Here is a 51,402-nt window from a genome sequence, read left to right as displayed (position 1 = left end):
TTGGAGCATGCCAAAAACGAAGGTGCGACAGCGGCGCTTGACAGGTTTCGTTCATATCAGCGGAACCATAGTCCGGGTAGATAGCCCTCATCAGACCCTAAGCCCCGCTGCAATAAGCATTCACAGCCGATAATCATCCAAGTTCATCGGAAATGATTATAGCCTCTCCCTTGTCCGGACTGCATAATAATACCGACCGGCCAGGCGTCTGCGGCATTGCAGCAAGCGCCTCCGGCGGGTACATACACCATAAAAAAGGGAGAGGAAACGCAAACCATGAAACGAAAGAAAACATGGAAACAGGCCGTTTGCGCCATGCTTACGGCGACAATGCTGCTCGGCTCCGTCCCCCTGTCAGGGGGAACGGCTTACGCGTCCCCGGTTGCCCCTGCCGGGAGCACGGTGCTGCTGCAGGAGGATTTTGAGGGGGTATATGCGGACAATGCGGCATGGGACGGGGGCAGTCAGACCCGCCCTTCCACTATTGCGGGTTTTGCCGCCGTATCCACAGGAACAGCGGTTGAAGGAGAGAAAATTGAGCTGATAGAAGCCGGGGCTTCCGTATTGTCCTCCAAAGCCCTGAAGATTACAGAGGCGAATTTTGTGAAAGCTGCGCCTACCACTACGGGGATCAAACGGACCCTGTCCCAGAATATTTCCGAGGGGACGGTCACGGTTGAACTGGACTTTGCCTTGTCCAATGTGACTAAGAACGGAATCATTTTGCAGGTGCTGGATGCAGACGGCAAAGTGGTGGTTGACGTTCAGAACAAGAACAATCCCGTAACCAGCGGCACAGGCGCTTTTGCCTGCTTTTATACCAGTGACAATAAATTCGTCCCCATTGGCGGCGCCAACATTCTCAATAATACCGGTTATCACCTGAAGGCCGCGCTGGATCTGGGTGAAAACAAAGCCAATTATTACTTGTCCAAGCTGGACGGAACGCCTGTAGGAGAATTGCTGGGGCAGCCCTTCAAAAACACTCCGTCGGGCGGGCTTGGAGCCATTGCATCCTTTACCAAATCGGGAGAAAGCGGTCCCGCCTGGAACATGTCCCTGGACAATATCCTGGTGTACCACAGCCTCCTGCCCAAAGCCCCTGAAGGCCTGACAGCCACAGGCGGCAACAGCAAGGTGGAGCTGGGTTGGAATTCGGTTACTGAAGCCACCTACTATACGGTAAAACGCAGCCTTGTGAGCGGAAACGGTTACAACGTCATCGCGCCTCAGGTTGCCGCTCCGCAAGGGGTGACTGCCGTAACCTATACGGACACCACGGCCGTAAATGGCACCACATACTATTATGTGGTCACCGCCACTGCTCCCACAGGGGAGTCCGCACCGTCCGCGGAAGTGAGCGCTACAGCGGCGGCAGGGCCCATCCTGCCCGCAGCGCCCCAGAATGTAAGCGCAGCGGCGGGGAATGGCCAGGTTGGCTTAACCTGGACAGCCGTTAACGGAGCCTTGTCGTATACGGTCAAACGGAGCAGCGAGGCCCAAGGGCAGTATGCGGAAGTGGCCGCCGGATTGACCGGCACAGCCTATACCGATGCCGGTTTAACCAATAACAAAACGTATTATTATGTGGTTGCCGCCGTCAATGCAGCCGGCGAAAGCGCCCCGTCCCAGGCTGCGTCAGCTACACCGGGGGATTTCCTGATCGGCGACGACTTTGAGGGAAGCGCCTTGGGCGTGCTGCCGGCCGGTTACACCACTCCCTACGGAAGCGGCGTTATCACCAAATTTGATGCAGGCAATAATACCACAGTTGTGGCCAACAACAGCCTGACCAACAGCTTCGGCAACACTTCGGGAGCCATTGCCGGCAACGATTCCAAGGTGTTGTGGATCAATGACGGTGTGGGCCGCGGCGGCTTTAACCGGGCTTTTGCGCCGGTAACGGCGGACAGCAACGGCGGCGTTACCGCGACGCTGGAGTTTATGCAGGCCAAAACGGTAGGCGATTCCTATATGCTGGAGCTGCTGGACAGCAACAATAAAATTGCCGTCAGCTTCAACATCAACTCTTCACCGGTCAAAATCGAGGCCAACAAGTGGTACAAGGTTACCTATGTGGCGGATGTGAAGGCCAATACCGCCGATCTCTATGTATCCGCCAAGGGCAGCGCTGAGGGCGAAACGACCGTCTATAAGGGGAATATTGCCTTTTCCGCTCCCGTAACGGATATCGCCTCCCTGAATATGCGCATGGCCGGCTCCTCCACCGGATCGGCTTATGTGGACAATATCCGGGTTGACCGCCAGGAGACTGCGGTGCCCCAGGCCTTATCAGGTGTCGGCGCCAATCAAAAGGCCATTCTTTCCTGGTCTGCCGCCAGCGGTGCGGAGAGCTATTCGGTTTATCGCAGCCTGGACGAAAACGGTCCCTTCGAAAAAATCGCCGGGGGCATTGCCGGCTCCGAGGACGCAAAGGTGATTGAATATACGGATGCCGCCGCCCTCAAGAATGAAACCGACTACTATTATCGGGTCACGGCAACCCGGGCCAATCTGGAAAGCGGGTTCTCCAATATTGCTGCAGTTAAGCCTACGGATACCCAGCCGCCTGAAGGGAAAGTAACAAACCTGCAGGCGGTTGTGCGCGACGGACAGCTGACCATAATGTGGGAGAAGCCGGAGAACGAGAAGGAAGAGAACAAGGAAGAGAACAAGAAGAGTGCAACCAGCTTCTATACCGTAGAACGGGCAACGAAGCCGGAAGGTCCTTATCTGCCTCTTTCGCTGAACGGAAAAACGAAAATTGAAGGAACCTCCTATCTGGATATGGGGCTGCGGGAGGATACAGCCTATTATTACAGAGTGACGCCGGGGAACGCCGGCGGCATGGGTCCCTCCGAGATTTTGGAGGCCGGTTCGCCGGCGCCTGTTTTGCAGGCTCCTGTGCTGCTTGCAGCGGAAGCTTTTGGCGGGAAAGTGGAATTGAACTGGACGGCCGTTCCCGGAGCGGATAAATATGTTGTAAGCCGCAGTGAAGCAAACGGCGGACCTTACAGCCGGATCGGCGCCGACAATATCGCTGCGACTTCTTATCAGGATAAGACGGCCGTAAGCGGCGTGACTTACTACTATGTGGTGACAGCGGCCAACGCCAAGCAGGAGAGCCGAATTTCCAACCAGCGCAGCGTTTATGCTTACACCGCCCCTGCAGGAGCCCCGGCTGCTCCGGCCAATGTGCGTGCGGAAGCGGCCACAGGCAAGGTGGCGCTGGCATGGACCGCATCGGATTCGGCAGAATCCTATCAGGTGGAGCGCAAATCCGCCAACGGCGCATATGAGACAATCGGAACGGCAACCCAAACAGGCTTCGAGGATCATTCCGCCGCCAACGGTGTTCTCTACACCTACCGGGTCACGGCGCAGAATGGAGCCGGAGCAAGCGCTCCTTCGGCGGAGGTTCAGGCTTTGCCTGCGAAGGTGCTGAAGGTGGACAGTCAGGCGGCAGCCGATGATGCAGGTGTATTCAAAACCATTCAGGCTGCCGTGAATGAGGTGCCTGCCGCCAATACGGAGCGTGTGGTTATCTCCATCGCCCCGGGCATATACAAGGAAAAATTAGTTGTCGCCAGTCCCTACATTACCTTGGCGGGAGCAGGCATGGATGAAACCATCATCACTTACGGCGACTATGCGGGTACTTCCGCTACCGCCGGTCAGCCCGGCCATATGGGCAATACCTTCCTGAGCCAGACCGTGGATGTGAAGGCGGATTATTTCCAGGCGTACAATCTTACAATCGAGAACAGCGCCCGTCCCCGGAAGCAGGTGGCCCAGGCGGTAGCCCTTTCGTTGAAAAGCGATATGGCGGTTCTGGAGGGTGTCCGGCTGAAGGGCTACCAGGATACGCTGTACAACGGCCTGAACGCGCAAAATGCCGGCCGCCACTATATCGCCAACAGCATCATTGAAGGGGACGTGGACTTCATCTTCGGTGAAGCCCCCACAGTAGTGCTGAGTAATGTCACCATGCGGCTGGTCAGCGACGAGGGCGCCACTGGCGGCCATATTACAGCAGGCGCCCAGAAGAATGAAAGCGACATCGGCTATGTGATTATCAACTCCCGGGTGGAGGATGATCCCTCTGCGCAAGGGGCCTATGATCTGGGCCGCCCCTGGAAGACATTTGCCGATGTAAGCTTTGTCAACACCTTTATCGACTCCGAGAAAATGATTCCTGAAGGCTGGGTGGCCGCTTGTGCCGGAGATTGCATTCAAAGCTTCTTCTCCGAATACAACAGCTATGGTCCGGGAGCCAATGCGCCGGGACGCTCCATTGCTGTCATGGAAACGGGCAGAGAAGCCAGCCCAAGCATTCCCCAGCTCTTCGGCGGATGGGACCCGACAGCGGCCGCAGCCATGCCCCAGGTCAGCTACCGTCCGTCCCTGTCCTCCACTTATGCCAGATTCGACGGGCATGCTGCCAAACGGTCCGATGTCTACCTGATGGCGGAAAGTCATGGACGCGCTTTGCAGAGCGTGACCCTGAACGGGGCGGCGCTGCCGGCATCCGCTTATGCGGTGCAAGGCGATGTAGTTGTATTGCGCCAGGATTATCTGGCCGGTTTGCCGTCGGGCACAGCGCGGTTTGTCTTCCATTTTGACGGTGCGGATGTGGAATTCCCGGTGCAAATCGCCGATACCTCCGTAACGGAGCTGGGCAGACAAACCCTGGCCCCCAATGACGGCTGGGCATCTCTGGGCACCGGCACCACAGGCGGCTCGGCTGCGGTCGGCGCCAATGTGTTCTATGTAAGCAAGCGCAGCGAGCTGATCAAAGCGGTCAGCGGCAACACGCCCAAAATTGTCTATGTCACCGGCACCATCGATATGAATGTGGATGATAACGACCAGCCTATAGGCATGGAGTTCTACCAGGACCCGGCCTATGATCTGGAGGCCTACCTGGCTGCCTACGATCCGGCGGTATGGGGCAAGAATCTGCCCTCCGGCGAGCTGGAAAATGCCCGGGCCCGTTCCGCCGGCAATCAGGGAGCCCGGATCAAGATCACCGTAGGCTCCAATACCACCCTGGTGGGCCTGCCCGGGGCCAAAGCCAAGATTCTGGGCGGCAATGTGAACCTGGATAAGGTGGATAATGTCATTATCCGCAATATCGAGTTCGCCAACACCTTCGATTATTTCCCGCAATGGGACCCGACTGACGGCGAATTCGGCAACTGGAACTCGGCATACGACAGCATTTCCGTGAAGGGCTCCACACATGTATGGGTGGACCGCAATACCTTCAGCGACACCGGCGGGCTGGATGATCCCCACCACACCTATTTTGGACGGAAATTCCAGCAGCACGACGGAGCGGTGGATGTGACCAACGCATCCGATCTGGTTACGGTGTCCTATAACTACTTCCATAACCATGACAAGCTGAATCTGGTGGGGGGAAGCGACCAGAACACGGCCGATGACGGCAAGCTGAGAATCACCTTCCACCACAACTATTTCAAGAATGTGGGCCAACGGGCGCCTCGTGTCCGGTTCGGCCAGGTCCATGTTTATAACAACTACTATGAAGGCTCGGCGAAGTCTTCCCTGTATCCGTCCCTGTACTTCATGGGCGTAGGCTACAAATCACAAATTGTGGCCGACAACAACTATTTTGTCAGAGAAGAGGGGGCTCTTCCCCAATCCCTGATTCAGGTTTCACCAGGCGGGACTGTATTTACGGATACCGGCTCCTTGTTGAACGGCAAGCCTGTAAATATAGCGGAAGCCTATAACGCTTCCGCCGCGGCGCCGCTGAGCCCGGCTGCATGGACGCCCATCCTGTACACCTCTATGGATGCCACTGCGGATGTGCCCAAGGCTGTGCTTTCAGAGGCCGGTTCGGAAGGCACGCTGGAGTGGACAGAGCCCGAAACACCGTCTGAAGAACCTGCTGCCGGCGGAGCATCCGTACCTGCTGTACCCCAGTCCGACACGGTGAAACTGACTCCGGAGGCGGCAGCGGCAACCCTTGCCGACGGACGGAAGGCGGAGAAATTCACGCTGAAGGATAGTGAAGTGGAAAAGGCTCTGCAAGGACTTAAGGCCGAGGCCGGCAAAACACCGGTGCTTGCTGTGGAAGCAAAGGGCAAGGAGCCCGTTGCGCAGGTGGAGCTGAGCGCAGCTTCCCTGGAAGCGGTCAAGGCGAAGGCTCCGGACGCGCTGCTTGTAGTGAATACGGTATCCGGCGCCTACCGGATTCCGGTTCAGGCCATTGATCTTGATAGTCTGGCCAAACGCCTGAATGCTGCTAAAACCGAGGTTATCCTGACGCTGCAAGTTGGTCCGGCAGGAGCGGAAACGGCTGCCGCCATTGCCAAAGCGGCCGACGGGGGAGCAGCGAGCCTGCTGTCCGCTCCGGTAGAGTTTAAGGCGACGGCTTCATCCAAGAGTGCAGCCGAGGAGTTGAAGGATTTTGGCACCCGCTATGTAGAGCGGGTTCTCCGGGCGGATTCGGCAGCTTCTCCCGCAATGGTTACAGCCATGAAGTATGATCCGGTGAAGAAGACTCTGCAATTTGTTCCGGCGCTGATTACCCGTGACGGCAGCGGATTGCAGGCGGTGATCAAACATCCGTCCAATGGCATTTTTGTCCTGGTGCAGGCAGTGGAACGGCCCTTCGCCGACCTGGCTGGGCATTGGGCGGCCAAGGATATACAGCTCCTGTCCGGCAAAGGCATTATTGACGGCATTGCCGACAACCGGTTTGCGCCGGAGGGCATCCTGACCCGGGCAGAGATTGCCGCGCTTCTGGCGCGGGCTGCCGGTCTGGAGGAAAAAGCATTGTCCGGCGGCGGAATGACCGATGTGCGGGCAGACGACTGGTACGCCGGTTATGTGCAGGCTGCCGTATCCGCCGGTCTGATCGACGGCTATGAGGACGGCACCTTCCGGGCGGAAACTCCGGTTACCCGCGAGGAGCTGGCCGTGCTGCTGACCCGAGCGCTGGCGCTTGCCGGCCGCCCGGCTGACGGCTCCGGAAGCACGGCGGCGGCATTCACCGACGGCTCCAGCATAAGCGGCTGGGCCAAGGATGCTGTCCGTGCCGCACAAGCGGCAGGGCTGGTAAACGGCCTGGAGGACGGCAGCTTCCGTCCGCAGGCCCAAGCTACCCGGGCGGAGGCCGCCGTTATGATCAAGCGGTTCCTGCTCAAGGCAGCGTTCATGAACGAATAGCGAGGCTGCGGCAACGCACAAAAGCAGAGGTCCATGGGGCCTCTGCTTTTGGTTGTCGCCGGATTGCGTCAGCCCTTCCACGGGGGAAGGGACTTGACCAGCTCCTCATCCGGCGTGACAAACAGTGTTTTCTGGTGGTCGTAAATGACGAAGCCGGGTTTTGCCCCGTTGGGCTTGCGCACATGGCGGATCAGGGTGTAATCCACCGGCACCAGGCTGGAGGATTTGCCCTGGCTGTAATAGGCCGCCAGTTGGGACGCCTCATGAAGCGTCGCATCGCCGAAGGCTGCCGCCCGGATTACCACGTGGGAGCCCGGCATATCCTTGGTGTGCAGCCAGGTGTCGGAGGGATGGGCCAGCCGGTTGGTCAGATACTCGTTCTGGGTATTGTTTTTTCCCACATAAAGCGGGATGCCCTCGCTGGATCGGAAGCAGGCGATAACAGGTTTGTCATTCTTCTTTTTCTTCCGGGTCTTTTTGTTCCGGTCCCGCAGGTAGCCCTGCTCCACCAGCTCCTCCCGGATTTCCGCCACATCCTGCATGGCCGCATTGTCCAACTGCTGGAGCAGGGAATCCAGATAGATGATTTCCTGCCGCGCGCCCTCCATCTGCTCGCCGACTACCGCCAGGCTGTTTTTCATTTTGGTGTAGCGGCGGTACAAGCGCTGCGCATTCTCCGACGGGGACAGAAGCGGGTCCAGGGGAATCGTCAATGAAGGCTGGTCTTCCTCGTAATAGTTGATGACCTCAACCGACTTGTCCCCTTTTTTGACCAGATGCAGATGAGCCGTTACCAGCTCCCCTTGAATCCGGAAGCGGTCGGCGTTTTTGGCCTCCTCCAGAGTTTCCCCAAGCTTCTCCAGCTTCTTGATGTTCTTGTTCCGCTCATTCTGCAGGAACTTCAGCAGATCCGCCGTCCGCTGTTTGACGGTATCCCGCTCCGCTTTGTCGCCGTAGAACCATTCCAGCAGCTCGCTGATGGAAGCCGCGGCCCGCCGTTCCCCCTCCACATGAGTGAGAGTAATCACCGAAAAGAAGGAACGTCCCTTGGCATCCGTCACCTGATTGGGTGAAAAGCGGCCGGATTTGACCTCCTCCATCACTTGGCTGAAAACCTCCCACAGGGCATCGGCCTCGCCGTTGCTGCCCCGCAGGAGAAAGCTGCGATGGGCGATTTCCCTTGCGGCCAAAGGTGAAATGCCGCTGTACGCACCCACCAGCGCCTCCTCTGCGCCGCGTCCGGTCTGGCTGTCCGGCTCTGTGCCCACGGCGGCCCGGAAGCTCTCCCGGTCGGTGAAGAGGGGATTCGCCTTGCCCTGGTCCGGAGGCGATACATAGGCGGCTCCGGGCATTACAATCCGGTAGCTGCTGATGGATGGCGTAACATGATGAATGCCGTCCAGGATCAGACCCGTATCCGGGTCCATCAGAATCAGATTGCTGTGCCGCCCCATCAGCTCCATCACCAGGAGCTTCACGCTCACATCCCCCAGCTCATCCAGCTGCCGGGTGCGGATGCGGATGATCCGCTCCATGCCCACCTGCTCCACCGCCTCGATCACGGCGCTTTCGCAATGCTTGCGCAGCAGCATGCAGAACATGGGCGCTTCAAAGGGATTCATAAAATTCTGCTCGGTAAAATGGGCCCGGGGATAGGTGGGGTTGGCGGAGAGCAGCAGCTTCCGGTTGGCCCCCTGGGCGCGCATCTGGATCACAATATCATGATCCGAGGGTTGGTGTATTTTGTTAATGCGTCCGCCCACACAGGCTTGAAGCTCCTGGACAAGGGCATGGACGACCAGTCCGTCTAATGACATGATGACAACTCCATTTCCTTTAATTCAAGAAGATGCACCTTCTATATTGCCATATTCTCGAACAAAACTTAAGCGGAAATGCAGTTTTAATCATTTTTTCCGCCGGGAACAGCGTTATGGGGGAAAAGAAGGAGGGCTATACCCGATGCTCCTCCCGGTACTGGCTGGGACTCTTGTGCATCCTCCCGGAGAACACCCGGCTTAAATAAAAGCCGTTGCTGAAGCCGGATTGCCGGGCGATTTCCTCCAGCGTGAGCGGGGTGTGGGTAAGCAGGCGGCATGCCCGCTGCAGCTGGAGCCTTTTGATATATTCAGACGGATTCAGCCCATAGGCGCGCTGAAACCGCCGGGCAAATTGCACATGGCTAAGCCCCAGAGAGGAGGCAAGCTCCTTGACCCGGCATGGCTCCGCATAGGTGTCTTCGATTATCTGGCGCGCCTGATCCATCAGAGGATCATGGGACGCAACCAAGCCGGGAGCGGCCTGCTCGGTCCAGTGCAGCCGCAGCAAATCAAGAAACAGGTGGCTCCGCCAGCGGACAAGCAGCTCCCCGGTGATAGCGGGCGGCTCCCGCATGAGCGCAAGGGTGGAATGCAGGCGTGAGGTGTTGCGGACAAGCCATTTGGTTTCTTTGGGGTAGAGGCGGGGCGGCAGGTGCTCGCCGGACTGATTCAGCCAATCGAATACAAGAAAGTGAAAGGTTATAGCATGTTCGGCGGAACGATGGAAGGATTCATGCGGCGGGCAAAGGAGAAATGAACCGGGCCCGGCCATCCCTTGGGATTCACCGATACGGTATGCGCACTCCCCTTGTTCAATAATGAAGATGGTCCATTCCTTCTGCTTATTGACAGGCATTTCAAACTGGGGCTTGTTCAGAAAATAGTGGTAGCGGCTAATCTTGGGCGCATAGTCCCAGGCCTCCATGGAAAACTCCATCGGAACAACCTCCTTCGGTGAACAAAAGTATATGTATGTTGATAAAAGCCTGCATGGTAAAGGGGAAAACGTTCATTTACTATGAAGATAAATGAATGCTTGGCAAATAGCAACATACCGAAGGAGAGAATGTCATGAAGCAGTTGACAGAAAGTTATGAAGTGCTTGTTTGCGGAGGCGGTCTGGCCGGCGTATGCGCGGCTATTGCAGCGGCAAGAACCGGAGCAAGCACCTGTATTGTGCAGGACCGCCCTGTATTCGGGGGCAACAGCTCATCGGAAATCAGAGTGTATACCCAGGGCGCGGCCAATTATCATGCCTTTGCCCGGGAAACGGGAATCATCTCCGAATTGCTCATTGAGGAGCGGGCGCTGAACCATGAATCCTGCCATGAGTGCGGACGGACCAACAGCGTATGGGACATGGTGCTTTATGACAAGGTTGCGGGCACTCCCCAGCTGGTCTTTTATCTGAACACATCCGTCTATGCTGTCGAACAGGATGACAAGGGCGCCATCAAGGCAGTGAAGGCCCGGATTGCCAATGGGGAAACCGAGCTTGTCCTGCAAGCAAGGACAGTCATCGATTGCACCGGTGACGGAATTGTCGCCCATCTGGCAGGATGCCAATGGCGCATGGGATCGGAGGCCCGGGAGGAATTCGGCGAGCCTCATGCTCCAGAGGCAGCCGGCGACGATGTGATGGGAAGCTCGATTCTTTTTCGCGCCAAGGATGTCGGGAGGCCGGTTCCCTTCAAGGCTCCTGCCTGGGCGTTCTCCTACGATGATCCCGATGTGTTTTATAAAGGCGGCCGTATTCCCTATAATCCCCAGGGCGGATATTGGTGGATCGAGCTGGGGGTTCCCTGGAATACCATCAGCGATCACGAAACCCTGCGGCATGAGCTGACCCGGCATGTATTGGGCATTTGGGATTTTATGAAGAACAAGGACCCCAGGATGAAGAAAAAAACGGAGAATTACGCCTTGGACTGGATTGGTCAGGTGCCCGGGAAACGGGAGAGCCGAAGAATCATGGGCAAATATATGCTGACAGAGCTTGATTTGCTGCAGCAGACCGTGTTTGCGGACGAGGTGGCCTTCGGCGGCTGGTATGTGGATTTGCACCGGCCCGGCGGATTGCTGGCGGAGTACAGCGAGCAGGCCTCGGTGGAAGGGCGTCAATCGGAATATATGAAAAAAAGCTATGTGGGCCCATACGGCATACCGCTGCGCTGCCTGCTGGCCAAGGATGTGCCCAACCTTATGCTGGCCGGGCGCAATATCAGCGTGACCCACGCGGCCCTTGGCAGCACCCGGGTTATGGGGACAACGGCCTTGCTGGGACAAGCGGCGGGAACGGCGGCGGCTATGGCCTGTCGGCAGGGCGCGGAGCTGTCCGTATTCGCGGAAAGGGGAGTGGATGGACTCAAGCAGCAGCTTTTGCGGGACGGCTGTTTTCTGCTCCATACGGTGAATAGCGACGATGCCGACCTTGCCAGACAGGCGGCCGTTGCTTCCAGCAGCGAGGGCCGTCTGGAGCAAGCCGGGCCCGCCGGCGATGAGGAGCTGGCCAGCGGGCTTCAGGAGGATAAGCTGGAGCAGCGGCGGGGACAATGGATTGCCACAGGCCCTGAGGGCCTGGAGGCGGTCAGTGTCTATGTCAGCAATCTGACGGCTGAGACCCAATGGCTTGAAGCGGCGCTGGTTGTTGTAGAGCATATCTGGGATTACCGCAAGGAGGGCATGGGCGAATTGGCCCGGACCAGGCTGAGAGTACCGCCGGGCGAGAAGCAATGGCTGCGCTGGCAGGTGGAGCCGTCCTTGTCCGGCAAGTCTCTGCAGGGCTGCGGCTATGTCCGCCTGGAGCTTGGGCCGCATCCCGGGCTGGCCTGGCACAGGGCTGCGGATACAGCTCCAGGAATGCCTGCGGCTTACGATACGGGCGGCGGCGGGATGATGCGGCTTGGCTCGGGCAGGACGCTGGCTTTTGCAGTGGAGCCCGCCCAACATGCTTATCCGGCCGCCGGCATTGTCAGCGGAGTGACGCGCCCTTACCGCAGTCTGAATATGTGGCGTTCCGAGCCGGGGAAAGAGCTGCCCCAGTGGCTGGAGCTGTCCTGGGCGGCGGCCGTTCCCATCGGCTGCGTGCAGATTACCTTTGCCAATCTGATGCTGCGGGATTACCGCTTCTATCCGCCGTTTCACCGCAATCCCGAATGCGTCAGCGACTTTTCCCTGGAAGCCTGGGCGGATGGCCAGTGGCAACCGTTGGCGCGTGTGCAGGATAATTACCAAACGTTGTGCAAGGTGAAGCTGCCCGCTCCGGTGTCGGCATCCAAGCTGAGGCTCGTCGTCCATGCCACCAATGGCGCCGACTCCGCGATGGTTAGCGAGATTCGGGTGTATGACTCCTAAGGAGCGGGGAGGACATTAGCCATCCAGGCCGCCGCTATACGCGGCAGCGAAGATGGATGAAATGTCGGCCTGCGGCTTGGCCCGGTTATTTCCGAGCAGCTGTGCTAATTTGCTGCTTGTCTGAATAAATTTAAGCAATGAGACGGGACAAGGAGGAACTGCACACATGAGTGAGAGGACCTGGCATCAGTTGTCAGCGGAAGAGACGCTGCAGGCGCTGAATACCCATCCGGCCGAAGGACTGACCGCCAAGGAAGCGCAATTGAGGCTGGAAGAGCGCGGGGCTAACGAACTGTCGGAGGGGAAGACAGTTTCGCCAGTGACGTTGTTTTTAAACCAATTCAAGGATTTTATGGTGCTGGTTCTGATGGGCGCCACTCTGATTTCGGGCATGCTGGGAGAATATCTGGACGCCATCACCATCATTGCCATCATCATCATGAACGGCATCCTGGGCTTTATCCAGGAATTCCGGGCGGAACGGTCCCTGCGGGCGCTGAAGGAGCTGTCGGCCCCCCACGCCAAGGTGCTGCGAGGCGGCTCCATAGAGCAGATTCTCGCCAAGGATCTGGTGCCCGGAGATATCATTCTCCTGGAGGCAGGGGACCGCGTTCCCGCCGATATCCGCTGGCTGACCGCCAATAACATCTACGTGGAGGAGTCCGCCCTGACCGGGGAATCCGTTCCTGTCCGCAAAGCCACCGAGGCGCTGAACCACCCGGATGTGCCCCTTGGCGACCAGCGCAATCTGGGCTTCATGGGCACATTGATCACCATGGGCACGGCCACAGCCGTCGTAATCCGGACCGGCATGGATACGGAAATGGGCAAAATCGCCGGCCTCATCGAAAGCACCGAGGAAATGGAAACGCCACTGCAGCACCGTTTGGAGCAGCTGGGCAAGCTTCTGATCGTTGTGGCGCTGGCCCTCACCGTTCTGGTAGTCATCGCGGGCATCCTCCACGGCCAGCCGGCTTACGCCATGTTCCTGGCAGGGGTATCGCTGGCGGTAGCCGCCATTCCCGAGGGGCTTCCCGCCATTGTCACCATCGCCCTGGCTTTGGGCGTACAGCGGATGATCAAGCGCAAGGCCATCGTCCGCAAGCTGCCCTCCGTGGAAACCCTGGGCTGTGCCTCCGTCATCTGCTCCGACAAAACGGGCACCCTCACCCAGAATAAAATGACCGTCACCCATCTGTGGCTGGGCGGCAAGCTGATGGAGGTCAGCGGAGAGGGTTACATCCCGCGTGGGGAAATCCGCTGGGAGGGCAAACCCGCCGACGTGCGCAAGGACCAGATGCTGCGCCGGCTGCTGCAATCTGCGGCTCTATGCAATAACGCCAAGCTGATCCAGGAGACGCCGACTCCCGTCAAAGGCAAAAAGGAGAAGGGGGCCAGCGAGGAAGGGGAATGGCGCATATCCGGCGATCCCACGGAAGGGGCGCTGGTGGTGCTTGCCTCCAAAGCGGGGCTGTCCCCGGCCTCCCTGGAAGGGCTCTACCGGCGGGTGATGGAATTCCCCTTTGACTCCGAACGCAAGCGCATGTCCGTGCTGCTGGAGCATCAGGGCGGCAGACTGGTTTTTGCCAAAGGCGCCCCGGATGTGCTGTTGGACAAGTGCGCGTATATTCTCTGGGAGGATAAGGTGATTCCCTTCACCGGAACCCTCCGCCAAAAGGTAATGGCCGCCAACGAGGGCATGGCCAAATCGGCCCTGCGGGTATTGGGCTTTGCCTATAAGGAAGTGAAACCCTCTGAACGCTGCGAGGACAGCGACGGGGCGGAAAGCAATCTGGTGTTTATCGGCTTAAGCGGCATGATCGATCCCCCCCGGCGCGAGGTCAGAGAAGCCATCTCCACCTGCCGCAAGGCGGGCATCAAGACGGTGATGATTACCGGTGACCATCAGACAACGGCAGAGGCCATTGCCCGCCAGTTGGGGATGCTGCCCCAGAACGGGCTGGTGCTGAACGGCACGCAGCTGGCCGCCATGAGCGATGAGCAGCTGGAAAAGCGGGTGGAGGACATCTACGTCTACGCCCGGGTATCCCCGGAGCATAAGCTGCGGATTGTCAAGGCGCTGCAGAAGCAGGGCCATGTGGTAGCCATGACAGGCGACGGAGTCAACGATGCCCCGGCCATCAAGGCGGCGGATATCGGGATTTCCATGGGGATAAATGGAACGGACGTGTCCAAGGAAGCGTCGGCGCTGATTCTAAGCGACGACAATTTTGCCACCATCGTGGCGGCGATTGAGGAAGGCCGGGGGATTTACGAGAATATCCGGAAGTTCATCCGCTACCTGCTGGCATCCAATGTAGGGGAAATTCTCACCATGTTCCTGGCGATGATGATGGGCATGCCGCTGCCCTTGGTGCCGATTCAGATTCTCTGGGTCAATCTGGTGACAGACGGCTTGCCGGCGATGGCGCTGGGTGTGGATCAGGCGGAAAAGGACCTGATGCAGCACAAGCCAAGAGCGGCCAAGGAGAACATCTTCGCCCGCCGGCTGGGCTGGAAGATTATCAGCCGCGGGATTGTCATCGGCGTTTGCACCTTGGGCGCCTTCTGGCTCACCCTGCAAACCGGCCCTGACGGGGATGCGGAAACCTTGATGAAGGCCCAAACCGTGGCCTTCGCCACCTTGGTGGCGGCTCAGCTGATTCATGTGTTCGATTGCCGCAGCTCCCGCTCCATCTTCCACCGGAATCTCTTCCAGAATAAAGCGCTGGTGCTGGCGGTGCTGTCCTCTCTTGCACTGATGCTGGCGGTTATGTATATCGATGCTTTGCAGCCCATTTTCAAAACCGTGGATCTGGGGCTGAAGGAATGGATTCTGGCTCTGGTGGCCGCAGGCATTCCCACCTTCTTCTTCGGCATCGGCAGTGTGGTCAGCGGCACCAAGAAAAAACGTCCGCCCCTTATTCAAGGCGGAGCCGCCTCTGCCAAAAAAGCGGCATAAATCCTCATGCAAGCAGCTTGTTCCATACCTGTCCGCGCCGGAAGGCCGGATAGGGGGGCGGCTGCTTTTTCACTTATTCCGGCTGCTGCTGCGGCGGAGTGAAGGAAATGATGAATTTGCTGCCCTGGCTGCCGGTTTCCACCCGGATGGAGGCGTTGTGCCTGGAGGCGATGCTGTAGCATACGGCCAGTCCCAGCCCGGTGCCGCTGTCCTTGGTGGTATAAAAGGGGGTGCCCAGCTTCTGCACCACATCCTCCGTCATTCCGCAGCCTTCGTCGGCAATGGTGAGGAGAACGGATGTCCCGTCCATGGCGGTTTCAATCCGCAGCGTGCCGCCGGGCTCCATGCTGTCCAGGCCGTTTAAGGCCATGTTCAGGATCATTTGGCGGATTTCCTTCTCATCCAGCCTAAGAGCGGGAATGGGCTTAAGCTCGGCCAACGCCTGCTTGCTGTTCATCACCGCCTCCGCCTGGATCAGCGGGAAGATGGACTCCACAATGGCATTCAGGCTGCGCGGCTGCAAATCGGAGGATTTGTTTTTGGCCAGGGTGAGAAACTCGGTAATAATGCTGTTGGCCCGATTGATTTCCTCCAGCATCATGTTCACCGATTCCTCCGTCAGCTCCCGCCGCTGCCGCTTGTACAGCTGGAGAAAGCCGCTGACCGTGGTCATGGGGTTGCGGACCTCATGGGCAATGGCCGCCGCCATTTCGCCGATGAGATGCAGCCGCTCCAGCCGGGCAGACTGGCTTTCCCAATGCTCCTTTTCCGTGATGTCCATGATCACGATCAGCAGCTTGGGCACCCCTTCCAGAAGCAATGGCTGCTCGGAAAGCAAACCGAACCGGACGGCGCCGGTTTTGGTCTGGAACTGGATTTTGGCGTTGCGGTGAAAAAGGGCTTGTTCGTCGGCAGTGAAGCTCTCCTGCTCCAGCAGCTTCATGTCCAGATAAGGCTCGGGCATCCGGTTCATCTCCTCCAGAGAGTAGCCGGACAGCTCCCGCCAGGCGTCGTTTACGTCCAAAAATTCATCCTCGACGGAACGGATGGCCAGCATGCAGGGGCTGGTGGAAAAGACGGTGCGGAACAGCAGGTGGGACTCCCGGATTTCCTGATAAGCCCGGACCAGGGAGGCGGTCCGTTTTTCCACGGTTTGCTCCAGCTCCTGGTTGACCCGGTTCAGCTTTTCCTCGGCTGCGGCCAGCATCCTGTTGTTTCTCTCCAGCTCCAGGGTTTTCTGGCGCAGTCTGCGGTTGGCCCGCTCCAGCTCCTGCTGGTAATGGTGGACCCTCACCAATGCCCGGATTTTGTAGCGGAGTATATCCGGGTTGAAGGGCTTCTGCACATAATCGATGGCTCCGGTGGAATAGCTGTTGGTAATGCCGGATTCCGTCTGGCTGTGGGCCGTTACGAACAGAATGGGGATATTGCGGAAGGATTTGCGGCTTTTGATAAACCGGGCGGCTTCCAGTCCGTCCATACCGGGCATCTGGATATCCAGCAGGATCACCGCAACCTGGCTTGCATCCGCATTCAGCATATAGTCCAACAATGCCTCTCCCGAATTGAGGCAGGTCAGTCTGTAGGCGGGATCAGCCAACACCGCTTCCATAGCGAACAAATTTTCCTTCCTGTCATCCACAATGATGATTTCCACGGCTTCGCCGGGAATGTCCGCTGCTTGTTGCATGGCCTTGTTCTCCCCTTTTTATTGGTTATGGAAGCGGTAGATTCTGTGCTGCAGCATAAACGGCTCCCATTCCAGACGTTCATTTTCCTTAAACAGGGTCAGGGCCTCCTTGCTCCCCAATGCCAAAAACCCCCCCGCCGACAGGCTTTTCATAAACAGTCTCAACACATCCTGCTGCAGCGAACGCTGGAAATAGATCATCACATTGCGGCAGATGATGAGGTGGAATTCATTGAAGGATTTGTCCGTGGCCAGATTGTGGCGGGCGAAGGTGATATTGCTCCGCAGCTCCGGCTCGATTACGGCATGATGCTCCGAGACGGTGTAATAGTTGGAAAAGGGGAGATACCCTCCCGACAAAATATAATTGCGGGTGTAATTCTGCATCCGGTCAATAGGGTACTTTCCCTCCTTGGCCTGGGCCAGCCAATCGTCGTTCAGGTCCGTGGCAAAGATGCTGCATCTGTCGTACAGATTCTCCTCCTTCAGCAGAATGGCCAGGGAGTATGCCTCCTCGCCGGTGGAGCAGCCCGCATGCCAGATCTGAATCCGGTCCAGCTTGCGCAGCTCGGGAAGCAGCTGCTGGCGCAGCACCTGGAAAAAGGGCGGGTCCCGGAACATTTCGGTAACGGGGATGCAGATGTCATTAAACAGCTTTTTCCAAAGGGAGGGCTCCCGCAAAATCTTCTCCTGCAATTGGGAAATGCTGGACAGCCCTTCCGCCTTCATCCGGTACAGAATGCGCCGGGTTACCGACGATTCGGAATATTGGCGGAAATCATAGCCGTACATCTGATAAATGCCCTCCAGAAGCAGCCTGACTTCAATTTGCTCGGCAGCATTGGCGGTAACGTTCAGGAGATCGGTCATGACGAATTCCTTCCGGGCAGCCAAACCTGGATAATCGAGAGCAGCTTGTCCAGTCTGACAGGCTTGCTGATATAATCATCGGCCCCCGCTTCAATGCACAAATCCCGGTCTTCCTTCATCGCCTTCGCTGTCAGGGCAATGATGGGGATTTTGCCGAACACGGGAGACCGGCGGATGATCCGCATGGCTTCATATCCATCCATATCGGGCATCATAATATCCATCAACACCAAATCCACCTCCCGGGTTTCCAGGGTGGACAGGGCCTCTTCGCCGTTGGAGGCGCAGATGACGCGGTAATTATGCTCCTCCAGCACGGCGGAGAGGGAATAAATATTGCGCATATCATCATCCACCAGCAGAATCGAAAAATCATGATCCGCCATATCCATGGGCAGGGGAGAGGGCTCCAGAGCTGCGGCGCTTTCCTGCAGTCTGGCGCAGTAGCTTCCGTCAACGGGCAGGGTCAAGAGAAAGGTGCTGCCGGCATTAAGGGTGCTTTTCACCGAAATGGAGCCCCCCATCAGAGTGGCCAGCTCCTGGGAAATGGCCAGGCCCAAGCCTGTCCCGCCGAATTTGCGGCTGGTATTGCTTTCTACCTGGCGGAAGGCTTCGAATATGCCGATCTGATGCTCCGGCGAAATGCCGATGCCCGTATCCGTGACCTCAAAGCCCAGGGCAAAGGGCTCCTCCTCATGGACGTACACCCGCAGGGTGACAGAGCCGGATTCGGTGAATTTCAGCGCATTGGACAAGAGGTTCCGCAGGATTTGAAGCAGCCGTTGCTTGTCCAGACTCACATGCATCGCCTTCAGCTCCTCCGCCATCAGCAGGTTGAAGGCAAGGCCTTTGCGGTCCATCATGGGCAGGAATTGCTGGTTCAGCTCATGAATCGGCTCCTGGAGAGGGAAGCTCTCCTCAAGAAGGGTCATTTGGCCGGCCTCAATCTTGGACAGGTCCAGAATATCGTTGATCAGATTCAGCAGCTGGTTCCCCGACATCACCATGGTTTCCGCGTATTCCCGCTGTTTGGGGCTCATGTTGCCGTCCTTGTTTTCCCGCAGAATCTGCGCCAGGACCAGAATACTGTTCAGCGGAGTCCGCAGCTCATGGGACATATTGGCCAGAAATTCCGATTTATAGCGGGAATTCATCCCGGAGATTTTGACCTGCTCCTCCAGGCGTTCATTCAGGCTGCGGAGGGCCTCCTGCTGCTGCAGCAGCTCCTCGGATTGCACCTGAAGCTCTTCATTGTAGGTCTGGGACTCGGAGAACAGCTGCTCCACGTGCTTCTGGTATTGCAGGTTGCGAATGGAGGTGCCCAGGGAGTGGTTGGCGATTTCCGCCAGAAGATTCATCCGGCTGCCCTCAATAGGCTGGAAGGAGGCAAGCTCAAGCACGGCAATCACCTCTCCCCTGTGGGAGACGGGCAGGAGCAGCAGATGGTCAGGCTGCGCCGAGCCCGCACCGGAAAAAACGCGGATATAGTGCTCCGGAACCTGGAGGTCCAGGAGCTTGCCTTCCTTGGCGCATTGGCCCACCAGGCCTTCGCCAAAGACGAAGCTGTCTTGGATATCGGAGCGGATGTCCCAGGCGTAAGCCCCTGTCCGCACATACACCGGGGTTTCGGTGTTGAGATCCATCACATATAAGCTTGCGCAGGAAGCCCTCATCAGAGGCACGATTTTGGACAGCAGCTTATCGCTTAAGGCAGCCAGATCCCGATTATCCTGGTAAATGGAAGCCACATCGGCCAGATTGGTTTTGATCCAGTTTTCAGCCTCCAGCTTCTGTTGGTAGAGCTTTTCCCGGTTTTCCCGTTCCTCCAGGGCGTCGGCCATCCTGTTGTAGGCGACGGCAATATCGCTGATCTCATCCTTTTCCGCTATGTGGATACGCGGCAGAGACCCTTGATGCCCCGCTTCAAAATCATCCATCACACTGCTGATCCGGTTGATGCTGCGCAGCGCCCCCCGCATAACATTGGAGCCGATCAGCACGGATAACAAAACCAGCAGCAGCCAAAAGCCGACAATGATCAGCTTCGAGCGTTCAATGGACGCTTTGGATTCATCGGAGGTGGCCACCATAACTTCTTCCTGGAAGCTGATATACTGGCCCATGGTTTCGGCAAAAGCCTTGCGCGCAACCTCCAGATTGTAGACATTCCGCAGACGCGAGTTGTCGTTCAGCTCCACGCTTTCATTGATAAGGGCGGTGATCTCCTGAAACCTTTGCTCGTACACGGAAAAGCTGTCCTTTGCATGTTTCAAAAAAGTCTTTCCCTCTGTCAAACGGGTTAACTCGTCCAAACGGACAAAGTCCTCGCGGATTTGGGAGTCAAGCTGCTGGAGCTTGGGCTGGTCGATGGTTTGCTGGTCCGGATTAAGGGTGTTCAAATTGATCAGGTTCTGAATTTGGCTGGCGTTGGAGAGAATCCTCTCCCCCAGTCTCACCTTGACATAACGGTCATTGACGATATTGCCCAGCTTTGCGTCAAGGGTATTGCCAAGGTAATATACCAGCGCGCTGAATATGGTGATCAATAGGAGGATGGCGGAAAAGCCGGCGATCAAGCGGTTGCGAAAGGTCATGTTTTACTCTCCGGTCTCGTTAATGTGCTTGCTATTGAATTTTAAGTATAGCAAATATTGATAATCTTTTCATTTCAATAGAGAGGTTTCGCAGCATTTATTGAAGAAACATTTTTTGCCGGCTGCAGATTTGCCCTATGCTTTTGTCCGGGAATACGCTATGATTGTTGCTTAAGGAATGGGCTTGCTCTTATGCGGCTGCGAGTGAAACAAAACATACTGAAAGTACATGGCCGCCAGGGGCGTTCTCGCGTAAGCTTTTGGTGAATGCCGATCTTCCGGCAGACTATTATAGAAGGAGCGGGTAGACAGATGGAATTTACCAAAATGCATGGTTTGGGCAACGACTTTATCCTGGTGGCGGGCAAAACGGCGCTGCCTGCCGAGGCAAGCGAGCTGGCGGTAAAGCTGTGCGACCGGTTTTTCGGTATCGGAGCCGACGGGTTGGTGTACATTCTGCCGTCGGAGAAGGCCGACTTCATGATGCGGATTATGAATTCGGACGGCTCGGAGGCGGAGCAATGCGGCAATGCCATCCGCTGTGTGGCCAAGTATGTGTATGACCGCGGCCTGACGGACAAGACCGAGGTTACCATCGAAACCATCGGCGCCGGGGCCCAGAGGGTGCAGCTGACGGCGGAGAACGGCAAAGCGGTGAAGGTCAGGGTGGATATGGGAGCGCCGATTCTGAAGGGGCTGCAGGTGCCCACCACTGTGGACGCGGAGCAGGTGATCCATCATCCCATTGAGGTGGACGGCCGGGAATTCCGCTTTACGGCGGTGTCCATGGGCAATCCCCACTGTGTCATCTATGTGGATGATGCGGTAAGCTTCGATCTGTACGCCTGGGGCCCGAAGCTGGAGAAGCATCCCATGTTCCCGCGGAAGGTCAACGTGGAATTCGCCACTGTCAAATCCCGGGATTATGTGGATATGCGGGTCTGGGAAAGAGGCGCGGGACCGACCCTGGCCTGCGGCACAGGCGCCTGCGCGACCTTGGTCTCCTCGGTGCTCAACGGGCTCACCGGCAGAACGGCCGTTGTGTCGCTGAAGGGCGGCGAGCTCCTGATCGAATGGAGCGAAGCCGACAACCATGTCTACATGACCGGCCCGGCGGAAGAGGTGTATACGGGCAGACTGTCTGTTTAATCCCCGACCTGGCCAGGTTATGGAGGCTGCCGCCGATTGATGTATAGACAAATATGGGAGGAATCGTGATGGGAGAAGGTCAGCGGCTTCCCGATCTCCGGGAGGCCCTTCTTCACGGAAGGCTGACGGGAGACGGCGCCATGGGCACCTATTTGTACCAGCTGGGTTTTCCGGTAGGGGCTTCATATGAGGAATTCAATCTGGAGAAGCCGGACATCATTCTGGATATTCACCGCCGCTACGTGGAGGCCGGCGCACAGCTGGTGGAAACCAACACCTACTCGGCCAACCGGGACAAGCTGTCCAAGTTCGGCCTGGAGCAGGACGTGGCTGCCATTAACCGGGCGGGAGTGCGCCTGGCCAGAGAGGCTGCGGGAGATGCGGCCTATGTGCTGGGGGCCATCGGCTCGTTGGCGGGAGGCCGGAAGCGCCCCGCAGGCAAGGAGCGGGTCCGGCAGAATGTCAGGGAGCAGGCCGAGGCTCTGCTGGAAGAGGGTGTGGACGGGATCATTCTCGAAACCTATTACCTGCTGGAGGAGCTGGAAGCGGCCTTGGAGGCGGTTCGCCTGGTGGATGGCCGGGTCCCGGTAATTTGCCAGCTGGCTACGGACGGCAACGGCCTGACCCTGGACGGAGCCGCTTATGCTGCCGCCTTCAAGCGCCTCCTCGAAGGCGGCGCGGATGTGGCGGGCTTCAACTGCCACAGCGGTCCCGGCGGCATCCTGCGGGCCTTGGACAGGCTTGGCGCTGACAGCTCATGGACTCCTGGAGTGCCCTTGTCCGTCTATCCCAACGCAGGTTTGCCCGGCATTGTGGACGGCCGGTATACCTATCTGGCCACGCCCGAATATTTTGCCGATATGGCGCTGAAGTTTGCCGCGGCGGGAGCGCGGATCATCGGCGGCTGCTGCGGCACGACCCCGGAGCATATCGCCGCCATCGCCAAGGCGCTTGCGGGATATGCCCCTGCCCCGGCGTCCGGCGGCCAGGACAAGGCGAAGGCGGAGCGCCGGGAAAAGGTGACGGTGGCCGAGCCCTCGGCTGAAGCTCCGGCGTCCGGCGGCCAGCCCTCCATTGTGGAGCTGGTCCGGGATTCCGTCACGGTGATCGTCGAGCTGGACTCTCCCCGGGATCTGGCCTCCGCCAAATTCATGACCGGAGCGGCCGTCCTGCGGGATGCCGGAGCGGATGCCATTACCATGGCGGACAATTCCTTGGCCCAGATCCGGATGAGCAATTTGGCCATGGGCTATCTGGTCAAGGACAGGCTGGGCATGCGGCCGCTGTTGCATGTGGCTTGCCGGGACCGCAATCTCATCGGCACCCAAAGCCATCTGATGGGGCTGCACGCCCTGGGCATCGACCATCTGCTGGCCATTACGGGAGACCCTGCAGGCGTGGGGGATTTGCCGGGAGCCAGCTCCGTGTACGATCTGAATTCCTTCGAGTTGATCCGCATGTCCAAGCAATTGAACGAAGGCATTGCCTTCTCCGGCAAACCCCTGAAGCAGCGGGCAAGCTTCGTGGTAGGGTCGGCTTTTGATCCCAATGTGAAATATATCGATAAAGCCGTTCTGCGCATGGAGAAAAAAATCGAGGCCGGCGCCGATTATTTTATGACCCAGCCGGTTTACGACGCGTCCATGGTGGAGAGACTGTATCAGGCTACACGCCATATTTCGGCCCCGATTTTTGTGGGCATCATGCCGCTGATCAGCGGCCGCAACGCCGAGTTTCTCCATAATGAGGTTCCGGGCATCCGGATTCCCGATGCCGTCCGCAGCCAGATGGCCGGTCTGGAAGGGGAAGAGGGCAGGCGGATGGGCGTGAAGCTGGCCAAGGAGCTGGTGGATGTTATTCTCGGAAGGTTTAACGGCATTTATCTGATGACGCCCATGCTGTTTTATGAAATGACGGCAGAGCTGACGCGGTATGCCAAAGAAAGGGTTTTTCCACTTGTACCCTTGAGCAAAATGAATTAGAATAGGATATCGGATGTGATGGCATGATTCGCAGTATGACCGGTTTTGGCCAGTCCAGCCGGAAGCTTCCCGGATTCCGCATCCAGGTTGAAATACGATCCGTGAACCACCGTTATGCGGAGACCTCGGTCAGAATCAACCGGGAATGGCTGTCTTTGGAAGACGGCATCAAGAAGTGCGTGGCCCGCGATATCAAGCGGGGGCGTGCGGATGTGTATGTCACCGTGGAGCCGGATGGGCAATCCGGCAAGACGCTGCTGATTGATTGGGACCTTGCCGCCGCCTATATGGAAGCGGCAGGCCAACTGAAGGCCAAATTTGGCTTGCAGGATGAGCCCCGGCTGGGGGAGCTCCTGAATGTCCCGGATTTGCTTCATCCCGGCGAGAGCAGCCTGGGCGAAGCGGCTTTTCCGGAGCGGGAGCTGATGGCCTGCGTGGAGGAAGCGGCGGCGCAGCTGGCTGCCATGCGGGCGGCTGAAGGCGCCCATCTTCACGAGGACCTGATCCGCAGGCTGGCGGTGCTTGACGGGCACCTGGCTGCCATGAAGGCGATTGCGCCGGAGGTGGCGGAGGATTACCGCCGGAAGCTGGCGGCCAGAATTCAGGAGCTGCTGCCCCAGGATACGGTGATGGACGCCGGCAGGCTGGAGCAGGAAACCGCCCTGATGGCGGACCGGTGCAGCATCGATGAGGAGCTTACCCGCCTTGCCAGCCATATGGCGCAGTTTGCCGGGCTGCTGGACGCGGAGGAGCCTGTGGGACGGAAGCTGGATTTCCTGATTCAGGAGATGAACCGGGAGGTTAATACCGTCGGCTCCAAGGCCAACCGCTACGAGCTGTCCAGGCTGGTGGTGGAATTGAAAGCGGAGCTTGAAAAAATCCGCGAACAGGTGCAAAATATCGAATAAGCGGGAATAAGAAGGACGATACTGGTGTAAGACTCGCGCCTTCCTGATATAAATGCCAGATCAGCTTCATTTTCCAACATTTTTGCCTGCCGGCGCGTAATCCCTTATAAGGCCCGGGGAACCGGCACAGGCGAGGAGGACCAAGATGGCCATCAAACTTATCAATATCGGATTCGGGAATATCGTATCCGCCAACCGCATCATCTCCATTGTCAGCCCTGAATCGGCGCCGATCAAGAGAATTATCCAGGAAGCCCGGGACCGTCATATGCTGATCGATGCAACTTACGGAAGAAGGACAAGGGCCGTTATCATCACCGATAGCGATCACGTGATATTGTCTGCGGTTCAGCCCGAAACGGTTGCCCATCGGCTCTCCAATAAGGACGATGACAATGACGAATAAGAATAGAGGCATCTTGTTGGTGCTGTCAGGCCCCTCGGGTGTAGGCAAGGGCACAGTTTGCGCAGCCCTCCGCAAGACGGGCACGGAGCTGGTGTATTCCGTGTCGGCCACTACGCGCCAGCCGAGAGAAGGGGAAGTCCACGGCGTCAACTATTTCTTCAAAACCCGTGAGGAATTCTCCGCCATGATTGAAGCGGACGATCTCCTGGAATATGCCGAGTATTGCGGCAATTATTACGGGACGCCCCGGGAATTTGTGGAGGAGACGCTGGCTTCCGGGCAGGACATTATTTTGGAAATTGAAGTGCAAGGCGCATTGAAGGTGAGAAAAAAGTTCCCGGAGGGCGTGTTTATTTTCCTTCTGCCCCCGTCGCTGGATGAACTGCAAAGCCGGATCGTAACCCGGGGCACCGAGACGGAGGATGTGATCAGAAGCCGGATGAGCATTGCCCGTGAGGAATTGCGGCTGATGGAGCATTATGATTATGCCATCGTCAATGACCAGGTAGAGGCCGCCTGCGGCCGTATTCAGGCGATTCTTACAGCCGAGCGCTGCCGCAAGGAGCGTATGGTGACGACAATAAAACAATGGATTGAAGAGGTGCAATAATATGCTATATCCATCCATCGACAAGCTGCTGGACAAAGTGGACAGCAAGTATTCCCTGGTGGTCGCCGCCTCCAAGCGGGCGCGCATGCTGAAGGACAATGCCAAGACGGATCTGAAAAACCCCAGAGCCCACAAGCATGTAGGCGTAGCCCTGGAAGAGCTCTACGGCGATTACATCCAATTTGAAAAATCGCCTAGCCGGGACAGCAACGGTTTGAACTTAAAGTAACCCAAGAGATAACAACCGGTTTAGACGGTTGTTATTTTTTTCAGAATGTGCGAACATATATACGTCTATATATGATGAGAGAGCAATAACAGGCTGGTCCAGCCTGCGGCATGGGGTGGGGATTTCAGGATAGCGGAAGGGGATTTCCGTTATTTCTGTTGCCGTGGACGGAAGCTTGCAATAGCGGAAGAGATTTTCCGCTATTGCCCCATTTTTCCTCTTGCCCCCTTGTGTACAGCGCTATTAGCGGAAAAAAGCTTCCGTTAATTGTTTATCGCAGAGGGTTGCCACTTCGTTAGCGGAAATTCTGTTCCGCTATTTGGCGGGGATTAACCGAAGCGAGGGCCGTGACGAGCCAAATTGGTATAGAAAAGAAGGACCTTAAACCGGCTTTGCGCCGGCTTCGAGGCTTCCATAAACAGGGAGGAGAACGGATATGCTGAAGGGAAAAACGGTGATTTTGGGTGTATGCGGCGGCATTGCCGCGTATAAGGCGGCGGCCCTGTGCAGCAAGCTGGTGCAGGCGGGGGCCAAGGTGCGTGTGGTGATGACGGAATCCGCAGCCAAGCTGGTGCAGCCCCTTACCTTTCAGGCGCTGTCGAAATATCATGTGGTGGTGGACGCCTTCGAGGAAAACGACCCTTCCGTCATCACCCATGTTGACATGGCGGACAGCGCCGATCTGGTGATCATTGCCCCGGCCACGGCCAACATCATCGGCAAAATGGCCAACGGCATCGCCGATGACATGCTCAGCACCACCATGCTGGTGACCCGGGCGCCGGTGATCATCGCCCCCGCCATGAACGTACATATGTATGATCATCCGGCGGTTCAGGCCAACATGCGGACGCTGGAGCAGCGGGGAGCCTATTATGTGGAGCCCGGTGTTGGGCTTCTGGCCTGCGGGTATGTGGGCAAGGGGCGTCTGGCGGAGCCGGAGGAAATTGTGGCGGCGGCGCAGCAGCTCCTGAAGCGTCTGGCGGACAGGCCCCTGGCCGGGAAAAAGGTGCTGGTTACCGCCGGCGGAACGGTGGAGCGGATTGATCCCGTGCGTTACCTCACCAATGACTCCTCCGGCAAAATGGGCTTTGCCGTGGCCGAGGCCGCCCGGGAGCTGGGGGCGGAGGTTACAGTGGTGGCCGCCAGAACCAGCGCTCCGGCACCCGCCGGAGTGGAGCTGGTGAGGGTGGAATCGGCTCTGGAGATGCGGGAGGAGGTATTGTCCCGCTCCCCCGTGGCGGATATGGCCGTTATGGCTGCCGCCGTGGCCGATTATCGCCCTCTTCATCCGGAGGAACAGAAGATCAAGAAGAACGCGGAGACGCTTACCCTGGAGCTGGTCAAAAATCCCGACATCCTCCTCGAACTGGGAGAACGGAAGAACAATGGACAGCTGCTGATCGGCTTTGCCGCGGAGACGGAAAATGTGGAAGTCAACGCCCTAGGCAAGCTGGAGCGCAAAAATTGCGACCTGCTGGTGGCCAATGATGTCAGTGCCGAAGGAGCCGGCTTTGGCACGGATACCAACATTATTACCATTTATGGCCACCGTGGCTTCTCCCTGCCCTTGCCCCTCGTCTCCAAACGGGAGGCGGCGCTCCGGCTGATGCGGCTGGCGGCGGAGAAGCTTGCAGAGAAGACGAAAGGGCCGGCAGAATGATTGCAAAAGTCATCGTGGACGTCCCTGTTAAGGGAACCAACCGTCCGTTTGATTATGAAATACCCGCCCGGTACGCATCTTGGGTGGAGGTGGGCAGCCGGGTGGCGGTTCCCTTCGGCCCCAGGGTGGTTCAGGGGTTTGTGGTGGAAGTGGCTGAGCAGCCTTCGGCGGAAACCACCGAAGCCGGCAGCCGCAAGCTGAAGGCGGTTGACCATGTGCTGGACGTGGAGCCGCCTTTGACCCCGGAGCTGGTGGAGCTGGCCGGATGGATGAGCCGGACCTATCTGTGCCATCTGTCGGTGGCGCTGGCGGCGATGCTGCCCGCCGCCCTGAAGGCCAAGGCCGAGCGCCGGGTGGGCATTGGCCCGGAGGCGCTCCGGGAGGTTGGTCTGGCAGCCTTCGGGTTGATGACTCAAGAGGAAACGGAGCTGCTGGAGCATATCCGCCGGAGCAAGGGAATGCTGCCTGTAGAGCAGCTGCTGGAGCGGTTCCCCGGGTCGGAGGCGCTGATCCGCCAGTGGGTAGGCTGTGGTTTACTGGCCGAGGAGCAGGTGCTAAAGGACAAAATGGCCGTCAAAAAAGTGTTGACGGTTTTTCCCTGTCTGTCGCCGGAGGAGATGCTCCTCCGCGGGCAGGAGCTTCCCGCCAGCGCCAAGCGCCAGCGGCAGGTTTTGGCATATTTGGCCGATAATCCGGACCCGGTGCGCCTGACGGAGCTGACCTCGCGCTTGGATATTACGGCCAGCACAGTGAAAGGGCTGGCGGACAAGGGCCTGGTCCGGCTGGAGGAAGTGGAGGTGGGCCGCGATCCGTATGCGGACAGAGGGTTCAAACGGACCTCCCCGCTGCCGCTCACCGTGGAGCAGACGCGAGTTTATGCAAGCATCCGCCAGGCGGTGCTGTCCGGCAGCCACACCATGTTCCTGCTTCACGGCGTAACGGGCAGCGGCAAAACCGAGGTGTATATGCAATCCATCCAGACCTGTCTGGATGAAGGGAAGGAAGCCATTGTGCTGGTCCCGGAAATTTCCCTGACCCCGCAAATGGTAGAGCGCTTCAAGGGCAGATTCGGCGCGGATGTGGCGGTGCTGCACAGCCGTCTGTCCAACGGGGAGCGCTACGATGAATGGCGCAAAATCGCCGCCGGGCGGGTCAAAGTGGTGATCGGTGCGCGTTCGGCGGTTTTCGCCCCTTTTAAGAAGCTGGGGCTGGTGATTATAGATGAAGAGCATGAATCCTCCTACAAGCAGGAGGAGAGCCCCAAGTACCACGCCCGGGAGGTAGCGGCTGCCAGAGGGCGGGCCACCGGCGCTTCCGTTGTGCTGGGCTCCGCCACTCCATCCCTGGAGAGCTGGCAGGCCGCCGTCCAGGGCAGGTATAAGCTGCTGGTTATGGCCGAGCGGGTGGAGGGACGCCCCTTGCCGCCGGTGCGCATTGTGGATATGCGCCAGGAGCTGTACGGCGGCAACCGCTCCATGTTCAGCAAACCCCTATATGAGGGGATCAAGAGCCGCCTGGAGAGAGGCGAGCAGTCGGTGCTGCTTTTGAACCGGCGGGGGTATTCCACCTTTGTTATGTGCCGTTCCTGCGGCTACACGGCTGGCTGCCCCCATTGCGATATATCCCTGACGTATCACCAAACCTCCAGCATGATGCGCTGCCACTATTGCGGGTATGCGGAGCGGCAGCCGACGGTTTGCCCCGAATGCGGCAGCGAGCATATCCGTTACTTCGGCACCGGCACCCAGCGTGTGGAGGAGGAGCTGGCCCGGCTGTTCCCGGGCATCCGGGTCATCCGGATGGATGTGGACACCACCTCGGAGAAGGGCGCCCACGAGAAGCTGCTTACCCAGTTCCGCCAGAAAAAAGGGGATGTTCTTCTCGGCACCCAGATGGTGGCCAAGGGGCTGGATTTTCCCGATGTGACCCTGGTCGGGGTGATTACCGCGGACACCATGCTGAACCTGCCGGATTTCCGGTCATCGGAGCGGACCTTCCAGCTCCTTACCCAGGTAGCCGGGCGTGCGGGAAGACATCATCTTCCGGGGGAGGTATTCGTGCAGACGTATACGCCGGAGCACTACAGTGTGACCGCCGCCGGAGGCCATGATTTCCACCGCTTCGCGGAGCAGGAGCTGGAGCATCGGGCCAGGGGAGGCTATCCCCCTTATTGCCGCCTGATTCTGATTACCCTAAGCCATACGGAGCTGGCGCTTCTGGTCAAAACGTCGGAATCCATGGTCAACCGGCTGAAGGCGCTGGCCAGGGAAGAGGGCATTCCCGGCTTTGTGGGGGAGGCGGGAGGCAGGGAGATGCAGGCGCTGGACGTACTGGGCCCGGTGGCCTCGCCCATTCCCCGAATCAAGGATAGATATCGGTTCCAATGCATGGTAAAATATCGGGGAGATCAACCGGTCTCGGACCTGGTGGCCCGGGCTGTGGAGGCCTTCGATGAGGTTTGCCGGCAGACGAAGCTGACCATCAGCGTGGACGTGGACCCTCAGGTGTTAATGTAGACAGGAAGCAAGAGAATGCTCCTCATTCGAGGATAAACGCCTGCCGGCGTTCTTGAAGCGCCGGGCGTTTGTCAAGAAGCTGAGCAGCTTTTCGCGTCTATACTTTGTGAAACTTTGATAAAGGCGGGTGCCCTTATGGCAATTCGATTTATTGTGAAAGATCCTGACCCGGTGCTGCGCGAACGGGCAAAACCGGTGCCCAAAATTACCCCGAATGTCCTCAAGCTGCTGGACGATATGGCGGACACCATGTACGAGGCTCAAGGCGTGGGCTTGGCTGCGCCCCAGGTAGGCATCCTGAAGCGGGTCATTGTGATGGACTGCGGCGAGGAATACGGCGGGCTGATCGAGCTGATCAATCCCGAGATCACCAAGAAGGAAGGGGAGCAGTTCGGTCCGGAGGGCTGCCTGAGCATCCCCGGGCTTCAAGGGGATGTGCGCCGCGCCCAGAAATGCACGGTCAAAGGCTGGGACCGCAACGGCCGGGAAATCGAGCTTGAAGGCGAGGACCTGCTGGCCCGCTGCATCCAGCATGAGGTGGACCACCTGAACGGCGTCCTGTTCCTGGATGTGGCCGAGCGGGTATACCGTCCCGATCCGGAGGAAGAAAGAGCGTGAAGGATACTCTCCGGATTGTATTTATGGGCACCCCGGATTTTGCCGTTCCTTCCCTGCAGGCGCTGCTGGAGGAAGGCTACCAGGTGGTGCTTGCCGTCACCCAGCCGGATCGCCCCAAGGGCCGCAAGCGGATTCTGACCCCGCCCCCGGTGAAGGAAGAAGCTTTGCGCGCCGGCATCCCCGTCTTCCAGCCGGAGCGGCTGCGGCGTGAAGAGGCCGTCCGGCATGTAGCCGAATACAAGCCCGATCTGATCGTTACCGCCGCTTTTGGGCAGATTCTGCCCAAGGCGGTGCTGGAGCTGCCCCGGTACGGCTGCATCAATGTCCATGCCTCCCTGCTGCCCAAATACAGAGGCGGCGCCCCCATTCATCATGCGGTGATGGCCGGGGAAAAGGAAACAGGCGTAACTATCATGTATATGGCCGAGGGGATAGATACGGGGGATATGATCTCCCGTGTGGCCATTCCCATCCGTGACGAGGATAATACAGGAATCCTGTTCGATAAGCTGGCCCGGGAGGGTGCGGAGCTCCTGCGGCGCACTCTGCCGGAGCTTCTGGCAGGACGGATTCAGGCGGAACCGCAGAATCACGGGGAAGCCATTCTGGCCCCCAATATCCGCCGGGAGGACGAGATTGTGGATTGGAACCGCCCCGCCCGGACGGTGTTCAACCATATCCGGGGCTTAAGCCCCTGGCCGGTGGCTTATACCACCTGGAACGGGGAAAACTTCAAGCTGTGGGCGGCGCGCCTTCCGGAAGCGGGAAAAATCAGCGGAACCCCTGCCCAGCCGGGTACGGTGCTGGCCGTGGAGGATCAGGGCATTCTGGTGATGGCCCAGGACGGTCCCGTGCTGCTGACAGAGGTGCAGCCCGCCGGCAAGAAGGCCATGCCCGTTTCCCAATTCCGGCTGGGTTCGCCCATGAAGCCGGGGGATGTTCTGGGAGTCTGTCCGGCGAAAGGAACAAGCGAATAAATATTCATGATGGAATGACTGGGAGGGAAAGAGTGGCTTGAGGGCGAGTTTTTTTGTCGGCTTTGACCCCTTAAACATTCAATCCAAATCAAAGCCGACAAAATCTGTTTGAGCATCCAAGGCACTGCTTTCCCGGTAAGGAATGAAATCCGATGAATATTTATTCGCTCAAGCGACTCTGTCGGACAGACTCTGGGGATCTTAACAATGGATCGGGAGGAGCAAGACGTTGACTAAAGGTTCGATGAATCGTCCCGGGCGCAAGCCCGGGGCCCGTGAAGCGGCCATGGATGTGCTGACCCGGGTGGAGCAGGATCAGGCTTACAGCAACCTGCTGCTGAATCAAACACTGGAGAAGCTGAAGCTGGAGCGCCAGGAGGCGGCTTTGGCTACTGAGCTGGTCTACGGCACCATCCAGCGGCTGAACACCATAGATTATTTCCTGGCGCGTTTTGCCGCCAAAGGACTGGAAAGGCTCCAACCGTGGGTTCGGAGCCTTCTTCGCTTAAGCTTTTACCAAATCCGCTACCTGGACCGGATTCCTCCCCATGCCGCCGTGAACGAGGCGGTGGAGCTGGCCAAACGCCGCGGCCATGCCGGCATCGCCGGGCTGGTCAACGGCATTCTCCGCAATGTGCTGCGGGAGAAGGAGCGTCTGGCCTTGCCGGAAGGACTGCCTGCGGCGGCAAGGATCGCGTTGGAGGAATCCCATCCGGAGTGGATGGTGAAGCGCTGGCTGGACCGGTATGGCGAAGGGGAGGCCCGGGCCATGTGCCGGACCAACAACGAGCCGCCCAAGGTCAGCCTGCGCGTGAACCGCCTGAAGGGAACGCGCGAAGCGCTTACGGAGCGGCTGGCGGAGTCCGGAGTGGACACACGGCCCTCCGCGCTGGCAACCGACGGTCTGGTGGCGGTTTCCGGCGGACGGCTGGGAGGCCATCCGTTGTTTGCCGCGGGGGAATTTTCCATTCAGGATGAAAGCTCCATGCTGGTAGCGCGGGTGGTGGCCCCGGAAGCGGGGATGCGGGTGCTGGATTGCTGCGCCGCCCCGGGGGGCAAATCGGCTCACCTGGCCGAGCTGATGGACGGCAAGGGGGAGGTAGTGGCGGCGGATCTCCATGAGCACAAAGAGGCGCTGATCCGCGAGCAGGCCAACCGCCTGGGGCTCCGGAACATCCGGACCGTGGTGTCCGACGCCAGGGAATTGGCGGACAAGTACCCTGCCGGAAGCTTTGACCGGATTCTGCTGGACGCTCCCTGCTCAGGGCTGGGAGTCATCGGGCGGAAGCCGGATCTCAAATGGGCCAAAACCGCAGGGGACATTGCCGAAATTGCCGGGCTCCAGCGGAGCATTCTGCAGGCGGTCCACCGGCTGCTGAAGCCGGGCGGCATCCTGGTATACAGCACCTGCACCACGGAGCCGGAGGAAAATGAGGAGCAGGTGCGGCGTTTCCTGGCGGACGAGCCGGGCTTCGCGCCGGAGCCCTTCCCGGAGGGCGTGCTGCCCCCGGGCAAGGCGGAGGAAGCGGGCGCCGCGGGTATGCTGCAGCTTCTGCCCCAGGATTACGGCTCCGACGGCTTCTTTATCGCCCGGATGCGCCGGAAAGAGTAGCGGCTCCACGCAGGCGGGATTGCGTTGTCCCGCCTTTTTTCGTTACAATAAAAATAGGAGACTGTCCGGCATCCGCTGGAGGAGCTCGTAAGATACGAAATCTGAAAAGCAGGTTGTGAGAATATGAAGCCTTTTGTATATGATTTTTCGCTGGAGGAATGGCAGCAGTGGATGAAGGACAACGGCGAACAGGCTTTCCGCGGCGGACAGGTATTCGATTGGCTTTATGTCAAACGGGTTTCGTCCTTTGAGGAAATGAGCAATCTTTCCAAGGCCCTGCGGGAAAAGCTGGCCGCCCAGTTCGAATTTGTCACCCTCCGGGAAATCGACCGTTACCAGTCCAAGGACGGCACGGTGAAATTCCTGTTTGAGCTGCAGGACAAAAATGCCATTGAAACAGTCATCATGAAGCACAACTACGGCAACAGCGTCTGCGTCACCACACAGGTGGGCTGCCGCATCGGCTGTACCTTCTGCGCGTCCACATTGGGCGGCCTGAAGCGGGACCTGCGGCCCGGCGAGATTGTGGCCCAGATCGTCAAGGCCCAGCAGCTGCTGGACGCAACCGAGGAGCGGGTATCCAGCATTGTGGTTATGGGCATCGGCGAGCCCTTCGAGAATTATGAGTCCACCATGAAGTTCCTGCGGCTCATGACCCACGAGAAGGGGCTGAACATCGGGCAGCGACATATCACGGTGTCCACCAGCGGGATTGTTCCGGCCATCTACAAGTTCACGGAAGAGGATACCCAGATTAACCTGGCCATCTCCATCCATGCCCCCAACGATACCCTCCGCTCCAAGCTGATGCCGGTGAACCGGCGGTATCCTCTGGCGGATTTGCTTGATGCCTGCAGGCACTACGCGGAAAAAACCGGCCGCAGGCTGACCTTCGAATACGCGCTGATGGGGGGCGTCAACGACAAGGCGGAGCATGCGGAGGAGCTGGCTTCAGTGCTCAAGACCATCCCCTTGAGCCATGTCAACCTGATCCCGGTGAACTTTGTCCAGGAGCGCAATTATGTAAGAACCACCCGGGATGATATTTTCAACTTCCAGAGAATTCTGGAGCGCAACAAAATCAATGCGACCATCCGGAGGGAGCAGGGCGGAGATATTGCCGCCGCCTGCGGCCAGCTCCGGGCGAAGCATATGGAGTCGAGTCAGAGGTGAGAAGGATGCGGACAGCGGAAAGAACGGATGTGGGCAGAATCCGCTCGGTCAATGAAGATCGGGCGGTGATACTGCCGGAAAAATGCGGTACGGTGATCGCCATTATCGCCGACGGGATGGGCGGCCATCGGGCCGGCGATATTGCCAGCCAACTGGCCATTGAGAAGATCCGGGAGGAGTTGTCCGGACTGCGGCCGGACGCTACTCTGGAGGAACGCAAGGAGGCCATCCGGCTTGCAGTGGAAGCGGCCAACGCCGAGGTGTACCGGCAAGCCTCGGAGCGGGAGCAGCTGCGTGGGATGGGGACCACGGTGGTGGTCAGTCTGGCCACCGCCGATCAACTGGTGGTGGGCCATATCGGCGACAGCCGGGCGTATTTGGCGGCCGGCGACCGGCTGGTCCAGCTGACCGAGGACCATTCCCTGGTGAATGAGCTTTTGAAGAGCGGACAGATTACCCGCGAGGAAGCCGACCACCATCCCCGCCGCAATGTGCTGCTCCGTGCCTTGGGCACGGATACCGAGGTGCAGGTGGATGTGGTGGAGCATAGCTGGGCGGAGGGGGACATTCTCCTCATGTGCAGCGACGGCCTCAGCAACATGGTGGACGAGGAAGAATGCCTGGTTGTTTTGCAATCCCAAACTTCATTGGAGAGCAAGGTTGATGAACTGGTGGAGCGCGCCTTGTCTGCCGGCGGTGACGATAATGTGACAGTTGTCCTGATTGAAAACCGGCCGGCGGAAGCTTCCGGTAAAGAGGGGTGAGATAGTTGATCGGTGAAACGCTAGGCGGAAGATATGAAATTTTGGAGCGGGTCGGCGGAGGGGGAATGGCTTTGGTTTACAAAGCCCAGGACCTGCTGCTGAACCGTTACGTCGCTGTGAAGGTGCTGCGCCAGCAGTATGTCCACGATGAGGAATTTATCCGGCGGTTCCGCCGGGAGGCCCAGTCTGCCGCATCTTTGTCCCATCCCAATGTTGTCAGTATGTACGATGTCGGCCAGGAAGGCGACAACCACTTTATCGTGATGGAATATGTGGAAGGTATGACCTTAAATGACCTGATCCGGGAGAAGGCTCCCCTTCAGGTGGAGGATGCCCTGCATATTGCCACCCAGATTTGCGACGCGTTGGAACATGCCCATCATAATCAGATCATACATAGGGATATCAAGCCCCATAACATTCTGATCGGCAAAAACGGGCGCATCAAGGTAACGGATTTCGGGATTGCCCGGGCGACAACCTCTTCCACCATTACGCAAACCGGGTCCGTTGTCGGCTCTGTCCATTATTTCTCGCCGGAGCATGCCAAGGGAATTTCCACCGGAGCCAAGTCGGACCTGTATTCCTTGGGCATTGTCCTGTACCAGATGCTGACGGGCAAGCTTCCTTTCCTTGGGGAAAGCCCCATCAGCGTGGCGCTGAAGCATCTGCAGGAGAATGTGGAGGAGCCCCGCAAGGTGAATCCGCTGATTCCGCAAAGTGTGGAGAACATTATTCTGAAGGCCATGCGCAAAAATCCCGACGAGCGGTACCAGTCCGCCTCCGATATGCTGCAGGATCTGGAGACGGCCCTGGACCCCAAGCGCCGCAACGAGCCCAAGCTGACCTTTTTGGATGACGGTCTGGACGTAGAAGCCACCAGAGTGCTGCCGGCCCTCCGCCCGGGAGCGGGCCTGGAGGTGGAAGTGAGGGACGGTTCGGAGGCGGAGTTCCGGAAGAAGCGCAATATTTGGATCGCTCCGTTGGTATGGACAGGGATTTTTCTTGTTTTTCTGTCCGTGATGTGGTTTTGGGTGATTCCCGGCTTCAAGGATAAGATCATCCCCAAGGATGTGGTTGTGCCGCAAGTGGTGGGCAAGATGCAGAGCGAAGCGGAGAGCCTGCTTACCCAGGCAGGGTTCCAGGTGGTGGCGGAGCCGCAATTCAGCGACAAGCCGGTAGGGCAGGTGTTCAAGCGAACCCCCGACGGCGCCAAGCTGAAGGAAAATACCGAGATTACCCTTCTGGTAAGCAAAGGCGCCGAAAAGCAGATGATGCAGAGCTACAAGAACAGGCTCTTCAAGGATGTAAAGGCTGAATTGTTGGCTGCGGGCTTGCAGGAGGACCAGATTTTAAGCGACGCCGTTTTCTCCGAGCTTCCCGAGGATACGATAGTCAATCAGGAGCCGGCGGTGGGCGCGGAATTTGATCCCGTCAATGGCAAGGTCAAGTTTTATTACAGCAAGGGCCGGCAAACGGTGATTATGCCCGATCTGGTGAACAGCACAGTGGCCGAAGCGGAAGCCAAGCTGCTGTCTGTGGGGCTCAAGCTGGCGGCGGGGGAAAATGGCAGGGAGAATGTGGAAAGCTTCGATGTTCCCTCCGGCAGGGTGGTGGATACCCATCCCTATAAGACTGGGGACCCTGTGGAGCCCTCCATGGAGATCAAGCTGTTCGTCAGCTCCGGTCCGCCCAAGGACGCCGTGACCTATACGGCCAGCAAGAAGCTGACGGCTGCCACCAGCGGCAAATCCTCCATCTTCCGGATCGTCATTTCCGACGCCAAGTTCGACAATGAGGACTATAACACCATGGAGGTGTCCGGCTCGGAAATTATTAATGTCAAGGTGACGCTGACCAAGGAAAAAAGCGCCACGATCTTAATCTACCGGGACAATGTGCTGTGGGATTCGGAAACCATCAACTACCAGAACTATCTGGACCAGAAGACCAAACCTTCCGCCTCGCCAACACCGACAGCGCCAAGCGCGAGTCCTTCGGCAGCGGCGTCTCCGACGGCAACCCATGCAGCAGGGTCAGTCAAACCAAGTCCGAAACCATCGGGAGGGTAAAAAGACATGCCAGATGGTCTGATTGTCAAAGCGTTAAGCGGTTATTATTATGTGTTTCCCGATGGGGAGGGGGCTGGCGGCGACGGCCAGCCCGCCACCGTCCAGTGCCGGGCGCGGGGGGTGTTTAAGAAACGCAGCATCACCCCCCTGGTGGGAGACCGGGTCAGCTTCGAATATTCGGAGAACAATGAAGGGACCGTTACCGAAATCCACAAGCGCCAGAGCGAGCTGATCCGCCCGCCGGTGGCCAATATTGAGCAGGCGGTGCTGGTGTTTTCCCTGGATGAGCCGGCGCTCAATCTCCAGCTGCTGGATAAATTCCTGGTCCATATCGAGCATTCGGGATTGGAGCCGGTGATCTGCTTCAGCAAGCAGGATTTGGTCAAAGGAAGCGACACCCAGCCGGCCCAGCTTGATGCGGACGCCGTGCAGCGGCTGTATGAGGAGATCGGCTACCGGGTTTTTGTGACCAGCGCCAAGGAGGGAGAGGGGCTGGAGCCTGTCCGCCATATTCTAAAAGGGCGGCTGAGCGTGTTCTCCGGGCAGTCCGGCGTGGGCAAGTCTACCTTGCTCAATGCGCTTCTGCCCGAGCTGAATCTGGAGACAGGGGAAATCAGCATGAGGCTGGGCCGCGGCAGGCATACCACCCGCCACGTGGAGCTGCTTCCCTTGCCGGGAGGCGGCTGGGTGGCGGATACCCCCGGCTTCAGCCAGCTGGACTTTATGGAGATGGAGCCGGAGGATCTGGGCCGGACCTTCCGGGAATTTATCCCTTTGGCGGAGGAATGCCGCTTCCGCGGCTGCCTGCACCACAAGGAGCCGGGCTGCAGGGTCCGGGAAGAGGCGGAGGGCGGCCGCGTGGCGCCAAGCCGCTACGAGCACTACTTGATCTTCCTGCAGGAGATGAAGGACAGGAAACGGAGGTATTAACATGTCCATCTATATTGCCCCCTCTATTTTGTCCGCGGATTTCGCCCGTCTTGGGGAAGAGGTCCGGGAGGCGGAGCAGGCGGGAGCCGATTTTATACACGTGGATGTGATGGATGGGCATTTTGTTCCCAATCTGACGCTGGGGCCGCTGGTGGTTGAGGCCATCCGGCCCGTCACAAGGCTGCCGCTGGATGTGCATCTGATGATTGAAAATCCCGATGCCTACATTCCCGCTTTCGCCAAGGCGGGAGCCGACTATCTGACGGTCCACGCCGAAGCGTGCCCCCATCTGCACCGGACCCTGGATTTTATCCGGGAGAACGGCGTGAAGCCCGGCGTAGTGCTGAATCCGGCGACGCCTCTTTCGGCAATCGAATATGTGCTGGATCAGGTGGAGATGGTGCTGCTGATGACGGTAAACCCCGGCTTCGGCGGCCAGAAGTACATTCCCGCCGTTACCGCGAAGATTAAGGCGCTGCGGGAGCTGCTGGACGCCCGGGGACTTGCGTCTGTGCTTATTGAGGTGGATGGCGGCGTCAACGCGGAAACAGCCCGTATGGTGGCCGAGGCGGGGGCCCAGGTGCTGGTGGCGGGCAATGCCGTCTTCGGCCAGCGGGACAGGGCGGAAGCCATCGGTCAGATCCGGGCATCCGGCCAACAGGGATACGAAAGGAGGGGGCGGTAACCGTGACTACCAGCAAATGGGTGTTCACTGGCTTTATGCTTGCGGCCGCGCTGCTTTTGTGCCTGTTTATGTATACAAGCGGCCCGTTCAAATATGTGTTTTCGCTGGGCGCCGTGCTTATCGGCATGGAGTATTTCAAGCGTGAGGAGACCACCAAGTACCGGATCTGGTTTGCGGTGCTGGCGTTTGTGGGGGCGCTGTTCTTTTCGCTGGTGTACGTGTTCCTGGCGCTGGGCTACGGCTGGGTGACGCCGGAGCAATTGCCGCAGTCGCCGTTTTAGCCTGGAATAATTATGAGCTGGTACACATACATTGGGTTACGGGGGTGAGAGCCTGCCCGTAGCCCTTTTTTTTGTGGAAATGCGCTGCAGGCGCATTCTTTCTGCGGGGGCAAATCATAGGCACATTTTTTGGGTGCTGCGAATATATATAGTAGCATAACAGGGCATAGGGCTTGTCATGGAGCAAAGGATGAAAAACGGCGGAGAGCGGCTGCAAGCTGGCAAGGGCTGCAGACGACAGCTTGCGCGAGCGCTTATGCTTACGATGCTGGCTTTTCTGACGAAAAGCCCTGAGGGAGGGGTTAGGATGAAATTTTACACCATCAAGCTGCCTAAGTTTTTGGGGGGCTTCGTGAAGGCGATCCTCAATACCTTCAGCAAACACTAGAGGCAATCCGGCAAGCCAGCAGACAACCTGAGAGCGCCCCGGCCGGGACCCGACAGACAAAAAAAGCACCTCTCGCAAAAGCGGTACGGGTGCTTTTTGTCTTATTCCGCAATGATGGGATTGCGGAATGATTACACGCGGGTAACGAGGCCGGACTTCAGTGCGCGGGCGCTAACCCATACGCGCTTCGGCTTGCCGTCAACGAGGATGCGGACCTTCTGCACATTCACTCCCCAGTTGCGCTTGGTCTTGTTGTTGGCGTGGGACACATTGTGGCCGGATTTGGGAGCTTTACCGGTAATATAACACTTGCGGGACATCTATGACACCTCCTTAAAGTCGAGCTGCGGAGTAATCCGAGATCTGCATGTTGTGGGAATTCTTTTTTTGAAACATACTTTAACATAATAGCATAAGGGCAGGCCACGGTCAATTGCTTCGGACAAGCAAATGCTGTTTCCCCGGGAGATTGAGGAACACGGCGACTTACGGTATAATAGGTTCGCGTGCTTCTAAAAATTATAGTACAATGAAGAATGGACCATAATACCATTAATCACTTGTCAGAAAAAGGAGTTGGTACAAATGCCAATTCAACAGGCCAATGAATTCGGAAAAGTCAATGTGTCGGATGAAGTGATCGCTATTCTGGCGGGCTCGGCCGCATTGGAATGTTATGGGCTGGTGGGCATGGCTTCCCGCAAGCAATTGAAGGATGGCATCACGGAGCTTCTGGGGCGCGAGAACCTGAGCCGTGGCGTGGAAATCCGGCAGGAAGCGGACGCATTGCATATTGATCTATATATCATCGTCAGCTACGGTACGAAAATTTCCGAGGTGGCGCACAATGTGCAAAACCGGGTAAAGTACATGATGAATGATGTCGTCGGCCTGCAAGTGGAGACCGTCAATATCTTTGTGCAAGGGGTTCGCGTATCTCGTTAACCAGGAAGGGGAATTTTTCTTGAGTAAGCGCTTTATTTCCATTGATGGAAACGACTTTTTTCAGATGGTGCTGGCGGGGGCGGGGAGCCTCTCGGCCAATGTAAACCGCGTCAATGCACTGAACGTATTCCCTGTGCCGGACGGCGACACGGGCACCAATATGAATCTGACCATGACCTCCGGCGTGGAGGAGCTGAAGAAGCGCCGCAACCCCCATTTGGGCAAGGCGGCGGAGGCGCTCTCCAAGGGCCTTTTGATGGGCGCCCGGGGCAATTCGGGGGTTATTCTGTCGCAGCTGTTCCGCGGCTTCGCCAAATCGGTGCAGGAGCTGGAGAGCGCAAACGCCCAGCAGTTCGCCGCGGCGCTTCAGAACGGAGTGGATACAGCCTACAAGGCGGTGGTCAAGCCGGTGGAGGGCACCATCCTCACCGTTTCCCGGGAAGCGGCCAAACATGCCGTCTCCGTCACCCGCAGATTTCCCGATGTGTCGGACCTGATGGGCGAGGTTGTGCAGGCCGGCAACGCCGCTTTGGCGCGGACGCCGGATCAGCTGCCCGTGCTGAAGCAGGTTGGGGTAGTGGATGCCGGAGGCCAGGGCCTCATGTGCATTTATGAAGGCTTCCTTGCGGCGCTGCGGGGCGAAGCGGTTGCCGCCCTTCCGGCCCAGACTGCGCCTGTAGCCGCGCCGGACAAGCTGCCCGCCTCTGCCGCGCCGTCCGGGGAGGGCAAGCACAGCGCCCAGTCCATGCTCAGCACGGAGGATATTGAATTCGGCTATTGCACCGAGTTCATCGTTACTCTGGTGCCGGGCAAGGTAGCCGGGTATGTATTTGATGAAGGGGCGTTCCGGCAGGAGCTGGGCAAAATGGGGGACTCCCTCCTGGTGGTGGCCGACGATGATCTGGTCAAGGTTCACGTCCATGCGGAATATCCCGGCAATGTGATGAACTACGCCATGAATTTCGGCGATCTGACCAAGATCAAGATCGAGAATATGCGCGACCAGCATACCCATATCCTGATGGCCGACGAATATGAATATATTGCGCCGGAGAGCGATATTGCCGCCCTGAAGCCGATTCCCGTACATGGGGCCATGGCGGGAGTAAGCGGCAAGGGAGCAAGCTCCAAGTATGGCTTTGTATCCGTGGCGATGGGCGACGGGGTAGCCGAGATTTTCGGCAGCCTGGGTGTGAATGAAGTGCTTTCCGGCGGCCAAACCATGAATCCCAGCACCGAGGATATTGTCCATGCGGTAGAAGGCGTCCATGCGGAAATCGTCTATGTGCTGCCCAATAACTCCAATATTGTGATGGCTGCCAAGCAGGCTGCCGATTTGGTGGAGGGCAAGACCCTTGTGGTGATTCCCACCAAGTCCATTCCCCAGGGGATGGCCGCCATGCTGGCCTTCGACGAGTCGGCTGATCAGGAGGAGAATACGGAAGCCATGCTGCGGGCCATCGCCGGGGTGCAATCCGGCCAGGTTACCTTTGCCGTGCGGGACACCTCCATTGACGGCATCGAGATCAAGGAAGGGGATTTTATCGGCATCCACGACAGCAAGATTGTGACCGCCAACCGGAACGTGCAGGAGGCCTGCCGCAATCTGCTGGACAGCATGCTGGAGTCCGGCGGCGAAGTGGTAACTATCCTGACCGGTGAGGAAGCAAACGTTGCGGATACCGAAAGCCTTAAGACCTATCTGAAGGAGCAGCACGGCGACGCGGAAGTGGAAATCCACTATGGCGGGCAGCCTTTGTATGCGTACCTGATCGCAGTGGAATAGAAATATGGAACGAAACGGAGGTGAACCCTTGGGCCGGATTCGCATTGTGACAGACAGCACCTCGGATATCCCGCCCGAGCTTCGGGAGGCGCTTGCCATCGAGATGATTCCGCTGAAGGTGCACTTCGGCGAAGAAGCTTATCTGGATGGCGTGACCATTTCGCCGGAGGACTTCTACGTGAAGCTTGCCGGGGAAAAACGGCTTCCCACCACCTCCCAGCCTTCGCCGCTGGATTTTCTGGAGGTGTACAACCGGTTGGCGGCGGAACCGGATACAGTTATCATATCCATTCATTTGTCCTCCAGCTTCAGCGGAACCTATCAGTCGGCGTGTATGGCCAAGGGGATGCTGGAGCAGCCCGCCGACATTACCATTGTGGATTCCCGGACCGCCACCTACGGCATCGGGCTTCTGGTGGTGGAAGCGGCCCGCGCCGCCATGGCCGGCGAGAGCAAGGAGACCATTTTGAGCAGGGTGGAGGAGCTGCGGAGGCAGACCTCCTTGTACTTTCTTGTGGATACGCTGGAATATCTCCACAAAGGGGGAAGGATCGGCAAGGCGGGGGCCCTGTTGGGCTCGCTGCTGCAGATTAAACCGATCCTCTCCGTGGAGGATGGCACGGTTGTATCCGTGGACAAAACCCGCGGCACCAAAAAGGCCATGGTCCGTATTATGGAACGGTTGGCGGAGAAGCATCAGGGCCCTGTCCGGGTGGCGGTGGCCCATGCCAACGCCATGGAGCATGCGGAGGAATTAAGTGCGCTGATTCACCAGCATTTTGAGGTGGTTGAAATGATGTATACAACAATCGGACCGGTGATCGGCACCCATGTGGGCGGCGGCACGGTCGGGGTTTTTATGGTTCCGGCTCATGGCGGCCGTTGATTTATATACCATTCCCCTGCGGCAGATTCGCGGCGTCGGCGCGGAGAAGGCCAAGGAGCTCGGCGCACTGGGGCTCCACTCCGTAGGGCAGCTGCTGGAATATTATCCTTTCCGCTATGAGGATTACCGACTCCGCGATCTCACCGAGGTCAAGGACGGGGAGAAGATTACGATACAGGGCACCCTTTACGGGGAGCCCGTCCTGTCCGTATACGGCCGGAGCAAGTCACGGCTTACCGTCAGACTCATGGCGGGAGGCCGTTTCTTGATCACGGCTGTTTGGTTTAACCGGCACTATATGAAGGAGAAGCTGACGCCGGGCAAGGAAATTGTGGTTTCGGGCAAATGGGAGGAAAAGCGCCAGACCATCATTGTGGGCTCCTCGGAATTTCCCGACGCCGCAGGGGAGAAGGGGCGCACAGGAACGCTTCAGCCGGTGTACTCCACAGCCGAAGGGATTACCCAGACCTTCCTGCGGAAGGTGATCAAGCAGGCGCTGGTTCAATTCGGCGGAATGATCGGCGAGGTGCTGCCGGAGGAGCTGGTGGAGCGCTACCGGTTTATTACCCGCAAGGAAGCGGTGGCGATTCTGCACCAGCCCACGGATGCCCGGGAGGGGCAGGCGGCCCGCAGGCGGATGGTCTATGAGGAGCTGTTCCTGTTTCAACTGAAGGTGCAGGCGTACCGGCTCTTGAACCGGACCAAGGCCGATGGCATTCCCCATAAGGTGGACAGGCCCAAGGTCAGGGATTTTGTGCGGAGGCTGCCGTTTTCCCTGACCCATTCCCAAAAGCAGGTGATTGCCGAGCTTCTCGACGATCTGGAGGCCCCCCATGCCATGAACCGTCTGCTTCAGGGCGATGTAGGCGCAGGCAAAACGGTGGTGGCGGCCACAGCCTTGTATGCGGTGATTACAGCCGGCGCTCAAGGCGCCCTGATGGTGCCCACGGAAATTCTCGCGGAGCAGCATAAGGCCTCGCTGGAGCGTCTGTTTGCGGGCTTCGATGTGCAGATTTCGCTCTTGACGGGCAGCCTGACGGACCGGCAGCGCAAGGATGCCCTGGCGGCCCTGCAAATGGGGCTGACGGATATTCTGGTGGGCACCCATGCTCTGATCCAGGAGGATGTGTTCTTCCGCAATCTGGGGCTGGTGGTCACTGACGAGCAGCACCGGTTCGGCGTCCAGCAGCGGGGCATTCTGCGGCGCAAGGGGATGAATCCCGATGTGCTTACCATGACGGCGACTCCCATTCCCCGCACCTTGGCGATCACCGCCTTCGGCGATCTGGATATTTCCACCCTGAAGGAGCTGCCCAAGGGGCGGAAGCCGATTCTGACCTATTCCGTCACCCATGACAAAATGGACCGGGTGCTGGGCTTCATCCGCCAGGAAATCGGGAAAGGGCGGCAGGCCTACGTGGTTTGCCCCTTGATTGAGGAATCGGAAAAGCTGGATGTGCAGAATGCCATTGATGTGCATGTTCAGCTGACCCAGGCTTTTCCCGATCTGCGCATCGGTCTGCTCCATGGACGGATGAGCAGCCAGGAAAAGGACGAAATCATGAACGCCTTCAAGGAGAACCGGGTCCATGTGCTGGTCTCCACCACAGTTATTGAGGTGGGGGTGGATGTGCCCAACGCCACCTTGATGGTGATCTATGACGCCGTCCGCTTTGGCCTGTCCCAGCTTCACCAGCTCCGGGGCCGGGTGGGCCGCAGCGAGCTCCAGTCCTACTGCGTGCTCATTGCCGATCCCAAAAACGAGATTGCCAAGGAGCGCCTCAAGGTGATGACGGAGACCAACGACGGCTTCGAGATTGCCCGGCGGGATCTGGAGCTGCGTGGCCCCGGCGATTTCTTCGGCACGAAGCAAAGCGGTCTGCCGGAGTTTAAGGTGGCGGATTTGGTCAGCGACTTCGAGGTGCTGGAGCAGGCCCGGGAGGATGCCGCCGCGCTGGTGGCGGAGCCCCGGTTCTGGACCGCCGCGGAGCTGGCCCCCTTGCGGGAGTTCCTCAACCGCGACGTGCCCGAGAGCGGAGAGCCGTTGGATTAAGCACTGGATTTGAAAAGGCCTTCTATTGGCAAGCTGCCGATGGAGGGCCTTTTTTTACATATGAGGGGGGGAAGTGGCCGCGAAATCAGCAAAAGCCGGCGTTTTGGCAAAATAACGGATTCTCTGTCCGGATAGCCGGTATCACACCTGTGCAGGAGCCCATATACTGTTACAAACCCGGCAAGCCGGGGAGGTTGTCCGTTCCAACGGGAGATCTCCCGCGGCGGCTGACGGAAAGGTGGGGCAGAGCTTGGGCTTTCAAAGCTACGGAGAGTATGGAATCGAGAGGGAATGGGTGGAGAAGCTGAAGAAAAAGGCCAAGGACCCGATCAAAAAGGAACGGCTGAAGGAGCTGGCCGAAGGTTTGACCCGGGAGGACCTGGAGAATCCCGAGACGGTCTCCTTTCTGGTGGACCGCGGGCTCCGGATTTTGAATGAAAAAACCCCGGAGCGGCAAAAGCGGCAGCTGGTCCGCTTCGTTCTGGAGCAGCAGATCGACCCCAACAATTTTATGCATCTCCTGCGGCTGTGGAATATGTTCCGGTAGATCAAGCAATTTACAAGGAAGCCGGGGCATGTTACCATGAATCGAAATGGAAAAATGAGGTATTGGCGGCATGACGGCTATAATTGCAACAGTGTGCATGTTGACGGGGCTGATCCACTGTGCGGAAACCCTCTCCTATTCCCTGCGGCTGGCTGGCGTAAGGACGGGCAAGCTGGCCGTGTCCCTGTCCCTGACCAGAATCCTGCTTTTGGTCTCGCGCACCGCCAACATGTGCAGTCCCCTTTGGCAGGCTCCCTCCCCCGGATGATGACCAGCGTTACGGTGGAGCAGCTGCATTGCTGACGGACAAGGCCCAGCTGTTGTTTGTGCCGGCCGCCTATTGGAGCTGCCGGGCCGGGCTGCTTCACTAGAAGCCGCGTTTACAGATGGACAAGACCGTGCTACCATAAAGCAAAAGATTCTTGCCAAACGGGGAGTGAAGGCTGTGCAAAGAAGACCAGAGCTGCAGGATTATCCCGAGCATATTGTCCAATACCTGAGAAAGACGCCGGAGGGAGACTTAATTGCTGTTCTGAAGCGGCAGACTGAGGAGATAGTGGAGCTTCTGGCGCCGTTGACGGAGGAACAAAGCCTGTACCGCTATGCCCCCGGCAAGTGGAGCATCAAGCAGCTTGCAGGGCATCTTGCGGATACCGAGCTGATTTTTGCTTACCGTTTGCTGAGGGCGGCGCGCAACGACCGGACACCGCTGCCGGGGTTTGAGGAAAATGAGTTTGTCCGCCAGGCTTCGTTTGACGAGCAGCCCCTCTCCGCCATTCTGGCCCTGTTCGAGGCCTCCCGGCGATCCGCCATTCTGCTCATGGAGAGTCTGAAGGAGGAGGAGTGGGACCGCAAGGGAATCGTCAACGGCCACGAAGGAACCCCATTGTCCTGGGGCTGCGTCATTGCAGGCCATGCCGCCCATCATCTGCAGGTGCTGGAGGAACGGTATTTCGGGGAGCTGGGATTGGCCCGTCGCCGGTAATCCTCAGCAAAACAGTGCAAAAAAACCGCCAGGCATCATGGACGCCGCCCTTAGAGGGACCGTCCGATGCTCCTGGCGGTTATTTTTGTCGCATCAGTATACTTACTGTCTTCCCAGCTTGCCGACCTCATTCCAGAAGCGGCACAGGGTGGAGGTGCCTTTGGAGAAGTTCTCCAGCTGGAAATATTCATTGGGGGCATGCATGCCTTCTTCTGGCAAGCCGAAATCCAGCATCACCACCGGCGCGCCCAGCACTCTGGAGAACACCTCGATAATCGGAATGGAGCCGCCGCTGCGGATATACACCGGCTTTTTCCCGAAACCTTCCTCATACGATACGGATGCGGCCTGTATGTACGGATGGTTTACAGGGATGTAGAAGGGTTTGCCCCGGTGGGTCTGCTTCGTGGTCACGGTCACGCCGGCGGGAGTGTGGCTCTTCACATGCCGCTCTATTTTCCGGTAGATGTCATCGGGGTCCTGATTGTCCACCAGCCGGCAGGAAATTTTGGCCCCCGCTCCCGACGGGACGATGGGCTTCAGGCCTTCTCCCTGGTAGCCGCCGTACAGCCCGTTGATTTCCAGGGTGGGGCGGGCGCTGGTCCGTTCCAGGAAAGAATAGCCGGTTTCTCCGGCAAGCTCCTGCACATTCAATTCCTGGCGGGTTTTCTCCTCGTCGAAGGGAATCTCCCGGAAAGCCTGATGGGCCGCTTCATCCATGGGGATGACCCCTTCGTAGAAGCCGTCGATGAGAATCCGGTCCTGCTCATCCTTCATGGAGGCAAGGAGCTTAACCAGCGCCGTTGCCGGGTTGGCCACGCCTCCCCCGAAGAGGCCGGAGTGAAGGTCGGACTTGGGCCCTTGAATCTCCAGCTCCAAGCCGCAGATTCCCCGCAGGCCGTAGCAGATGGAGGGCGTTTCGGCGCTGATCATGGGACCGTCGGAGATTGCGATCAGATCGGCCTGAAGCAGCTCCGCATGGGCTTCCAGGAAAGGAGCCAAATGGGGGCTGGCGATTTCCTCTTCACCCTCTATGCAGAACTTCACATTCACCGGCAAACTGCCCTTGGTTTTCAGAAAAGCTTCCACCGTTTTCACCTGGGTGTACAGCTGCGCCTTGTCGTCGGTGGCGCCCCTCCCGTACAGCCTGCCGTTCTTAATGACCGGCTCGAAGGGATCGGTCTCCCACTGGTCAACCGGGTCCGCCGGCTGAACGTCGTAATGGCCGTAGACGAGGGCCGTGGGCTGGCCGGGATTATGGAGCCAGTCGCCGTATACCACCGGATGTCCGTCCGTATCCAGGACCTGCACATGCTCCAATCCCGCCTCCGTCAACCGGTCAGCCAGCCAGCGGGCCGCTTTCCGCATGTCTTCTTTATGCGCAGAACTGGCGCTTACGCTGGGAATCCGGATAAATTCCTTCAATTCCTCCACATGCCGTTCATGATGCTCTGCCAAATAGCGTGTGACCTCTTGAGTCATCGGATCTTCTTCTCCTTTTCACAACAGTCTCGCTGGTAATTGTACCATATCCGCAGGTTGATTGCCTCTTGCGGCGGGGTAGCGGGAACTGTTGGGGCAGGAGCCCAAGAGGGGATGGCTCAGATGAACAGGTTGATCCCGGATTGGTCCGCTTTGCCCAGATAGTAGCCGACGCCGCCGATGGCAACGCCGTCCACCAGCTCCTCCTTGGCGATGCCCATCAGGTCCATGGACATTTGGCAGGCCACCAGCTCCACCCCTTGCTTGATGGCGGACGCCAGCAGCTCCTCCAGGGAGGCGACATTGCCGCTTTTCATGACGCCGCGGATCATCTTGGCGCCCATGCCCATCATATTCATCCGGGACAAGGCCAGCTTCCGGCTGCCCCGCGGCATCATGGCCCCGAACATCCGGCCGATGGCGCTTTTCTTCACCTGCACCTTCTCCGGACGGCGGATCACGTTCAAGCCCCAGAAGGTGAAGAACATGGTCACCTTCTTCCCGCTGGCCGCGGCCCCGTTGGCGATGATAAAGCTGGCGATGGCTTTGTCCAGATCGCCGCTGAATACCACCATGGTGCTGCCCTCCGGGCGGGCCGCCGCAGCCGGGCTGCTGGCCGCTTGGGGGAGCGGGGCTTCCTTGCACAGAACGGCCTCGATTTGACCGTTGGCGTTTTTGGCCAGATGCAAGAGCCGGTGATGGGACATGTCGGCCCAAGACTGAATATCCTTGTAAAAGCCGGGATCGGTGGCGGTTACCCGCAGCACCTGCCCATCCTGAAGGCCGTCCATCCGCTCCTTCACCTGCATCAGCGGGCCGGGGCAGCACAGGCCGCAGGCGTCCAGCTCCGCATCTGCGCGAACCGGGGCTTCCAGCGCCGCTGCGGTTTGGGCTTTGGCTGCGCCGCCTGCCGGGGTGGCTTCGGCAGCCGGGCTGGTTTTAGCAGCGGCGGCAGCCTTCCCTGCGCTCCCGGCTTCCCGGCCGGGAACGTATTGGGCCAGCTGGTAGGTTTTGTAGCCTCCGGCCAGATTCCGCACGCGGAAGCCTCGTTGCTGGAGAATGCGGGAGGCGGTGTAGCCGCGCAGGCCCACCTGGCAATACACCCAGATCTCCTTGGCAGGGTTCAGCTCGTGCAGGCGTCCCCGCAGCTCATCCACCGGAATCAGGATGGACCCGGGAATAGAGCCGTTCCTGTGCTCCAGCTCGGAGCGGACATCCAGCAGCACCGTTTCCGCCTGGTTGCGGTCCGCCAGCTCTCCGGTCGTGAATACCCGGGTCCGGCCGGCGAGAATATTCTCCGCCGTATACCCCGCCATATTCACCGGGTCCTTGGCGGAGGAGTAGGGGGGAGCATAGGCCAGCTCCAGCTCGGTGAGGTCGGTTACGCTGCCTTTTAACCGGATCACGGTGGCAATATCGTCTATCCGTTTGTCCACGCCGTCATAGCCCGCAGCCTGGGCTCCCAGAACGGCGCCTTCGCGATTAAACAGCAGCTTCAGCGAAATGGGGGTGGCTCCCGGGTAATAGGAGGCATGGGAATTGGGATGCACATAGGTGACATGGTAAGGAATGCCCAGGCGCTGCAGGGTTTTTTCGTTGTTTCCTGTGGAGGCGCCCGTCAATCCGAATACCTTGATGATGGAGGTGCCCTGGGAACCCGTGAACCGGCTTCCCAACCCGCACACATTGTCCGCTGCAATTCTTCCCTGCTTGTTGGCGGGCCCTGCCAGGGGAATGGCTGTTTTGCCGCCGTTCACAAAGTCCGTTACCTCCACCGCATCTCCGGCGGCAAAAACATCCGGAAGATTGGTCTCCAGCCGCTCATTGACGATGATATGCCCACGGGGGCCAAGCTCCAGGCCGCTGTCCTTCAGAAAAGCGGTGTCCGGAGCAACGCCCACAGCCAACAGCACCATATCCGCCGGCAGAACGGTTCCGTCCGCCAGATGGGTTTCAATGCCGGCTTCCGTCTCGCGGAAGCTCTGCACCTGACGGGAAACCAGAAGCCGCACACCATGCTCCTCCAGCTCCAGGGAAAGGGCGGCCGCCATCTCCGGATCGAAGGGAGCGAGAATCTGCTGCCCGCCTTCCACCAGTGCAACGTCAAGTCCGGCCTCCCGGAGATTCTCCGCCATTTCCACGCCGATGAAGCCGCCGCCCACCACTACCGCGCTTTTGGCCCCTTCCTCCGCTACCTTGCGCTTGATCCGGTCGGTATCGGGAATGTTGCGGAGGGTGTAAATCCGCGTGCTGCCGATTCCGGGAAGATTGGGCCGGACGGGCTTGGCTCCGGGGGACAGAATCAGGGCATCATAGCTTTCCTCATATTCTCCCCGCTCCTTGCTGCGGACCCGGACTGTTTTGCGCGCCGGATCAATGCCGGTCACTTCGCTTTCGGTGCGGATATCGATGGCAAAGCGCCGGTTCATGGCCTCGGGGGTCTGCACCAGCAGCTTGCTCCGCTCCTTGATGGAATCCCCGATATAATAAGGCAGCCCGCAATTGGCAAAGGAAATGTATGGGTCCCGTTCAAACATAATGATCTCCGCTTCCTCATCCAGCCGCCTCAGCCGGGCCGCTGCGGATGCGCCGCCTGCCACACCGCCGACAATAACAACCTTTTTGCCCATCAGTCTTCCTCCTTCATAAAAATGCGGATCAGCTGCTCAATGCGCGCATCCGCTACCGTGTAGTTGACCTCCAGGCCGTTGCGCCGCGTTTCCACAATGCCCATGGCTCGGAGCTTCTGCAGATGCTGAGAGACGGTGGACTGGGGCAGGCTCAGACATTCCTGCATATAGGTCACATTGCATTCCCGTTTCTCCAGCAGTCCCTTGACGATGCAGAGCCGGACAGGATGCGCCAATGCCTTGAGAATTTCCGCTGTTTCCATATAAGCCTTGAATTGATTGTCCATGCTTTGGCCACCTTCTTGAATTAATATATCCTAATATTAAGATATACGGATGATAAAATCAAGCCGCAGGGAGGAGCAGGGATTTTTTCGGGCAGGGCACCATATAAATGGGTACCGATGCAATCGGCACAGCCCCGAACCCCTGTCTTTGAACAATGGGGGGCTTGAACTTATGGCGGGTCAACGAATCTGCCAGTATAGCTGAAAAATCATATACAATATAGGGATTCGCGCCGATTTGGCAAGTTGTATATGAAATTTCGCTTATATTTACCTCCATTCCACTAGCGATGCATCAAACCTGACATGAAAAAGGGAGCAGAAATCCTTCTCCAAATGTTCATAGAA

At 58.3% G+C, this 51,402-nt stretch carries 37 protein-coding genes and 2 pseudogenes; 30 read left to right on the top strand and 9 right to left on the bottom strand.

Features of this window, described 5'->3' with window-relative positions; translation table 11 throughout:
* Positions 1-276: 276 nt before the first annotated feature.
* The 3 genes and pseudogenes from DQG13_RS31965 to DQG13_RS31955 all read left to right on the top strand — a co-directional run.
* Positions 277-4,623: pseudogene (locus tag DQG13_RS31965) on the top strand (pectinesterase family protein); the annotation flags it as partial.
* A 9-nt stretch (positions 4,624-4,632) separates the two neighbouring features.
* A pseudogene (locus DQG13_RS31960) lies at positions 4,633-5,868 on the top strand (pectate lyase family protein); the annotation flags it as partial.
* A 627-nt stretch (positions 5,869-6,495) separates the two neighbouring features.
* A complete protein-coding gene (locus DQG13_RS31955; protein WP_397334024.1) occupies positions 6,496-7,200 on the top strand; it encodes an S-layer homology domain-containing protein in 705 nt (234 codons plus the stop codon).
* Between the two features lie 68 nt (positions 7,201-7,268).
* Here DQG13_RS31955 and DQG13_RS26690 read toward each other — a convergent pair whose 3' ends face one another.
* Positions 7,269-9,017, bottom strand: a complete 1,749-nt coding sequence (locus tag DQG13_RS26690; RefSeq protein ID WP_113023232.1) for an Rqc2 family fibronectin-binding protein — start codon at positions 9,015-9,017, stop codon at positions 7,269-7,271.
* Positions 9,018-9,153: 136 nt separating this feature from the next.
* A complete protein-coding gene (locus tag DQG13_RS26685) occupies positions 9,154-9,957 on the bottom strand; it encodes an AraC family transcriptional regulator (protein ID WP_113023231.1) in 804 nt (267 codons plus the stop codon).
* A gap of 134 nt (positions 9,958-10,091) precedes the next feature.
* Between DQG13_RS26685 and DQG13_RS26680 the strand changes: the two genes are divergently transcribed.
* A complete protein-coding gene (locus DQG13_RS26680) occupies positions 10,092-12,374 on the top strand; it encodes an FAD-dependent oxidoreductase (protein WP_113023230.1) in 2,283 nt (760 codons plus the stop codon).
* Between the two features lie 166 nt (positions 12,375-12,540).
* The gene (locus DQG13_RS26675) at positions 12,541-15,336 is read left to right on the top strand and encodes a calcium-translocating P-type ATPase, SERCA-type (protein ID WP_113023229.1); all 2,796 of its coding nucleotides are present in this window, start codon (positions 12,541-12,543) and stop codon (positions 15,334-15,336) included.
* A 73-nt stretch (positions 15,337-15,409) separates the two neighbouring features.
* Here DQG13_RS26675 and DQG13_RS26670 read toward each other — a convergent pair whose 3' ends face one another.
* From DQG13_RS26670 to DQG13_RS26660, 3 genes are read right to left on the bottom strand one after another with little or no spacing between them, the layout of a single operon-like run.
* Positions 15,410-17,026 (bottom strand): response regulator, encoded by a 1,617-nt coding sequence (locus tag DQG13_RS26670; RefSeq protein ID WP_113023228.1) that lies wholly within the window; start codon positions 17,024-17,026, stop codon positions 15,410-15,412.
* Between the two features lie 18 nt (positions 17,027-17,044).
* Positions 17,045-17,896, bottom strand: a complete 852-nt coding sequence (locus DQG13_RS26665; protein ID WP_113023227.1) for a CheR family methyltransferase — start codon at positions 17,894-17,896, stop codon at positions 17,045-17,047.
* Positions 17,893-20,490, bottom strand: coding sequence for a response regulator (locus DQG13_RS26660; protein ID WP_113023226.1), 2,598 nt, complete (start codon positions 20,488-20,490; stop codon positions 17,893-17,895). The genes DQG13_RS26665 and DQG13_RS26660 overlap by 4 nt, the downstream gene beginning before the upstream one ends.
* A 312-nt stretch (positions 20,491-20,802) precedes the next feature.
* Here DQG13_RS26660 and dapF point away from each other — a divergent pair, with 312 nt between their 5' ends.
* The 18 genes from dapF to spoVM all read left to right on the top strand — a co-directional run bounded on the left by dapF (position 20,803) and on the right by spoVM (position 39,453).
* The gene (gene dapF / locus DQG13_RS26655; protein ID WP_113023225.1) at positions 20,803-21,639 is read left to right on the top strand and encodes a diaminopimelate epimerase; all 837 of its coding nucleotides are present in this window, start codon (positions 20,803-20,805) and stop codon (positions 21,637-21,639) included.
* A gap of 68 nt (positions 21,640-21,707) precedes the next feature.
* The gene (locus tag DQG13_RS26650) at positions 21,708-23,621 is read left to right on the top strand and encodes a bifunctional homocysteine S-methyltransferase/methylenetetrahydrofolate reductase (RefSeq protein WP_113023224.1); all 1,914 of its coding nucleotides are present in this window, start codon (positions 21,708-21,710) and stop codon (positions 23,619-23,621) included.
* Positions 23,622-23,644: 23 nt separating this feature from the next.
* Positions 23,645-24,529, top strand: a complete 885-nt coding sequence (locus DQG13_RS26645) for a YicC/YloC family endoribonuclease (RefSeq protein WP_113023223.1) — start codon at positions 23,645-23,647, stop codon at positions 24,527-24,529.
* A gap of 145 nt (positions 24,530-24,674) precedes the next feature.
* Positions 24,675-24,935, top strand: coding sequence for an extracellular matrix/biofilm regulator RemA (remA, locus tag DQG13_RS26640; protein WP_040948586.1), 261 nt, complete (start codon positions 24,675-24,677; stop codon positions 24,933-24,935).
* Positions 24,925-25,545 (top strand): guanylate kinase, encoded by a 621-nt coding sequence (gene gmk, locus DQG13_RS26635; protein ID WP_258525881.1) that lies wholly within the window; start codon positions 24,925-24,927, stop codon positions 25,543-25,545. Before remA ends, gmk begins: the two co-directional genes overlap by 11 nt.
* A 1-nt stretch (position 25,546) precedes the next feature.
* Positions 25,547-25,774 (top strand): DNA-directed RNA polymerase subunit omega, encoded by a 228-nt coding sequence (gene rpoZ, locus DQG13_RS26630; protein ID WP_113023221.1) that lies wholly within the window; start codon positions 25,547-25,549, stop codon positions 25,772-25,774.
* A gap of 436 nt (positions 25,775-26,210) precedes the next feature.
* Entirely contained in the window at positions 26,211-27,437 is a 1,227-nt protein-coding gene (coaBC, locus tag DQG13_RS26625; RefSeq protein ID WP_113023220.1) for a bifunctional phosphopantothenoylcysteine decarboxylase/phosphopantothenate--cysteine ligase CoaBC, read from the top strand.
* The gene (gene priA, locus DQG13_RS26620) at positions 27,434-29,953 is read left to right on the top strand and encodes a primosomal protein N' (protein WP_113023219.1); all 2,520 of its coding nucleotides are present in this window, start codon (positions 27,434-27,436) and stop codon (positions 29,951-29,953) included. Before coaBC ends, priA begins: the two co-directional genes overlap by 4 nt.
* Positions 29,954-30,088: 135 nt before the next feature.
* Positions 30,089-30,571: a peptide deformylase gene (gene def / locus DQG13_RS26615; protein WP_113023218.1), complete on the top strand. Its 483-nt coding sequence runs from the start codon at positions 30,089-30,091 to the stop codon at positions 30,569-30,571.
* Positions 30,568-31,548, top strand: coding sequence for a methionyl-tRNA formyltransferase (fmt, locus tag DQG13_RS26610; RefSeq protein ID WP_258525880.1), 981 nt, complete (start codon positions 30,568-30,570; stop codon positions 31,546-31,548). The genes def and fmt overlap by 4 nt, the downstream gene beginning before the upstream one ends.
* A gap of 229 nt (positions 31,549-31,777) precedes the next feature.
* Entirely contained in the window at positions 31,778-33,160 is a 1,383-nt protein-coding gene (rsmB, locus tag DQG13_RS26605; protein WP_309472256.1) for a 16S rRNA (cytosine(967)-C(5))-methyltransferase RsmB, read from the top strand.
* 123 nt (positions 33,161-33,283) lie between these two features.
* Positions 33,284-34,333 carry a dual-specificity RNA methyltransferase RlmN gene (gene rlmN, locus DQG13_RS26600; RefSeq protein ID WP_113023216.1) on the top strand — a complete coding sequence of 350 codons (1,050 nt, stop codon included), beginning with the start codon at positions 33,284-33,286 and terminating at the stop codon, positions 34,331-34,333.
* 5 nt (positions 34,334-34,338) lie between these two features.
* On the top strand, positions 34,339-35,097 hold the full coding sequence (locus tag DQG13_RS26595; RefSeq protein WP_113023215.1) for a Stp1/IreP family PP2C-type Ser/Thr phosphatase: 759 nt from the start codon (positions 34,339-34,341) through the stop codon (positions 35,095-35,097).
* Positions 35,098-35,102: 5 nt separating this feature from the next.
* On the top strand, positions 35,103-37,169 hold the full coding sequence (gene pknB / locus DQG13_RS26590) for a Stk1 family PASTA domain-containing Ser/Thr kinase (protein ID WP_113023214.1): 2,067 nt from the start codon (positions 35,103-35,105) through the stop codon (positions 37,167-37,169).
* A 6-nt stretch (positions 37,170-37,175) separates the two neighbouring features.
* Positions 37,176-38,099 carry a ribosome small subunit-dependent GTPase A gene (gene rsgA, locus DQG13_RS26585; RefSeq protein ID WP_113023213.1) on the top strand — a complete coding sequence of 308 codons (924 nt, stop codon included), beginning with the start codon at positions 37,176-37,178 and terminating at the stop codon, positions 38,097-38,099.
* A 1-nt stretch (position 38,100) separates the two neighbouring features.
* Entirely contained in the window at positions 38,101-38,784 is a 684-nt protein-coding gene (rpe, locus tag DQG13_RS26580; protein WP_113023212.1) for a ribulose-phosphate 3-epimerase, read from the top strand.
* Between the two features lie 2 nt (positions 38,785-38,786).
* Complete coding sequence (locus DQG13_RS26575) at positions 38,787-39,065, top strand: hypothetical protein (RefSeq protein ID WP_113023211.1); 279 nt, start codon at positions 38,787-38,789, stop codon at positions 39,063-39,065.
* A 307-nt stretch (positions 39,066-39,372) separates the two neighbouring features.
* The gene (gene spoVM / locus DQG13_RS26570) at positions 39,373-39,453 is read left to right on the top strand and encodes a stage V sporulation protein SpoVM (RefSeq protein ID WP_113023234.1); all 81 of its coding nucleotides are present in this window, start codon (positions 39,373-39,375) and stop codon (positions 39,451-39,453) included.
* A gap of 131 nt (positions 39,454-39,584) precedes the next feature.
* Here the strand turns inward: spoVM and rpmB are convergent, their stop codons facing one another.
* Entirely contained in the window at positions 39,585-39,773 is a 189-nt protein-coding gene (gene rpmB / locus DQG13_RS26565) for a 50S ribosomal protein L28 (protein ID WP_113023210.1), read from the bottom strand.
* A gap of 265 nt (positions 39,774-40,038) precedes the next feature.
* On the opposite strand from rpmB, the gene DQG13_RS26560 reads away from it, so the two are divergent.
* From DQG13_RS26560 to DQG13_RS26530, 7 genes are all read left to right on the top strand, one after another.
* On the top strand, positions 40,039-40,398 hold the full coding sequence (locus DQG13_RS26560; RefSeq protein ID WP_113023209.1) for an Asp23/Gls24 family envelope stress response protein: 360 nt from the start codon (positions 40,039-40,041) through the stop codon (positions 40,396-40,398).
* Between the two features lie 64 nt (positions 40,399-40,462).
* Positions 40,463-42,184 (top strand): DAK2 domain-containing protein, encoded by a 1,722-nt coding sequence (locus DQG13_RS26555; protein ID WP_397334023.1) that lies wholly within the window; start codon positions 40,463-40,465, stop codon positions 42,182-42,184.
* 28 nt (positions 42,185-42,212) lie between these two features.
* Positions 42,213-43,070 (top strand): DegV family protein, encoded by an 858-nt coding sequence (locus DQG13_RS26550; protein WP_113023207.1) that lies wholly within the window; start codon positions 42,213-42,215, stop codon positions 43,068-43,070.
* The gene (gene recG / locus DQG13_RS26545; RefSeq protein ID WP_258525879.1) at positions 43,015-45,123 is read left to right on the top strand and encodes an ATP-dependent DNA helicase RecG; all 2,109 of its coding nucleotides are present in this window, start codon (positions 43,015-43,017) and stop codon (positions 45,121-45,123) included. Before DQG13_RS26550 ends, recG begins: the two co-directional genes overlap by 56 nt.
* 250 nt (positions 45,124-45,373) lie before the next feature.
* Positions 45,374-45,670 (top strand): stage VI sporulation protein F, encoded by a 297-nt coding sequence (locus DQG13_RS26540; RefSeq protein WP_113023205.1) that lies wholly within the window; start codon positions 45,374-45,376, stop codon positions 45,668-45,670.
* Positions 45,671-45,740: 70 nt separating this feature from the next.
* Positions 45,741-45,938: a lipid II flippase family protein gene (locus tag DQG13_RS26535; RefSeq protein WP_113023204.1), complete on the top strand. Its 198-nt coding sequence runs from the start codon at positions 45,741-45,743 to the stop codon at positions 45,936-45,938.
* A gap of 177 nt (positions 45,939-46,115) precedes the next feature.
* Entirely contained in the window at positions 46,116-46,655 is a 540-nt protein-coding gene (locus DQG13_RS26530; protein ID WP_181593015.1) for a DinB family protein, read from the top strand.
* 102 nt (positions 46,656-46,757) lie between these two features.
* Here the strand turns inward: DQG13_RS26530 and DQG13_RS26525 are convergent, their stop codons facing one another.
* The 3 genes from DQG13_RS26525 to DQG13_RS26515 form a co-directional block, all read right to left on the bottom strand.
* Positions 46,758-48,137 (bottom strand): dipeptidase, encoded by a 1,380-nt coding sequence (locus DQG13_RS26525; RefSeq protein ID WP_113023202.1) that lies wholly within the window; start codon positions 48,135-48,137, stop codon positions 46,758-46,760.
* Between the two features lie 119 nt (positions 48,138-48,256).
* Positions 48,257-50,767 carry an FAD-dependent oxidoreductase gene (locus tag DQG13_RS26520; RefSeq protein WP_113023201.1) on the bottom strand — a complete coding sequence of 837 codons (2,511 nt, stop codon included), beginning with the start codon at positions 50,765-50,767 and terminating at the stop codon, positions 48,257-48,259.
* On the bottom strand, positions 50,767-51,054 hold the full coding sequence (locus tag DQG13_RS26515) for an ArsR/SmtB family transcription factor (RefSeq protein WP_113023200.1): 288 nt from the start codon (positions 51,052-51,054) through the stop codon (positions 50,767-50,769). The genes DQG13_RS26520 and DQG13_RS26515 overlap by 1 nt, the downstream gene beginning before the upstream one ends.
* Between the last annotated feature and the right edge of the window lie 348 nt (positions 51,055-51,402).

Source organism: Paenibacillus sp. YN15 (genome assembly GCF_003285005.1).
In the GTDB taxonomy this organism is placed as follows: Bacteria; Bacillota; Bacilli; order Paenibacillales; family NBRC-103111; genus Paenibacillus_AR.
The sequence above is the reverse complement of the archived record's forward strand: the minus strand, read 5'-3'. Positions and strand labels throughout refer to the sequence as shown.

What these genes read in the sequence shown, in the direction of transcription:
- DQG13_RS26675 (WP_113023229.1), top strand. Translation starts at nt 12,541, where the DNA reads ATGAGTGAGAGGACCTGGCATCAGTTGTCAGCGGAAGAGACGCTGCAG.
- DQG13_RS26690 (WP_113023232.1), bottom strand. Translation starts at nt 9,017, where the DNA reads ATGTCATTAGACGGACTGGTCGTCCATGCCCTTGTCCAGGAGCTTCAA.
- DQG13_RS26645 (WP_113023223.1), top strand. Translation starts at nt 23,645, where the DNA reads ATGATTCGCAGTATGACCGGTTTTGGCCAGTCCAGCCGGAAGCTTCCC.
- DQG13_RS26555 (WP_397334023.1), top strand. Translation starts at nt 40,463, where the DNA reads ATGGTGCTGGCGGGGGCGGGGAGCCTCTCGGCCAATGTAAACCGCGTC.
- rsgA (WP_113023213.1), top strand. Translation starts at nt 37,176, where the DNA reads ATGCCAGATGGTCTGATTGTCAAAGCGTTAAGCGGTTATTATTATGTG.
- DQG13_RS26595 (WP_113023215.1), top strand. Translation starts at nt 34,339, where the DNA reads ATGCGGACAGCGGAAAGAACGGATGTGGGCAGAATCCGCTCGGTCAAT.
- DQG13_RS26525 (WP_113023202.1), bottom strand. Translation starts at nt 48,137, where the DNA reads ATGACTCAAGAGGTCACACGCTATTTGGCAGAGCATCATGAACGGCAT.
- DQG13_RS31955 (WP_397334024.1), top strand. Translation starts at nt 6,496, where the DNA reads ATGGTTACAGCCATGAAGTATGATCCGGTGAAGAAGACTCTGCAATTT.
- DQG13_RS26515 (WP_113023200.1), bottom strand. Translation starts at nt 51,054, where the DNA reads ATGGACAATCAATTCAAGGCTTATATGGAAACAGCGGAAATTCTCAAG.
- gmk (WP_258525881.1), top strand. Translation starts at nt 24,925, where the DNA reads ATGACGAATAAGAATAGAGGCATCTTGTTGGTGCTGTCAGGCCCCTCG.
- DQG13_RS26685 (WP_113023231.1), bottom strand. Translation starts at nt 9,957, where the DNA reads ATGGAGTTTTCCATGGAGGCCTGGGACTATGCGCCCAAGATTAGCCGC.
- DQG13_RS26535 (WP_113023204.1), top strand. Translation starts at nt 45,741, where the DNA reads ATGACGGCTATAATTGCAACAGTGTGCATGTTGACGGGGCTGATCCAC.
- rpmB (WP_113023210.1), bottom strand. Translation starts at nt 39,773, where the DNA reads ATGTCCCGCAAGTGTTATATTACCGGTAAAGCTCCCAAATCCGGCCAC.
- coaBC (WP_113023220.1), top strand. Translation starts at nt 26,211, where the DNA reads ATGCTGAAGGGAAAAACGGTGATTTTGGGTGTATGCGGCGGCATTGCC.
- recG (WP_258525879.1), top strand. Translation starts at nt 43,015, where the DNA reads ATGTGGGCGGCGGCACGGTCGGGGTTTTTATGGTTCCGGCTCATGGCG.
- rlmN (WP_113023216.1), top strand. Translation starts at nt 33,284, where the DNA reads ATGAAGCCTTTTGTATATGATTTTTCGCTGGAGGAATGGCAGCAGTGG.
- DQG13_RS26680 (WP_113023230.1), top strand. Translation starts at nt 10,092, where the DNA reads ATGAAGCAGTTGACAGAAAGTTATGAAGTGCTTGTTTGCGGAGGCGGT.
- DQG13_RS26520 (WP_113023201.1), bottom strand. Translation starts at nt 50,767, where the DNA reads ATGGGCAAAAAGGTTGTTATTGTCGGCGGTGTGGCAGGCGGCGCATCC.
- rpoZ (WP_113023221.1), top strand. Translation starts at nt 25,547, where the DNA reads ATGCTATATCCATCCATCGACAAGCTGCTGGACAAAGTGGACAGCAAG.
- dapF (WP_113023225.1), top strand. Translation starts at nt 20,803, where the DNA reads ATGGAATTTACCAAAATGCATGGTTTGGGCAACGACTTTATCCTGGTG.
- DQG13_RS26670 (WP_113023228.1), bottom strand. Translation starts at nt 17,026, where the DNA reads ATGCAACAAGCAGCGGACATTCCCGGCGAAGCCGTGGAAATCATCATT.
- def (WP_113023218.1), top strand. Translation starts at nt 30,089, where the DNA reads ATGGCAATTCGATTTATTGTGAAAGATCCTGACCCGGTGCTGCGCGAA.
- priA (WP_113023219.1), top strand. Translation starts at nt 27,434, where the DNA reads ATGATTGCAAAAGTCATCGTGGACGTCCCTGTTAAGGGAACCAACCGT.
- DQG13_RS26560 (WP_113023209.1), top strand. Translation starts at nt 40,039, where the DNA reads ATGCCAATTCAACAGGCCAATGAATTCGGAAAAGTCAATGTGTCGGAT.
- remA (WP_040948586.1), top strand. Translation starts at nt 24,675, where the DNA reads ATGGCCATCAAACTTATCAATATCGGATTCGGGAATATCGTATCCGCC.
- DQG13_RS26660 (WP_113023226.1), bottom strand. Translation starts at nt 20,490, where the DNA reads ATGACCTTTCGCAACCGCTTGATCGCCGGCTTTTCCGCCATCCTCCTA.
- rpe (WP_113023212.1), top strand. Translation starts at nt 38,101, where the DNA reads ATGTCCATCTATATTGCCCCCTCTATTTTGTCCGCGGATTTCGCCCGT.
- DQG13_RS26650 (WP_113023224.1), top strand. Translation starts at nt 21,708, where the DNA reads ATGGGAGAAGGTCAGCGGCTTCCCGATCTCCGGGAGGCCCTTCTTCAC.
- spoVM (WP_113023234.1), top strand. Translation starts at nt 39,373, where the DNA reads ATGAAATTTTACACCATCAAGCTGCCTAAGTTTTTGGGGGGCTTCGTG.
- DQG13_RS26665 (WP_113023227.1), bottom strand. Translation starts at nt 17,896, where the DNA reads ATGACCGATCTCCTGAACGTTACCGCCAATGCTGCCGAGCAAATTGAA.